Source organism: Streptomyces sp. NPDC127097, assembly GCF_042724075.1.
Lineage (GTDB): Bacteria > Actinomycetota > Actinomycetes > Streptomycetales > Streptomycetaceae > Streptomyces.
Map to the genome: position 1 here is coordinate 1 of NZ_JBHXFI010000050.1, position 55,072 is coordinate 55,072.

Sequence of the window (55,072 nt, forward strand, 5' to 3'; positions counted from 1 at the left end):
GGGCGCGCTCCAGCGGCCGGGAGCGCGCCCTGCGCCCCCTCTCGGTCGATTTGCCTGACGCAGGGCTCTCCCGTACCGTATGCGGAAGCCAAAGACCGCTGGTTGTCTCTGTGCGCCCGATCCCGGGTGTGCAGTGGCCGAAGGATCCGCTAGCTGCGGACGGCCTGCGCAGGTGTGTATGGATGAACTCCCGGGCAGATTTCTGCCTTGGTCGAGTACGCCCCGTGCGCCTGCGCCGGGGCGTTTGTTTTGCCCAGCCCCTTCTGCGCGGTCCTCATCACCCGGAAGGAGGCCGAGGCTCATGGCGACGTCTGACAAGATCGCAGCCGTTGAGGAGATCACTTCTAAGCTCCGTGACTCCAACGCAGCTGTTGTGACTTCTTACACCGGACTGACTGTGGCGCAGCTCAAGGAGCTGCGTCGTTCTCTCGGCGAGAACGCTCAGTACCGTGTGGTGAAGAACACGCTGACCAAGATCGCGGCCCAGGAGGCCGGGATTCAGCTGGACGAGCACCTCAAGGGCTCGACCGCTGTTGCTTTCGTGACCGGTGACCCGGTCACGGCGGCGAAGGGTCTGCGTGACTTCGCCAAGGAAAACCCCTCTCTCGTCATCAAGGGCGGTGTCCTTGAAGGCAAGGCGCTGTCCGCCGACGAGATCAAGAAGCTTGCGGACCTCGAGTCCCGTGAGGTTCTGCTCGCCAAGCTGGCGGGTGGCATGAAGGCGTCCATGGCCAAGGCCGCGGCGACCTTCCAGGCCCCGCTCACGAAGTTCGCCCGCACCGCGGACGCGCTTCGCAGCAAGGTCGAGCAGGGCGGTGCCGGTACGCCGGCTCCCGCCGAGGCTGCCGAGTAATCACTCGGACGCCCAGCGGGCCCGTAGTACGCCCGCCAGACATGTACATCCGGCACCAGCCGAATTAGTGGAAGGACCGCCACCATGGCGAAGCTCAGCCAGGAAGACCTGCTCGCGCAGTTCGAGGAGATGACCCTCATCGAGCTCTCCGAGTTCGTGAAGCTCTTCGAGGAGAAGTTCGACGTCGAGGCCGCCGCCCCGGTCGCCGTTGCCGCCGCCGGTGCCCCGGGTGCCCCGGCCGCCGCCGAGGCCGAGGAGCAGGACGAGTTCGACGTCATCCTCACCGGTGCGGGCGACAAGAAGATCCAGGTCATCAAGGTCGTGCGTGAGCTGACCTCCCTGGGCCTGAAGGAGGCCAAGGACCTCGTCGACGGCACCCCGAAGCCCGTCCTCGAGAAGGTCGCCAAGGACGCCGCCGAGAAGGCCGCCGAGTCCCTCAAGGGCGCCGGCGCCTCCGTCGAGGTCAAGTGACCCCACTGAGTCTCTGACTCACGTCCACAGCGCCTCTGGCGCGCCGGACACCAGCGAAGGGCGATCACCCATGCGGGTGGTCGCCCTTCGGCGTGCTCGCCACGGCTGCGTTGTCTCGCGCCTGCGTGCGAGTATGGTGATCATCGTTGCCCGGACGTGCCCCCATGTGACGATCTCCCAGAGGTGGGGGGCCTTGACGAACCGGACGCGGCGCGCAATTCTCGGGACGCGACGCAGAAGCGATCCAGGGTTCGAGGCATGGATCGCGGACGAAGAGGGAAGCATCGGTGTGCGCCACTGGCGCAGGGCTTTCGGCAGGCGCATGGCATTGAGAAGAACAAACGAGGGCTTCCTCCGGTGCGGAGGGCATGACCTCCCGGAGGGAGAAGATCGGTATCACGGTGCTGAACCGGTCTCCGGAAACTCGCTCTGGACATCAGTGTGCCAAGTGGCTACACTGACCCTTTGCGCTGCCTGTTAGCTGCTCCCTGCCCGTCACCAGGGGCATACCCGAGCCTGAGCAAACCTGAATGAACCGCCCTGAACTGGGCTTTTCCTCAGTCTGCTCGATTCGGGACCGGTACGCGCGTAGTGAGTCCGAGCCCTCGGAAGGACCCCCTCTTGGCCGCCTCGCGCAACGCCTCGACTGCCAATACGAACAACGGCGACAGCACCGCCCCGCTGCGCATCTCTTTTGCGAAGATCAAGGAGCCCCTCGGGGTTCCGAACCTCCTTGCGCTGCAGACCGAAAGCTTCGACTGGCTGCTCGGCAATGCCGCATGGAAGGGTCGCGTCGAGGCTGCGCTGGAGAGTGGGCAGGAAGTCCCCACCAAGTCCGGTCTTGAGGAGATCTTCGAAGAGATCTCCCCGATCGAGGACTTCTCCGGGTCGATGTCGCTGACGTTCCGCGACCACCGCTTCGAGCCCCCGAAGAACTCCATCGACGAGTGCAAGGAGCGCGACTTCACGTACGCGGCTCCGCTCTTCGTCACCGCCGAGTTCACCAACAACGAGACCGGCGAGATCAAGTCCCAGACGGTCTTCATGGGCGACTTCCCGCTCATGACGAACAAGGGCACCTTCTGCATCAACGGCACCGAGCGTGTCGTCGTCTCGCAGCTGGTGCGCTCGCCGGGCGTGTACTTCGACAGCTCCATCGACAAGACGTCCGACAAGGACATCTTCTCCGCCAAGATCATCCCGTCCCGGGGTGCCTGGCTGGAGATGGAGATCGACAAGCGCGACATGGTCGGTGTGCGCATCGACCGTAAGCGCAAGCAGTCCGTCACCGTCCTGCTCAAGGCGCTCGGGTGGACCACCGAGCAGATCCTCGAGGAGTTCGGCGAGTACGAGTCGATGCGCGCCACCCTGGAGAAGGACCACACCCAGGGCCAGGACGACGCGCTGCTCGACATCTACCGCAAGCTGCGTCCGGGCGAGCCGCCGACCCGCGAGGCCGCGCAGACGCTGCTGGAGAACCTGTACTTCAACCCCAAGCGCTACGACCTCGCGAAGGTCGGCCGCTACAAGGTCAACAAGAAGCTCGGTGGCGACGAGCCGCTCGACGCCGGTGTGCTGACCACCGATGACGTCATCGCGACGATCAAGTACCTGGTCAAGCTGCACGCCGGCGAGACCGAGACGATCGGCGAGAACGGCAACTCCATCGTTGTCGAGACCGACGACATCGACCACTTCGGCAACCGTCGTCTGCGCAACGTCGGCGAGCTCATCCAGAACCAGGTCCGCACGGGTCTGGCTCGTATGGAGCGCGTCGTGCGTGAGCGCATGACGACCCAGGACGTCGAGGCGATCACGCCGCAGACCCTGATCAACATCCGGCCGGTCGTCGCCTCCATCAAGGAGTTCTTCGGCACCAGCCAGCTGTCCCAGTTCATGGACCAGACCAACCCGCTGTCGGGTCTGACCCACAAGCGCCGTCTGTCGGCGCTGGGCCCGGGTGGTCTCTCCCGTGAGCGGGCCGGTCTGGACGTCCGTGACGTGCACCCCTCGCACTACGGCCGCATGTGCCCGATTGAGACCCCTGAAGGTCCCAACATTGGTCTGATCGGCTCGCTGGCCTCCTACGGCCGGGTCAACGTCTTCGGCTTCATCGAGACGCCGTACCGCAAGGTCGTCGACGGCCAGGTCACGGAGGAGGTGGACTACCTCACCGCTGATGAGGAGGACCGCTTCCTGATCGCCCAGGCCAACGCGAAGCTCTCCGAGGACATGCGGTTCTCCGAGCAGCGTGTCCTGGTCCGCCGTCGTGGCGGCGAGGTCGACCTGGTCCCCGCCGACGAGGTCGACTTCATGGACGTCTCGCCGCGCCAGATGGTGTCGGCCGCGACCGCCATGATTCCGTTCCTCGAGCACGACGACGCCAACCGCGCGCTCATGGGATCGAACATGATGCGCCAGGCCGTGCCGCTGATCAAGGCGGAGTCGCCGCTGGTCGGCACCGGCATGGAGTACCGCTGCGCGGTCGACGCCGGTGACGTCATCAAGGCCGAGAAGGACGGTGTGGTCCAGGAGGTCTCCGCGGACTACATCACCGTCGCCAACGACGACGGCACGTACACCACGTACCGCGTCGCCAAGTTCACCCGCTCCAACCAGGGCACCTCCTTCAACCAGAAGGTCGTCGTGGACGAGGGCGCGCGGGTCATCGAGGGCCAGGTCCTCGCCGACGGTCCGTCCACGGACGAAGGCGAGATGGCGCTCGGCAAGAACCTGCTCGTGGCGTTCATGCCGTGGGAGGGTCACAACTACGAGGACGCGATCATCCTGTCGCAGCGCCTCGTGCAGGACGACGTCCTCTCCTCGATCCACATCGAGGAGCACGAGGTCGACGCCCGTGACACCAAGCTGGGCCCCGAGGAGATCACCCGGGACATCCCGAACGTCTCCGAGGAGGTCCTCTCCGACCTCGACGAGCGCGGCATCATCCGTATCGGTGCCGAGGTCGTCGCCGGCGACATCCTCGTCGGCAAGGTCACGCCCAAGGGTGAGACCGAGCTGACCCCCGAGGAGCGCCTGCTCCGCGCGATCTTCGGTGAGAAGGCGCGCGAGGTGCGCGACACCTCGCTGAAGGTGCCGCACGGTGAGATCGGCAAGGTCATCGGCGTCCGCGTCTTCGACCGCGAAGAGGGCGACGAGCTGCCCCCGGGCGTGAACCAGCTGGTCCGCGTCTACGTGGCGCAGAAGCGCAAGATCACCGACGGTGACAAGCTCGCCGGCCGTCACGGCAACAAGGGCGTCATCTCGAAGATCCTGCCGGTCGAGGACATGCCGTTCCTGGAGGACGGCACCCCGGTCGACATCATCCTCAACCCGCTGGGTGTCCCGTCCCGAATGAACCCGGGACAGGTCCTGGAGATCCACCTCGGCTGGCTCGCCAGCCAGGGCTGGAAGGTCGAAGGAGCCGAGGACTGGCAGCAGCGTCTCCAGGCGATCGGCGCCGACGACGTCGCTCCCCGCACCAACGTCGCGACCCCGGTCTTCGACGGTGCGCGCGAGGACGAGCTGGCGGGTCTCTTCGACTCGACGCTCCCCAACCGCGACGGCGAGCGGATGGTCAAGAGCTCCGGCAAGGCCCAGCTGTTCGACGGCCGCTCCGGTGAGCCGTTCCCGGACCCGATCTCGGTCGGGTACATGTACATCCTCAAGCTGCACCACCTGGTCGACGACAAGCTCCACGCGCGTTCGACCGGTCCGTACTCGATGATCACCCAGCAGCCGCTGGGTGGTAAGGCTCAGTTCGGTGGCCAGCGGTTCGGTGAGATGGAGGTGTGGGCGCTGGAGGCATACGGCGCCGCATACGCCCTCCAGGAGCTGCTGACGATCAAGTCCGACGACGTGACCGGCCGCGTGAAGGTCTACGAGGCCATCGTCAAGGGCGAGAACATCCCCGAGCCCGGCATTCCCGAGTCCTTCAAGGTGCTCATCAAGGAAATGCAGTCCCTGTGCCTCAACGTGGAGGTGCTGTCCTCGGACGGCATGTCCATCGAGATGCGCGACACCGACGAGGACGTCTTCCGCGCAGCGGAGGAGCTCGGCATCGACCTGTCCCGGCGCGAGCCGAGCAGCGTCGAAGAGGTCTGACGGGAGTCCGGCCGGGGAGTCAGCGATGGCTCCCCCGGCCGGCCCCAGGACCCCCGTTTCAGACCCCAAGACTTACAACCCTGAGAGGGATTGACGCATAGTGCTCGACGTCAACTTCTTCGATGAGCTCCGGATCGGTCTGGCCACCGCTGACGACATCCGTCAGTGGAGCCACGGCGAGGTCAAGAAGCCCGAGACCATCAACTACCGCACCCTCAAGCCCGAAAAGGACGGACTCTTCTGCGAGAAGATCTTCGGTCCGACCCGGGACTGGGAGTGCTACTGCGGTAAGTACAAGCGCGTCCGCTTCAAGGGCATCATCTGCGAGCGCTGCGGCGTCGAGGTCACTCGCGCCAAGGTGCGCCGTGAGCGGATGGGCCACATCGAGCTGGCCGCTCCCGTGACCCACATCTGGTACTTCAAGGGCGTGCCGAGCCGGCTGGGCTACCTGCTGGACCTCGCGCCCAAGGACCTCGAGAAGGTCATCTACTTCGCCGCCTACATGATCACGTGGGTGGACGAGGAGCGCCGCACGCGCGACCTGCCCTCGCTGGAGGCGCACGTCTCCGTCGAGCGTCAGCAGATCGAGCAGCGCCGCGACTCCGACCTGGAGGCCCGCGCCAAGAAGCTCGAGACCGACCTGGCCGAGCTGGAGGCCGAGGGCGCCAAGGCGGATGTGCGCCGCAAGGTGCGCGAGGGTGCCGAGCGTGAGATGAAGCAGCTGCGTGACCGTGCGCAGCGCGAGATCGACCGTCTCGACGAGGTCTGGAACCGCTTCAAGAACCTCAAGGTCCAGGACCTGGAGGGCGACGAGCTGCTCTACCGCGAGCTGCGGGACCGCTTCGGCACGTACTTCGACGGCTCCATGGGTGCTGCTGCCCTTCAGAAGCGCCTGGAGACCTTCGACCTCGACGAGGAGGCCGAGCGCCTCCGCGAGATCATCCGTACCGGCAAGGGCCAGAAGAAGACCCGTGCGCTCAAGCGCCTCAAGGTCGTCTCCGCCTTCCTCCAGACCCGCAACAGCCCCAAGGGCATGGTGCTGGACTGCATCCCGGTGATCCCGCCGGACCTGCGTCCGATGGTGCAGCTGGACGGTGGCCGCTTCGCGACCTCCGACCTGAACGACCTGTACCGCCGTGTGATCAACCGCAACAACCGTCTGAAGCGGCTTCTCGACCTCGGTGCGCCCGAGATCATCGTGAACAACGAGAAGCGGATGCTCCAGGAGGCCGTCGACGCGCTGTTCGACAACGGCCGCCGCGGTCGCCCGGTCACCGGTCCCGGTAACCGTCCGCTGAAGTCCCTCAGCGACATGCTGAAGGGTAAGCAGGGCCGCTTCCGTCAGAACCTGCTCGGTAAGCGAGTCGACTACTCGGCGCGTTCCGTCATCGTCGTCGGCCCGCAGCTCAAGCTGCACCAGTGCGGTCTGCCCAAGGCCATGGCGCTGGAGCTCTTCAAGCCGTTCGTGATGAAGCGCCTGGTGGACCTCAACCACGCGCAGAACATCAAGTCGGCCAAGCGCATGGTCGAGCGCGGCCGCACGGTCGTCTACGACGTGCTCGAAGAGGTCATCGCCGAGCACCCGGTGCTGCTGAACCGTGCGCCCACGCTGCACCGTCTGGGCATCCAGGCATTCGAGCCGCAGCTGGTCGAGGGCAAGGCCATTCAGATTCACCCGCTCGTCTGCACCGCGTTCAACGCGGACTTCGACGGTGACCAGATGGCCGTCCACCTCCCGCTGTCCGCGGAGGCCCAGGCCGAGGCCCGCATCCTGATGCTGTCCTCGAACAACATCCTCAAGCCGGCCGACGGCCGTCCGGTCACCATGCCGACCCAGGACATGGTGCTCGGCCTCTTCTTCCTCACCACGGATGAAGCGGAGCGCAAGGTCATCGGTGAGGGCCGCGCGTTCGGCTCGGCCGCCGAGGCGATCATGGCGTTCGACGCCAAGGAGCTCTCGCTCCAGGCGAAGGTCGACATCCGCTTCCCGATCGGTACGGTTCCGCCCCGCGGCTGGACCCCGCCGGTTCCGGAGGAGGGTGAGCCCGAGTGGCAGCAGGGTGACAGCTTCCGGCTGCGGACGACCCTGGGCCGTGCGCTCTTCAACGAGCTGCTGCCCGAGGACTACCCGTTCGTCGACTACTCGGTGGGCAAGAAGCAGCTCTCCGCGATCGTCAACGACCTGGCCGAGCGCTACCCCAAGGTCATCGTGGCGGCGACGCTCGACAACCTGAAGGCGGCCGGTTTCCACTGGGCGACCCGTTCCGGCGTCACCGTCGCCGTCTCGGACATCGTCGTCCCGGAGGCCAAGAAGGCCATCGTCGCGGGCTACGAGGCCCAGGACGAGAAGGTCCAGAAGCAGTACGAGCGCGGTCTGATCACCAAGGACGAGCGCACTCAGGAACTGATCAACATCTGGACCAAGGCGACCAACGAGGTCGCCGAGGCGATGAACGAGAACTTCCCCAAGACGAACCCCATCTTCATGATGGTTGACTCGGGTGCCCGAGGAAACATGATGCAGATGCGGCAGATCGCCGGTATGCGTGGTCTGGTGTCGAACGCGAAGAACGAGACCATCCCGCGTCCGATCAAGGCGTCGTTCCGCGAGGGTCTGTCCGTGCTGGAGTACTTCATCTCCACGCACGGTGCCCGTAAGGGTCTGGCGGACACCGCCCTTCGTACCGCCGACTCCGGTTACCTCACCCGTCGTCTGGTCGACGTCTCCCAGGACGTCATCATTCGCGAGGAGGACTGCGGCACCGAGCGCGGCCTCAAGCTGCGGATCGCCTCGAAGGACGCCGCCGGTGTCCTGCGCAAGGCGGACGACGTCGAGTCCAGCGTCTACGCACGGATGCTGGCCGAGGACGTCGTCGTCGACGGCAAGGTCGTCGCGCCGGCCAACGTGGACCTCGGTGACGTGCTCATCGACGCGCTGGTCAACGCGGGCGTCGAGGAGGTCAAGACCCGCTCGGTCCTGACCTGTGAGTCCGCGGTCGGCACCTGTGCCTTCTGCTACGGCCGTTCGCTGGCCACCGGCAAGCTGGTCGACATCGGTGAGGCGGTCGGCATCATCGCCGCCCAGTCCATCGGTGAGCCCGGCACCCAGCTGACGATGCGTACCTTCCACACCGGTGGTGTGGCCGGTGACGACATCACTCTGGGTCTGCCGCGTGTCGTCGAGCTCTTCGAGGCCCGTACGCCCAAGGGTGTCGCCCCGATCTCGGAGGCGGCCGGCCGCGTCCGGATCGAGGAGACCGAGAAGACCAAGAAGGTCATCGTCACCCCGGACGACGGCAGCGACGAGACGGCGTACGGCGTCTCCAAGCGTGCCCGTCTCCTGGTGGGCGAGGGCGACCACGTCACGGTCGGCCAGCCGCTGACCGTGGGTGCCGTCAACCCGCACGACGTGCTGCGGATCCTCGGCCAGCGTGCCGTCCAGGTCCACCTGGTCGGCGAGGTCCAGAAGGTCTACAACAGCCAGGGCGTGGCGATCCACGACAAGCACATCGAGATCATCATCCGGCAGATGCTGCGCCGTGTGACGATCATCGAGTCCGGCGACGCGGAGCTGCTGCCGGGCGAGCTGGTGGAGCGCACGAAGTTCGAGGGCGAGAACCGTCGTGTCGTGGCGGAAGGCGGCCACCCGGCCTCCGGCCGTCCGCAGCTGATGGGTATCACCAAGGCTTCGCTGGCGACGGAATCCTGGCTGTCGGCCGCCTCCTTCCAGGAGACGACCCGAGTGCTGACGGACGCGGCGATCAACGCCAAGTCCGACTCGCTCATCGGCCTCAAGGAGAACGTCATCATCGGTAAGCTCATCCCGGCCGGTACGGGCCTGTCCCGCTACCGCAACATCCGGGTCGAGCCCACCGAAGAGGCCAAGGCCGCGATGTACTCGGCCGTCGGTTACGACGACATCGACTACTCGCCCTTCGGCACCGGCTCCGGCCAGGCGGTCCCGCTGGAGGACTACGACTACGGTCCGTACAACCAGTAATCCTGGTCCGTACGACAGCGACAGGGCGGCCATTCCTTACGGGGTGGCCGCCCTGCGGCGTGGGTACGGGACGTGTTCCGGGCCAACCTGACGGTCCGGAGGCCGCGTGGGGGAACTCGTCCTCCCATTGCTGCGTCTGTGATGACAAGATGGGGAGAACTGTCGAGCGGGGGGAGGTTCGCGAAGTGGCATTCCAGCCGTGGCAGGGCGGTCAGCCGGCTCAGCCGTCGAATCAGGTGCCTGCCATGCGTGCCTCGCACGCCGATCGTGAGCGGACGGTCGATGTGCTCAAGGCGGGATTCGCCGAGGGGCGGCTTCAGCAGCCGGAGTACGAGCAGCGGATCGCCCGGGCCTACAAGGCGCAGACGCACGCCGAGCTACAGATGCTGGTCGCGGATCTGCCGCAGGGCCCGGTGCCGCAGGCGCAGTTCGTGCCGCAGCGGCCGATGGTGCCGGCGACGTTCATGCCGATGCAGATGCCGGTGCCGGTGACGACGAACAGCTCGGCGACGGGCGCGCTGGTCTGCGGGATCATGACGCCGGTGACGTGGGGTCTGACCGCGATTCCGGCGGTGATCCTGGGGCACAAGGCGCGGGCCGAGATCCGCCGGTCCGGGGAGCGCGGTGACGGCCAGGCCCTCACCGGTCTGATTCTGGGCTGGCTGGCGATCGGTGGCTGGGCGCTGTTCCTTCTGGTGTTCATCCTGACCGCCGCGGTCGGCCTCTAGGGACCGGCCGGCGGTCGTCCGGGGGCTCCCGGTGTCGCCGGGGGAGGGCCGGCGCGGGTGCGTGGTGCCTTCTTCCGTACGGCCGTGGATCCCACTACGGTGACCGCAACGCCGTGAGGAGTCCGGCGTGTCCTTCGCGTGTGCATTTGTTTTGACCGCAGCCCATGCGGTAGGTACGCTCTGACCTTGTGCCTGGGGTGTCCCTGGGCTGCCGTGCGCGCAATCTCCCACTGGAGTACCTGCCGGGCCGTAAGGCCGCGGAGGGCTCCGTCCGGAGGGCCACCAGCACGGAAGCCGGGTTTTGACACCGCAATCTGCCGTCTCACTCGTTCCAGCGAGGGACCGTGCAGTATTCGACACACCCGACCGCGTGGGTCGGGGAATGTTCCAGGTTAGCTTTACCGAGACTGGCACACAGAAACCGGAGAAACGGTGCCTACGATCCAGCAGCTGGTCCGCAAGGGCCGGCAGGACAAGGTCGAGAAGAACAAGACGCCCGCGCTCGAGGGTTCGCCCCAGCGCCGTGGCGTCTGCACGCGTGTTTTCACGACCACCCCGAAGAAGCCGAACTCGGCCCTGCGTAAGGTCGCGCGTGTGCGTCTGACCAGCGGGATCGAGGTCACCGCTTACATTCCGGGTGAGGGCCACAACCTCCAGGAGCACTCGATCGTGCTCGTGCGTGGCGGCCGTGTGAAGGACCTGCCGGGTGTTCGGTACAAGATCATCCGCGGCTCCCTCGACACGCAGGGCGTCAAGAACCGCAAGCAGGCTCGCAGCCGCTACGGCGCCAAGAAGGAGAAGTAAGAATGCCTCGTAAGGGCCCCGCCCCGAAGCGCCCGGTCATCATCGACCCGGTCTACGGCTCTCCTCTGGTGACGTCCCTCATCAACAAGGTGCTGCTGAACGGAAAGCGCTCCACCGCCGAGCGCATCGTTTACGGCGCCATGGAGGGTCTGCGCGAGAAGACCGGTAACGACCCGGTCATCACGCTCAAGCGCGCGCTCGAGAACATCAAGCCGACCCTTGAGGTCAAGTCCCGCCGCGTCGGTGGCGCGACCTACCAGGTTCCGGTCGAGGTCAAGCCCGGCCGTGCCGCCACCCTCTCGCTCCGCTGGCTCGTGGGCTACTCCCGCGCCCGCCGCGAGAAGACCATGACCGAGCGCCTCATGAACGAACTGCTGGACGCCTCCAACGGCCTCGGCGCTTCGGTCAAGAAGCGTGAGGACACGCACAAGATGGCCGAGTCCAACAAGGCCTTCGCGCACTACCGCTGGTAGTCGCAACCCACATCGAGACCGAGAGAAGATTGAGCCACTATGGCTACCACTTCGCTTGACCTGGCCAAGGTCCGCAATATCGGGATCATGGCCCACATCGACGCGGGCAAGACGACCACCACCGAGCGGATCCTGTTCTACACCGGTGTTTCGTACAAGATCGGTGAGGTCCACGACGGCGCTGCCACGATGGACTGGATGGAGCAGGAGCAGGAGCGCGGCATCACGATCACGTCTGCCGCGACGACCTGCCACTGGCCGCTGGAAGACGTCGACAACACCATCAACATCATCGACACCCCGGGCCACGTCGACTTCACGGTCGAGGTGGAGCGCTCGCTGCGCGTCCTGGACGGTGCGGTGACGGTGTTCGACGGCGTTGCCGGTGTCGAGCCGCAGTCCGAGACCGTTTGGCGTCAGGCGGACCGCTACGGCGTGCCGCGTATCTGCTTCGTCAACAAGCTCGACCGCACGGGTGCCGAGTTCCACCGCTGCGTCGACATGATCGTGGACCGCCTGGGCGCGACCCCGATCGTGATGCAGCTGCCGATCGGCACCGAGGCGGACTTCAAGGGTGTCGTCGACCTCGTCACCATGAAGGCCCTGGTCTGGTCGGCCGAGGCCGCCAAGGGCGAGATGTACGACACCGTCGACATCCCGGACACCCACATCGAGGCTGCCGACGAGTGGCGCGGCAAGCTGCTCGAGGCCGTTGCCGAGAACGATGAAGAGATCATGGAGCTGTACCTGGAGGGCCAGGAGCCCACCGTGGAGCAGCTCTACGCGGCGATCCGCCGGATCACCATCGCTTCGGGCAAGGCCGAGAACACCACCGTTACCCCGGTGTTCTGCGGTACCGCCTTCAAGAACAAGGGTGTCCAGCCGCTGCTCGACGCGGTCGTGCGCTACCTCCCCTCCCCGTTGGACGTCGAGGCCATTGAGGGCCACGCGGTCAACGACCCGGAAGAGGTCATCAAGCGCAAGCCGTCCGAGGACGAGCCGCTGTCCGCTCTTGCGTTCAAGATTGCGAGCGACCCCCACCTGGGCAAGCTCACCTTCATCCGGGTGTACTCGGGCCGCCTTGAGGCCGGCTCGCAGGTGCAGAACTCGGTGAAGGGCAAGAAGGAGCGCATCGGCAAGATCTACCGGATGCACGCGAACAAGCGTGAGGAGATCGAGTCGGTGGGTGCCGGTGACATCGTCGCCGTCATGGGTCTGAAGCAGACCACCACCGGTGAGACCCTCTGCGACGCCTCGAACCAGGTCATCCTGGAGTCGATGGAGTTCCCGGCCCCGGTCATCCAGGTCGCCATTGAGCCCAAGTCCAAGGGCGACCAGGAGAAGCTGGGTGTCGCCATCCAGCGTCTCGCCGAAGAGGACCCCTCGTTCCAGGTGCACACCGACGAGGAGACCGGCCAGACCATCATCGCGGGTATGGGCGAGCTGCACCTCGACGTGCTGGTCGACCGTATGAAGCGTGAGTTCCGGGTCGAGGCCAACGTCGGCAAGCCGCAGGTCGCCTACCGCGAGACCCTGCGCAAGGCCGTCGAGCGTCTCGACTACACGCACAAGAAGCAGACCGGTGGTTCCGGTCAGTTCGCCAAGGTGCAGATCGCGATCGCGCCGCTCGAGGGCGACGGGTACGAGTTCGAGAACAAGGTCACCGGTGGCCGTATCCCGCGGGAGTACATCCCGTCCGTGGACGCGGGCTGCCAGGAGGCCATGGAGTTCGGTGTTCTCGCCGGCTACCCGCTGACGGGCGTTAAGGTCACCCTGCTCGACGGTGCGTTCCACGAGGTCGACTCGTCGGAAATGGCCTTCAAGATCGCCGGTTCGATGGCCTTCAAGGAGGCCGCGCGCAAGGCTTCCCCGGCCCTGCTCGAGCCGATGATGAAGGTCGAGGTCACCACGCCCGAGGACTACATGGGCGACGTGATCGGCGACATCAACTCCCGCCGTGGTCAGATTCAGTCCATGGAAGAGCGCAGCGGTGCCAAGCTCGTCACGGGCCTGGTCCCCCTGTCGGAGATGTTCGGCTACGTCGGAGACCTCCGCAGCAAGACGTCGGGTCGCGCAAGCTACTCGATGCAGTTCGACTCCTACGCCGAGGTTCCCCGGAACGTCGCCGAGGAGATCATCGCGAAGGCCAAGGGCGAATAGGTCCGTCTCCCGAGAGCCGGAACACGCTTTAGGCTTGACACCGTCTGCCGGGGTAATCCCCGCAATCCGTGAGGAATGCCCCGGCAGCCGGCATCCCAGCAAAGATCACCTGGCGCCGATGAGTAAGGCGTACAGAACCACTTCAGGAGGAACCAGTGGCGAAGGCGAAGTTCGAGCGGACTAAGCCGCACGTCAACATCGGCACCATCGGTCACATTGACCACGGTAAGACGACCCTCACGGCCGCCATTACCAAGGTGCTGCACGACGCGTACCCGGACCTGAACGAGGCCTCGGCCTTCGACCAGATCGACAAGGCTCCTGAGGAGCGTCAGCGCGGTATCACGATCTCCATCGCGCACGTCGAGTACCAGACGGAGAACCGTCACTACGCCCACGTCGACTGCCCCGGTCACGCGGACTACATCAAGAACATGATCACGGGTGCGGCGCAGATGGACGGCGCCATCCTCGTGGTCGCCGCCACCGACGGCCCGATGCCGCAGACCAAGGAGCACGTGCTCCTGGCCCGCCAGGTCGGCGTTCCGTACATCGTTGTCGCCCTGAACAAGGCCGACATGGTGGACGACGAGGAGATCCTGGAGCTCGTCGAGCTCGAGGTCCGTGAGCTCCTCTCCGAGTACGAGTTCCCCGGCGACGACGTTCCGGTCGTCAAGGTCTCGGCGCTCAAGGCGCTCGAGGGCGACAAGGAGTGGGGCGACTCCGTCCTCAAGCTCATGAACGCCGTCGACGAGGCGATCCCGCAGCCCGAGCGTGACGTCGACAAGCCGTTCCTGATGCCGATCGAGGACGTCTTCACGATCACCGGCCGTGGCACCGTTGTCACCGGTCGTATCGAGCGTGGTGTCCTCAAGGTCAACGAGACCGTCGACATCATCGGCATCAAGACCGAGAAGACCACCACCACGGTCACCGGCATCGAGATGTTCCGCAAGCTCCTCGACGAGGGCCAGGCCGGTGAGAACGTCGGTCTGCTCCTCCGTGGCATCAAGCGCGAGGACGTCGAGCGCGGCCAGGTCATCATCAAGCCGGGCTCGGTCACCCCGCACACCGAGTTCGAGGCGCAGGCTTACATCCTCTCCAAGGACGAGGGTGGCCGCCACACGCCGTTCTTCAACAACTACCGTCCGCAGTTCTACTTCCGTACGACTGACGTGACCGGTGTTGTGACCCTCCCCGAGGGCACCGAGATGGTCATGCCGGGCGACAACACCGAGATGTCGGTCCAGCTGATCCAGCCGGTCGCCATGGAGGAGGGCCTGAAGTTCGCCATCCGTGAGGGTGGCCGGACCGTCGGCGCCGGCCAGGTCACCAAGATCACGAAGTAATTTCGCTGATCCGGATGATCCGGTCGTAGCTCCCCGGAGCTCACGAGGAGCCCCGCTCACCATCAGGTGGGCGGGGCTCCTTGACAGTTGGGGTCCGATTGGCCTTAGGCGTCCCGGGTATGGCACACTGTCCAGGTTGCTCGGTTGAGTGCCGATGCTGCGCGCCTCCCGCCGGGAGGACTGGAAGCGAGTCCCAGGTATTCGTCGTCCCTTTTCAGGGCCGGAAATACGGGAATCTTCCGGGAAGCGTCAGCGGGGTGCCTCGGCCAGGCGCCCGGTGGGTGTTCTTCCCCTGCCTTCTCCTTCTTGAAGGATCCTCCCTGTGGGGATTTACGAGAAGGGGTGCGACACGCCCGACCGCGTGGGTCGGAGAAGAACGGGAACGTACCGGGTCCCAGAGCGTTACGAGAGACAGGACTACGAAGTAGCCATGGCGGGACAGAAGATCCGCATCCGGCTCAAGGCCTACGACCACGAGGTCATCGACACGTCGGCGAAGAAGATCGTCGAGACGGTGACCCGTACTGGTGCGTCGGTCGCGGGCCCGGTGCCGCTGCCCACTGAAAAGAACGTGTACTGCGTCATCAAGTCGCCGCACAAGTACAAGGACTCGCGCGAGCACTTCGAGATGCGCACGCACAAGCGCCTGATCGACATCCTCGACCCGACGCCCAAGACCGTTGACTCGCTGATGCGCCTGGACCTTCCGGCCGGCGTTGACATCGAGATCAAGCTCTGAGAGGCGCGGAAGAGATGGCTAAGCAGATCAAGGGCATCCTGGGCGAGAAGCTCGGCATGACCCAGGTCTGGGACGAGAACAACCGTGTCGTCCCGGTGACCGTGGTGAAGGCCGGCCCCTGTGTCGTTACCCAGGTGCGCACCAATGACCAGGACGGTTACGACTCCGTCCAGATCGCCTTCGGCGAGATCGACCCGCGCAAGGTGAACAAGCCCCTCAAGGGCCACTTCGCGAAGGCCGACGTCACCCCCCGTCGTCACCTCGTCGAGGTCCGTACCACCGATGCCGGTGAGTACACCCTCGGCCAGGAAGTGACCGCTGAGACCTTCGAGTCCGGCGTCAAGGTGGACGTGACCGGCAAGAGCAAGGGCAAGGGCTTCGCCGGCGTCATGAAGCGTCACGGCTTCCATGGCGGCAAGGCGTCCCACGGTGCCCACCGTGTGCACCGTAAGCCGGGCTCCATCGGTGGCTGCGCCACCCCGGGCCGCGTGTTCAAGGGCATGCGGATGGCCGGCCGTATGGGCAATGAGCGGGTCACCACCCAGAACCTGACCGTCCACGCCGTTGACGCGGAGAAGGGTCTGCTGCTCATCAAGGGCGCAGTTCCTGGTCCGAACGGCGGCCTCGTCCTGGTCCGTACCGCGGCCAAGGGGGCCTGAGGTAACCGATGAGCACCATTGACATCCTTTCGCCGGCAGGCGACAAGGCCGGTACCGTCGAGCTCCCCACGGAGATCTTCGACGCCAAGGTCAGCGTTCCGCTGATCCACCAGGTCGTTGTCGCACAGCTGGCCGCGGCCCGTCAGGGCACGCACAAGACCAAGACTCGCGGCGAGGTCCGCGGCGGTGGCAAGAAGCCGTACCGCCAGAAGGGCACCGGCCGGGCGCGTCAGGGTTCGACCCGTGCGCCGCAGTTCGCCGGCGGTGGCATCGTCCACGGCCCCGTGCCGCGTGACTACAGCCAGCGGACCCCGAAGAAGATGAAGGTCGCCGCCCTGCGCGGTGCCCTCACCGACCGGGCCCGTAACAGCCGTATCCACGTCGTTGCCGGCGTGGTCGAGGGCGACATCTCCACCAAGGCCGCCAAGACTCTCCTCGGCAAGGTCAGCGAGCGCAAGAACGTGCTCCTGGTCGCCGAGCGCAGCGACGAGGCCGCGTGGCTGTCCGCCCGCAACCTGCCCCAGGTTCACATCCTGGAGCCGGGCCAGCTGAACACGTACGACGTGCTCGTCTCCGACGACGTGGTCTTCACCAAGGCCGCCTTCGAGTCCTTCGTGTCTGGCCCCAAGGCCGCTGAGACCGAAGGGAGCGACGCCTGATGACTGAGGCCGTCGTCACCAGCAAGACCTTCACGGACCCGCGCGACGTTCTCGTCAAGCCCGTGGTTTCCGAGAAGAGCTACGCGCTGCTGGACGAGAACAAGTACACGTTCATCGTCGCGCCCGGCGCGAACAAGACCCAGATCAAGCAGGCCGTCGAGGCGGTCTTCTCGGTCAAGGTCACCGGGGTCAACACGATCAACCGGCAGGGCAAGCGCAAGCGCACCCGCACCGGTTACGGCAAGCGTGCGAACACCAAGCGCGCCATCGTGACCCTCGCCGAGGGCGACCGTATCGACATCTTCGGCGGCCCGGTCTCCTAACGGAGTCCGAGTCGTCCGGAATCGGACGAGGACTGAGAAATGGGTATCCGCAAGTACAAGCCGACGACCCCGGGCCGTCGTGGCTCCAGCGTCGCCGACTTTGTCGAGATCACGCGGTCCACGCCGGAGAAGTCGCTGGTCCGCCCGCTGCACAGCAAGGGCGGCCGTAACAACGCCGGTCGTGTGACCGTTCGCCACCAGGGCGGTGGCCACAAGCGCGCCTACCGAGTGATCGACTTCCGTCGTCACGACAAGGACGGCGTGCCGGCCAAGGTCGCGCACATCGAGTACGACCCGAACCGCACCGCGCGCATCGCGCTGCTGCACTACGCAGACGGCGAGAAGCGCTACATCATCGCGCCCCGTGGCCTGGCCCAGGGTGCTCGGATTGAGAACGGCCCTGGCGCCGACATCAAGCCGGGCAACAACCTGCCGCTGCGTCACATCCCCGTGGGTACGACGATCCACGCGATCGAGCTGCGTCCGGGCGGCGGTGCGAAGTTCGCCCGTTCGGCCGGTGCCTCCGTGCAGCTGCTGGCGAAGGAGGGCCGCATGGCTCACCTTCGTATGCCCTCCGGTGAGATCCGCCTGGTCGACGTCCGCTGCCGCGCCACCGTTGGCGAGGTCGGCAACGCCGAGCAGTCGAACATCAACTGGGGCAAGGCCGGCCGCATGCGCTGGAAGGGCGTCCGCCCGACCGTGCGTGGTGTCGTGATGAACCCCGTCGACCACCCGCACGGTGGTGGTGAGGGCAAGACCTCCGGTGGTCGCCACCCGGTCTCGCCGTGGGGTCAGAAGGAGGGTCGTACTCGCTCGCCGAAGAAGGCCAGCAACAAGTACATCGTCCGCCGCCGCAAGACGAACAAGAAGCGCTAGGAGCGGGTTTAGATGCCGCGCAGTCTCAAGAAGGGGCCCTTCGTCGACGACCACCTTTCCAAGAAGGTGGATGTTCAGAACGATGCCGGCACCAAGAACGTCATCAAGACCTGGTCCCGCCGCTCCATGATCGTCCCGGCCATGCTCGGCCACACGATCGCGGTGCACGACGGCCGCAAGCACGTCCCGGTGTTCGTCACCGAGTCGATGGTCGGCCACAAGCTCGGCGAGTTTGCGCCGACCCGCACCTTCCGCGGCCACGAGAAGGACGACCGCAAGTCGCGGCGTCGTTGATCGGCGGAGTGCGAAGACTATGACTGACACCGAAGGGACAACCATGGAAGCCAGGGCCCAGGCGCGGTACATCCGCGTCACGCCCATGAAGGCCCGCCGCGTGGTGGACCTTATCCGTGGCATGGATGCCACGGAGGCTCAGGCGGTCCTGCGTTTCGCCCCGCAGGCCGCGAGCGTGCCGGTTGGCAAGGTGCTGGACAGCGCCATTGCCAACGCTGCACACAACTACGACCACACGGACGCCTCTTCGCTGGTCATCAGCGAGGCGTACGTCGACGAGGGTCCGACCCTGAAGCGGTTCCGTCCGCGTGCTCAGGGCCGTGCCTACCGGATCCGCAAGCGGACCAGCCACATCACCGTGGTCGTCAGCAGCAAGGAAGGAACCCGGTAATGGGCCAGAAGGTAAACCCGCACGGGTTCCGGCTCGGCGTCACGACGGACTTCAAGTCCCGGTGGTACGCCGACAAGCTGTACAAGGACTACGTCAAGGAAGACGTCGCCATTCGTCGCATGATGACGAAGGGCATGGAGCGCGCCGGTATCTCCAAGGTGGAGATCGAGCGCACCCGTGAGCGCGTCCGCGTTGACATCCACACCGCTCGTCCGGGCATCGTCATCGGCCGCCGCGGCGCCGAGGCCGACCGCATCCGCGGCGAGCTGGAGAAGCTGACCGGCAAGCAGGTCCAGCTGAACATCCTCGAGGTCAAGAACCCCGAGACCGATGCTCAGCTGGTCGCCCAGGCCGTCGCCGAGCAGCTCTCGTCCCGCGTCTCCTTCCGTCGCGCCATGCGTAAGAGCATGCAGTCGACGATGAAGGCCGGCGCTAAGGGCATCAAGATCCAGTGTGGTGGCCGTCTCGGCGGCGCCGAGATGTCCCGCTCGGAGTTCTACCGCGAGGGCCGTGTGCCCCTGCACACGCTCCGTGCGAACGTCGACTACGGCTTCTTCGAGGCCAAGACCACCTTCGGCCGCATCGGCGTGAAGGTCTGGATCTACAAGGGCGACGTCAAGAACATCGCCGAGGTGCGTGCCGAGAACGCTGCCGCCCGTGCGGGTAACCGCCCGGCCCGCGGTGGCGGCAACGACCGCCCGCGCCGCGGTGGCGAGCGTGGCGGCCGCGGTGGCCGCAAGCCGCAGCAGCAGACCGCCGCTGCCGAGGCCCCCAAGGCCGAGGCCGCTGCCGCTGCTCCGGCGGAGACCCCCGGAACGGAGGCCTGACCGACATGCTGATCCCTCGCAGGGTCAAGCACCGCAAGCAGCACCACCCGAAGCGCAGTGGTATGGCCAAGGGTGGCACCGAGCTGGCCTTCGGTGAGTACGGCATTCAGGCCGTCACCCCGGCTTACGTGACGAACCGTCAGATCGAGTCCGCTCGTATCGCGATGACCCGTCACATCAAGCGTGGCGGCAAGGTCTGGATCAACATTTACCCGGACCGCCCGCTCACGAAGAAGCCGGCCGAAACCCGCATGGGTTCCGGTAAGGGTTCTCCGGAGTGGTGGGTCGCGAACGTCAAGCCCGGTCGGGTGATGTTCGAGCTGTCCTTCCCGAACGAAAAGGTTGCCAAGGAGGCGCTGACCCGCGCCGCCCACAAGCTTCCGATGAAGTGCCGCATCGTGCGGCGCGAGGCAGGTGAGTCGTGATGGCGGCCGGTACCAAGGCGACCGAGCTGCGCGAGCTGAACAACGAGGACCTCGTTGCCAAGCTGCGTGAGGCCAAGGAGGAGCTGTTCAACCTCCGCTTCCAGGCGGCGACCGGACAGCTCGAGAACCACGGTCGGCTCAAGTCCGTCCGTAAGGACATCGCCCGGATCTACACCCTGATGCGTGAGCGCGAGCTGGGCATCGAGACGGTGGAGAGCGCCTGATGAGCGAGAAGAATGTGACTGAGACGAACGAGCGCGGTTTCCGCAAGACCCGTGAGGGTCTCGTCGTCAGCGACAAGATGGACAAGACCGTCGTCGTCGCTGTCGAGGACCGCGTCAAGCACGCGCTGTACGGCAAGGTCATCCGCCGTACCAACAAGCTCAAGGCGCACGACGAGCAGAACGCTGCCGGCGTCGGCGACCGCGTCCTCCTGATGGAGACCCGGCCGCTGTCCGCCACCAAGCGCTGGCGCATCGTCGAGATCCTCGAGAAGGCCAAGTAATCCCTCCTAGGGGGACCCCCTAGGAACAGTTCCGCCAGGCTCGGCGAGAAGCGCGAAGCACTCGCGCTTCTCGCCGGGAACCGGCAGACACACAGGAGATAGACGTGATCCAGCAGGAGTCGCGACTGCGGGTCGCCGACAACACTGGTGCGAAGGAGATCCTTTGCATCCGTGTTCTCGGTGGTTCCGGTCGCCGCTACGCGGGCATCGGTGACGTCATCGTCGCCACCGTGAAGGATGCGATCCCCGGTGGCAACGTGAAGAAGGGTGACGTCGTCAAGGCGGTCATCGTTCGCACCGTCAAGGAGCGCCGCCGTCCGGACGGCTCGTACATCCGCTTCGACGAGAACGCGGCCGTCATCCTCAAGAACGATGGCGACCCCCGCGGCACCCGCATCTTCGGCCCCGTGGGCCGGGAGCTGCGCGAGAAGAAGTTCATGAAGATCATCTCGCTCGCGCCGGAGGTGCTGTAACCGATGAAGATCAAGAAGGGCGACCTGGTCCAGGTCATCACCGGTAAGGACAAGGGCAAGCAGGGCAAGGTCATCCAGGCCTTCCCCCGCGAGGACCGCGTCCTGGTCGAGGGTGTCAACCGGGTCAAGAAGCACACCAAGGCCGGACAGACCGCTCGTGGGTCGAAGACCGGCGGCATCGTGACGACCGAGGCCCCCATCCACGTCAGCAACGTTCAGCTGGTCGTGGAGAAGGATGGCAACAAGGTCGTTACCCGCGTCGGATACCGCTTCGACGACGAGGGCAACAAGATCCGCGTTGCCAAGCGGACCGGTGAGGACATCTGATGACTGCCACCACCAACGCGCCGCGTCTGAAGACGCGCTACCGCGAAGAGATCGCCGGGAAGCTGAAGGACGAGTTCTCCTACGAGAACGTCATGCAGATCCCCGGTCTGACCAAGATCGTGGTCAACATGGGTGTGGGCGACGCCGCCCGCGACTCCAAGCTGATCGAGGGCGCCATCCGCGACCTCACCACGATCACCGGCCAGAAGCCGGCCGTCACCAAGGCCCGTAAGTCCATCGCGCAGTTCAAGCTGCGTGAGGGCCAGCCGATCGGTGCCCACGTCACCCTCCGCGGTGACCGCATGTGGGAGTTCCTGGACCGCCTGCTGTCGCTCGCGCTGCCGCGCATCCGCGACTTCCGTGGTCTGTCCCCGAAGCAGTTCGACGGTCGGGGCAACTACACCTTCGGTCTCACCGAGCAGGTCATGTTCCACGAGATCGACCAGGACAAGATCGACCGTACCCGGGGTATGGACATCACCGTGGTCACCACGGCGACCAACGACGATGAGGGCCGCGCTCTCCTTCGTCACCTCGGCTTCCCGTTCAAGGAGGCGTGAGCGAGATGGCGAAGAAGGCTCTGATTGCCAAGGCTGCTCGCAAGCCGAAGTTCGGTGTGCGCGCGTACACCCGCTGCCAGCGCTGCGGCCGTCCGCACTCCGTTTACCGCAAGTTCGGCCTGTGCCGCGTGTGCCTTCGTGAGATGGCTCACCGTGGCGAGCTGCCGGGCGTGACCAAGAGCTCCTGGTAATCCCGCCCACCCGTCGCCCAACCACCGCCCCTCAAGGGCGCCTTGGCAGGCGGCAGGAATTTTGGGTAGGGATGACCGGGGCTCTCGGTAAGCAATCGGCCGGCGGGCGCACCCACCCCCTTTTTCCCGTAGGGTAGAAGGGTTTGGGCGCCCCGCCGCCCGAGACCGACCGCGGGCCGAGCCCGCATAACGTCGCTTACTACGCCGTAGGTCCCCGCGCCGCACCCGTCCCGACTCTGATCGGGGAGAGGGATGGCGCACATAGGAAACCCCGGCGAGAGAGGCCGAAGGCCAATTCATGACCATGACTGATCCCATCGCAGACATGCTGACCCGTCTGCGGAACGCGAACTCGGCGTACCACGACACCGTCGTGATGCCGCACAGCAAGATCAAGTCGCACATCGCGGAGATCCTCCAGCAGGAGGGTTACATCACCGGCTGGCGCGTCGAGGACGCCGAGGTTGGCAAGAACCTCGTCCTCGAGCTGAAGTTCGGCCCGAACCGCGAGCGCTCGATCGCCGGCATCAAGCGGATCTCGAAGCCGGGCCTCCGGGTCTACGCAAAGTCCACCAACCTGCCGAAGGTCCTCGGCGGCCTGGGCGTGGCGATCATCTCCACGTCCCACGGTCTCCTGACCGGTCAGCAGGCCAGCAAGAAGGGCGTGGGTGGGGAAGTCCTCGCCTACGTCTGGTAACCAGGGAACGGAGGAATAGCTAATGTCGCGCATTGGCAAGCTGCCCATCCAGGTTCCCGCTGGTGTGGACGTCACCATCGAGGGCCGGACGGTCGCGGTGAAGGGCCCCAAGGGTTCCCTCTCGCACACCGTCGCGGCACCCATCGAGGTCGCCAAGGGTGAGGACGGCGTGATCAACGTTGTCCGCCCGAACGACGAGCGTCAGAACAAGGCCCTGCACGGCCTGTCCCGCACGCTGGTGGCGAACATGATCACCGGCGTGACCCAGGGCTACAGCAAGGCTCTCGAGATCAGCGGTGTCGGCTACCGCGTCCAGGCCAAGGGCTCCAACCTGGAGTTCTCCCTGGGCTACAGCCACCCGATCCTGGTCGAGGCCCCCGAGGGGATCTCCTTCAAGGTCGAGTCGCCCACCAAGCTCAGCGTCGAGGGCATCGACAAGCAGAAGGTCGGCGAGGTGGCGGCGAACATCCGCAAGCTGCGCAAGCCTGACCCGTACAAGGCCAAGGGCGTCAAGTACGCCGGCGAGGTCATCCGCCGCAAGGTCGGAAAGGCTGGTAAGTAAGCCATGGCATACGGTGTGAAGATCGCTAAGGGTGACGCCTACAAGCGCGCCGCCGCTAAGCGTCGCCACATCCGCATCCGTAAGCGGATTTCGGGTACGCCGGAGCGTCCGCGTCTGGTGGTGACGCGGACCAACCGTGGCATCACCGCGCAGGTCATCGACGACATCGCGGGCCACACGCTGGCCTCCGCGTCGACCCTGGACGCGTCGATTCGCGGTGGCGAGGGCGACAAGAGCGCTCAGGCCAAGAAGGTCGGCTCCCTGGTCGCCGAGCGTGCCAAGGCCGCCGGTGTCGAGGCCGTCGTGTTCGACCGTGGTGGCAAGCAGTACGCCGGGCGGATTGCCGCTCTGGCCGACGCCGCCCGCGAAGCCGGGCTGAAGTTCTAAGCCCCGGTTCCGGAGCTAGCGGACGTAACAGAGAGAGGTAAATCCAATGGCTGGACCCCAGCGCCGCGGGAGCGGTGCCGGTGGCGGCGAGCGGCGGGACCGGAAGGGTCGCGACGGTGGCGCTGCCGCCGAGAAGACCGCATACGTTGAGCGCGTTGTCGCGATCAACCGTGTCGCCAAGGTTGTCAAGGGTGGCCGTCGCTTCAGCTTCACCGCGCTGGTCGTGGTGGGCGACGGTGACGGCACCGTAGGTGTCGGTTACGGCAAGGCCAAGGAAGTTCCGGCTGCCATCGCCAAGGGCGTGGAAGAGGCCAAGAAGAACTTCTTCAAGGTCCCCCGTATCCAGGGCACCATCCCTCACCCCATCCAGGGCGAGAAGGCTGCGGGCGTCGTCCTGCTCAAGCCGGCTTCCCCCGGTACCGGTGTGATCGCGGGTGGCCCCGTGCGTGCCGTTCTGGAGTGCGCGGGCATCCACGACGTGCTGAGCAAGTCGCTCGGTTCGTCGAACCCGATCAACATCGTGCACGCCACGGTGACCGCGCTTCAGGGCCTTCAGCGCCCCGAGGAGATCGCGGCCCGTCGTGGCCTGCCGCTGGAGGACGTTGCTCCCGCCGCTCTGCTGCGGGCGCGTGCAGGGGTGACCGCGTAATGGCGCACCTCAAGATCACGCAGACGAAGTCTTTCATCGGTAGCAAGCAGAACCACCGCGACACCCTCCGGTCGCTGGGCCTCAAGCGGCTCAACGACGTGGTTGTCAAGGAGGACCGTCCCGAGTTCCGCGGCATGGTGCACACCGTCCGCCACCTCGTGACGGTTGAGGAGGTCGACTGACATGGCGGAGACCAACCCGCTGAAGGTCCACAACCTCCGGCCCGCCCCGGGCGCCAAGACCGCCAAGACCCGTGTCGGTCGTGGTGAGGCGTCCAAGGGTAAGACCGCTGGTCGTGGTACCAAGGGCACGAAGGCCCGTTACCAGGTTCCGGAGCGCTTCGAGGGTGGGCAGATGCCCCTCCACATGCGCCTCCCGAAGCTGAAGGGCTTCAAGAACCCCGCTCACAAGCAGTTCCAGGTCGTGAACCTGGCCAAGCTGGCCGAGCTCTACCCGCAGGGTGGCGAGGTCACGGTGGCCGATCTGGTCGCCAAGGGCGCGGTGCGCAAGAACGAGCTCGTCAAGGTCCTGGGCCAGGGCGAGATCTCCGTGGCGCTTCAGGTTTCGGTTGACGCCGTTTCCGGCTCCGCCAAGGAGAAGATCGCCGCTGCCGGCGGCACCGTCACCGAGCTCATCTGAGTTCGTTGGTTCAACTGACCGGGGATGCCCATCGATTGGGGCATCCCCGGTTGGTCGTTCCAAGGGGGTACGGTCGCCGGTAAGGTGGCGTGCAGTGTTGTTTTGTCCGGGACCCGTCCTCGGACGTTCGCCGCACAGGCCGTGCCTGTGCGGTTTTGGCCGCTAACTATTCGTCGATCCTCAAGACCGTCACCTCTCGCACAGGCGGGAGGCGCAGGAGGCACCGTGCTCACCGCGTTCGCCCGAGCGTTCAAGACGCCCGACCTGCGCAAAAAGCTGCTGTTCACATTGGGCATCATCGTGCTCTACCGGATCGGCGCGCATGTCCCGGTCCCCGGGGTGAATTACGCGAACGTCGAGACCTGTATGAAGCAGGCCGGCGGTAACAGCGGGTTGTTCGCCCTGGTGAACATGTTCAGCGGTGGTGCGCTGCTTCAGATCACGATCTTCGCGCTGGGGATCATGCCGTACATCACGGCGAGCATCATCCTCCAGCTGCTGACCGTCGTGATCCCCCGGCTGGAGGCCCTCAAGAAGGAGGGGCAGTCCGGCCAGGCCAAGATCACTCAGTACACGCGCTATCTGACCGTGGCGCTGGCGATCCTCCAGGGCACCGGCCTGGTGGCCACCGCCCGCAGCGGTGCGCTCTTCCAGAGCTGCCCGGTCGCCAGCGAGATCGTCCCCAGCGACTCGATCTTCACCACCATCACGATGGTCATCACGATGACCGCCGGCACCGGCCTGATCATGTGGCTCGGTGAGCTGGTCACCGACCGCGGTATCGGCAACGGCATGTCGATCCTGATGTTCATCTCGATCGCCGCCGGCTTCCCGGGCGCGCTGTGGCAGATCAAGCTCACCGGCAAGCTGGCCGACGGCTGGATCGAGTTCTTCGCGGTGATCGCGGTGGGCCTGGCGATGGTCGCCCTGGTGGTCTTCGTCGAGCAGGCGCAGCGGCGGATCCCGGTGCAGTACGCGAAGCGGATGATCGGCCGCCGGTCCTACGGCGGTACGTCCACTTACATCCCGCTCAAGGTGAATCAGGCAGGTGTGATTCCTGTCATCTTCGCGTCATCGCTGCTCTACATTCCAGCCCTCATCGCACAGTTCAGCGGGTCGAAGGCGGCATGGGCGACGTGGATCGCCACCAACTTCACCAAGGGAAATCACCCGGTTTACATCGTTACGTACTTCCTGCTGATCGTGTTCTTCGCCTTCTTCTACGTGGCCATCAGCTTCAACCCCGAAGAAGTTGCCGACAACATGAAGAAGTATGGTGGCTTCATCCCGGGTATCCGGGCTGGTCGCCCGACGGCCGAGTACCTCAGCTACGTGCTCAACCGGATCACGTGGCCGGGCTCGCTGTACCTGGGGCTGATCGCGCTCGTACCAACAGTGGCGTTGGTGCTTTTCAACGCGAACCAGAACTTCCCGTTCGGCGGGACGAGCATCCTGATCATCGTGGGTGTGGGTCTGGAGACCGTGAAGCAGATCGAGAGCCAGCTTCAGCAGCGCAACTACGAAGGGTTCCTCCGCTGATGCGAATCGTCCTCGTCGGACCCCCGGGGGCCGGCAAGGGTACGCAGGCTGCGTACCTTGCCAAGAACCTCGCGATCCCGCACATCTCCACGGGGGACCTGTTCCGCGCCAACATCAGCCAGGGCACGCCCCTCGGCCGCGAGGCGAAGTCATACATGGACGCCGGCAATCTGGTGCCCGACTCGGTCACCATCGCGATGGCCGAGGACCGTATGGAGCAGCCCGACGCAGCCAACGGCTTCCTGCTGGACGGCTTCCCCCGCAACCTGGGCCAGGCCAAGGCGCTGGACGAGTACCTCAAGGACAAGAACCTCACGCTGGACGCCGTCCTGGACCTGGAGGTCCCCGAGGACGAGGTCGTCAAGCGGATCGCCGGCCGGCGCATCTGCCGCAACGACAGCAGCCACGTCTTCCACGCCGAGTACAACAAGCCGGAGGCCGAGGGCGTCTGTGACGTCTGCGGCGGCGAGCTGTACCAGCGGGACGACGACCGTGAGGAGACCGTCCGCAAGCGCCTGGAGGTCTACCACACGGAGACCGAGCCGATCATCGACTACTACAAGGCTCAGGACCTGGTGGTGACCATCCCCGCGATGGGCAAGGTCGACGAGGTGACCAAGCGCGCGATGGCGGCCCTGCCGTCCCGGGACGCGTAGCAGCAAGAACGTCGTGCCTACGGCCGCGGTGCCCGCAACGGGTACCGCGGCCGTATCGTGTACGGGGCGGTCGTGACGGCCGCCGGAGAAGCGTTGTAGTCGGTTCAGGAAAGGCGCCAGCCGTCATGGTGGAGATCAAGACCCCCGAGCAGATCGCGAAGATGCGCGAGGCGGGGCTGGTGGTCGCCGCCATTCACGCGGCGACCCGGAAGGTTGCGGTGCCCGGGGCCACAACGAAGGATCTGGACGACGCGGCACGCAAGGTGCTCGCCGAACACGGTGCGAAGTCGAACTTCCTCGGTTACGGCGGCTTCCCCGCGACGATCTGCACCTCGGTGAACGACGTCGTGGTCCACGGCATCCCCGACGCCGAGACGGTGCTCCAGGACGGCGACATCATCTCCATCGACTGCGGCGCGATCATCGACGGCTGGCACGGCGACGCCGCGTACACCGCCTTCGTCGGCTCCGGTCACGCACCGGAGCTGGTCGAGCTGAGCCGGGTCACCGAGGAGTCGATGTGGGCCGGCATCGCGGCGGTCGCCAAGGGCAACCGCCTGGTCGACATCTCCAAGGCGATCGAGGGCTACATCCGCCGCCAGCCCCGGCCGGCCGGCGGTAAGTACGGCATCGTCGAGGACTACGGCGGCCACGGCATCGGCTCGCAGATGCACATGGACCCGCATCTGCTGAACTACGTCGACCGCAAGCGCGGCCGCGGCCCGAAGCTGGTGCCCGGCTTCTGCATCGCGATCGAGCCGATGGTGAACCTCGGCACCGCCAAGACGCATGTGCTCGACGACGACTGGACGGTCAAGTCGAACGACGGCAGCTGGTCCTCGCACTGGGAGCACTCGGTCGCGCTGACCGAGGAAGGCCCGCTGGTGCTGACCGCGCCGGACGGCGGCAAGGCCAAGCTGGCCGAGCTGGGGATCACGGCGGCGCCCGACCCTTCCTCAAGGTCTTAAGGACCAGGGGAGACCCCATCGCCTGAGCCGGCTTCTGCGGTGTCGGCCGCCCCTGTGGCGTAAGGATCACGCCCGATGGGCAATAATCCTGGATTCGTCTTTTCCAGGACCCTGGCGTAGACTGACGCGTCGGCTCTCGTGCATCCGTATGCCCTCTTGGTTGAGGGTGTGATGCGGGATAGTCGATCAAGGTAGCCGATTCGAAGGGCGAAGCGTGGCCAAGAAGCAAGGTGCCATCGAGATCGAGGGCACCGTGATCGAGTCTCTCCCGAACGCCATGTTCAAGGTGGAGCTCCAGAACGGTCACAAGGTCCTCGCGCACATCAGCGGCAAGATGCGGATGCACTACATCCGTATCCTCCCGGATGACCGGGTCGTCGTGGAGCTTTCTCCGTACGACCTGACGCGTGGCCGGATCGTCTACCGCTACAAGTAGATCTTGTCGGCGCCCCGCTCCCGTGGGGTGACGGCACTGACCCGGAGAACCTCACATCCCATGAAGGTCAAGCCGAGCGTCAAGAAGATCTGCGACAAGTGCAAGGTGATCCGCCGCCACGGCCGGGTCATGGTCATCTGCGACAACCTGCGCCACAAGCAGCGCCAGGGCTGACGCACGCCGACCACCTGCATTTCGCAGTTTTCGCGCGACGCAAGCACATACGTACATACGCAGTCACCCGACCCCCGCATCACTCGCGTGGGGACGACACCCCCGGCTCGGAGGCCGGGGACCCGGCTCGTAATTCTTCAGAGTCTTACGGGAACGGTGCTGCGGAAGACCTCCGAATAGCCATCAGGAGCCACATCAATGGCACGCCTCGCAGGCGTTGATCTCCCGCGCGAAAAGCGTGTGGAGGTCGCCCTCACCTACGTCTTCGGTATCGGGCGGACGCTCTCGCAGCAGACTCTCGCTGCCACCGGCGTGAACCCGAACACCCGTGTTCGCGACCTGGCCGAGGAAGACCTCGTCAAGATCCGCGAGTACGTGGACAACAACCTCAAGACCGAGGGTGACCTCCGTCGCGAGATCCAGGCCGACATCCGCCGCAAGGTCGAGATCGGCTGCTACCAGGGTCTGCGTCACCGCCGCGGTCTGCCGGTGCACGGTCAGCGCACCAGCACGAACGCCCGTACCCGCAAGGGCCCGCGTCGCGCGATCGCCGGCAAGAAGAAGCCGGGCAAGAAGTAGTCCTCAGCAGGACGCACTGTGTGCTTCGGGGGGACACCCCCCAAGCCCCCCAAGCGGTCTTCGCTGTAGGACCGACCACCTCCACGGGAGTAATGAATGCCTCCGAAGGGCCGTACGGCCGGCGCCAAGAAGGTGCGCCGCAAGGAGAAGAAGAACGTTGCCCACGGGCACGCTCACATCAAGAGCACGTTCAACAACACGATCGTCTCGATCACGGACCCCACGGGCAACGTGATCTCTTGGGCCTCGGCCGGCCACGTCGGCTTCAAGGGCTCGCGCAAGTCCACCCCCTTCGCCGCGCAGATGGCCGCCGAGTCGGCCGCCCGCCGCGCGCAGGAGCACGGCATGCGCAAGGTCGACGTCTTCGTCAAGGGTCCCGGCTCCGGCCGTGAGACCGCGATCCGCTCCCTCCAGGCCACCGGCCTCGAGGTGGGTTCGATCCAGGACGTGACCCCCACCCCGCACAACGGATGCCGCCCGCCCAAGCGCCGGCGCGTCTGACGCACTGAGGTAACGGAGACAACTGGAAAATGGCGCGTTACACCGGGGCCGACTGCAAGCGTTGCCGTCGGGAGAAGCAGAAGCTCTTCCTCAAGGGGAGCAAGTGCGAGAGCGCAAAGTGCCCGATCGAGATCCGTCCTTACCCCCCGGGTGAGCACGGTCGCGGGCGCACCAAGGACAGCGAGTACCTGCTCCAGCTTCGTGAGAAGCAGAAGTGCAGCCGCATCTACGGTGTCCTTGAGAAGCAGTTCGTGAACTACTACAAGGAAGCGAACCAGAAGACCGGCAAGACCGGTGAGAACCTTCTGCGCATCCTTGAGACCCGCCTCGACAACGTGGTCTACCGGGCCGGCTTTGCCAAGTCCCGCGACCACGCCCGTCAGCTGGTGCGTCACGGACACATCACCGTGAACGGCCGCAAGACCGACATCCCGTCGGCGCGGGTGGCCGTGAACGACATCGTCGAGGTCCGCGAGGGCTCTCGGAACCTGACCCCCTTCGAGGTGGCCAAGGCCGAGGCCGGCGAGAAGACGGTTCCGGCCTGGCTGGAAGCGATTCCGTCGAACCTGCGGATTCTCGTGCACAGCATGCCCGAGCGCCAGGTGATCGACACCCAGGTGCAGGAGCAGCTGATCGTCGAGCTCTACTCCAAGTAAGAGCTGACCGGTGGGGGCGGTACGGAGCCGATGGCGCCGTGCCGCCCGTACCCTTGTCAGTACAGCGGACGTCAAATAGCGGGCGTCCACGACTGAAGGATCGAAGAACATGCTGATTGCTCAGCGTCCCTCGTTGACCGAAGAGGTCGTCGACGAATACCGCTCCCGGTTCGTGATCGAGCCGCTGGAGCCGGGCTTCGGTTACACCCTCGGCAACTCTCTGCGTCGTACCCTCCTGTCCTCGATCCCGGGTGCGGCGGTCACGTCCATCCGCATCGACGGTGTCCTGCACGAGTTCACCACCGTGCCGGGCGTCAAGGAGGACGTCACCGACCTCATCCTCAACATCAAGCAGCTGGTCGTCTCCTCGGAGCACGACGAGCCGGTCGTGATGTACCTGCGCAAGCAGGGTCCCGGCCTGGTCACCGCGGCGGACATCGCCCCGCCGGCCGGTGTCGAGGTGCACAACCCGGACCTGGTCCTCGCCACCCTCAACGGCAAGGGCAAGCTGGAGATGGAGCTGACCGTCGAGCGCGGTCGCGGCTATGTCTCCGCCGTCCAGAACAAGCAGGTGGGCCAGGAGATCGGCCGTATCCCGGTCGACTCCATCTACTCGCCGGTGCTCAAGGTCACCTACAAGGTCGAGGCGACCCGTGTCGAGCAGCGCACCGACTTCGACAAGCTGATCGTCGACGTCGAGACCAAGCAGGCCATGCGCCCGCGTGACGCCATGGCGTCCGCCGGTAAGACCCTGGTCGAGCTGTTCGGTCTGGCGCGCGAGCTCAACATCGACGCCGAGGGCATCGACATGGGCCCGTCCCCGACGGACGCCGCCCTGGCCGCCGACCTGGCGCTGCCGATCGAGGAGCTGGAGCTCACGGTCCGCTCGTACAACTGCCTCAAGCGTGAGGGCATCCACTCCGTGGGTGAGCTCGTGGCGCGCTCCGAGGCCGACCTGCTCGACATCCGCAACTTCGGTGCGAAGTCGATCGACGAGGTCAAGGCGAAGCTGGCCGGCATGGGCCTGGCGCTCAAGGACAGCCCGCCCGGATTCGACCCGACGGCTGCGGCTGACGCCTTCGGGGCCGATGACGACGCCGACGCCGGTTTCGTCGAGACCGAGCAGTACTAAGAGCTCGGTCGAGACAGCCGGATTGTGACTGCGCGGCCGCTGTGGCTGGTCGCGCAGTTCCCCGCGCCCCTTACGGGGCGCTGGTTGTTGCCGGTGAGCAACCGCTCACCGGGTCCTGACCTCGGTACCTGATACGGCCGGGGCAGATACCAAGGAGAAAGAACATGCCGAAGCCCGCCAAGGGTGCCCGTCTGGGCGGCAGCGCTGCGCACGAGCGCCTCATGCTGCGCAACCTGGCCACCGCGCTCTTCGAGCACGGCCGCATCACGACGACCGAGGCCAAGGCCCGTCGTCTGCGTCCGTACGCGGAGCGCCTGGTGACCAAGGCGAAGAAGGGCGACCTTCACAACCGCCGTCAGGTCATGCAGCTGATCTCGGACAAGAGCGTCGTGCACACGCTCTTCACGGAGATCGCCCCGCGGTTCGAGAACCGCCCGGGTGGCTACACCCGTATCACCAAGATCGGTAACCGTCGTGGCGACAACGCTCCCATGGCCGTCATCGAGCTGGTGGAGGCGCTGACCGTGGCCCAGCAGGCCACCGGTGAGGCCGAGGCCGCGACCAAGCGTGCGGCCAAGGACGCGGAGGCGGCCACGGCTGCCGAGGCGACCGAGGAGTCGAAGGACGCCTGAGTCCCGGCTTGAGCGTCAGCGGGTCCGCCCTTCGGGGCGGGCCCGCTTTCGTCTTCCGGTGCGGGCGTCCGGCGCGGGGTTGAGAGGATTGCTGGTGTGAGTGACGAAGTGAAGCCGGGCGCGGTCCGGGTGCGGATGGACCTTTCCTACGACGGCAAGGACTTCTCCGGATGGGCGAAGCAGGCCGGCGGGCGGCGGACCGTCCAGGGGGAGATCGAGGACGCGCTGCGGACGGTGACCCGGTCCGCGGAGACGTATGAGCTCACCGTGGCCGGGCGGACGGACGCGGGGGTGCACGCGCGGGGGCAGGTGGCGCATGTGGATCTGCCGGCGGAGCTGTGGGCCGAGCATCAGGACAAACTGCTGCGGCGGCTGGCCGGGCGGCTGCCGAAGGACGTGCGGGTGTGGCGGCTCGCCGAGGCGCCGTACGGATTCAATGCGCGGTTCTCGGCGATCTGGCGGCGCTATGCGTACCGGGTGACCGATCACCACGGCGGGGTGGACCCGCTGCTGCGCGGCCATGTGCTGTGGCACGACTGGGCGCTGGACGTCGAGGCGATGAACGAGGCATCCCGGCCGCTGCTGGGGGAGCACGACTTCGCGGCGTACTGCAAGCGGCGGGAGGGCGCGACGACGATCCGTACGCTCCAGGAGCTGAGCTGGGTGCGGGGGGCCGACGGGATCATCACGGCGACCGTGCGGGCGGATGCCTTCTGCCACAACATGGTGCGGTCGCTGGTGGGGGCGATGCTCTTCGTCGGGGACGGGCACCGGCCCGTGGAGTGGCCGGGCAAGGTGCTGGCCGCCGGGGTGCGGGACTCCGCCGTGCATGTCGTACGGCCCCATGGGCTGACGCTGGAGGAGGTCGGCTATCCGGCCGACGCCCTGCTGATGGCGCGCAACCAGGAGGCGCGGAACAAGCGGACGCTGCCGGCGGGCGGCGGCTGCTGCTGAGCGGCGGCCCGGGAGGCCCGGTGGTGGCGCCGGAAGAGCGGCGCCACCGGAGGCGTCAGGACTGGCCGGCCTTCTTGCGGGCGTCCTTCAGCTGCTGCTCGGCGGCCTGGGCGGCCTGATCCTTGCCACGCTGGGTGATCTGGCTGAACGCGTAGGCACCGCCGTCCCGGGCGATCTGCCGGGCCTTGGTCTCGGTGCCGGTGACGTCCTTGCCGTTGAGGTAGCCGGCGATCGTGAAGTAGGCGTAGCGGCCGGTCGCATTGGTCGCCATCCGGCACTTCGTGCCCTGGCAGAAGTCCGCGGGGACACCGCCCCCGGGCAGCGGCATGAGGTTGGCCTTGTTCTCGTTCATGACCTTGGTGGCCTGGGCCGGGGAGTCGAAGACCGCGATACCGAGGGTGACCGCGACGCCGCCCTTGGAGTACGTGGCCCGCAGCAGCTTCCGGCAGCCGTTGTGGGTCAGCGAGGAGACCAGCGGGCCCTGGGCGCCGGCGGTGCAGTCCTGGGTGGCGGCGGTCTTGGTGCGGGGGTAGGTGTGCTCGCCGACGACCATGCTCTTCTGCGGGAAGAGGGTGGCGGGCGTCAGCGGCGCCTTGTCCTTCTTGGGGTCGGAGATGTAGTCCCGCGGGTTGGGCGGGGGCGGGACGGAGACGTCCGGGAACGACGGCTGGTCGTCCGGCACCGCGGCGTCGTCGGACGCGCTGGGCGACGCCGTCGGACTGCCGCCCTTCGCGCCGCCGGTCATGACGGCGGCGGTGACGATGCCGGCCACCGCGAGGGCCGCCAGCACGCCGCCGCCGATCCACATCCAGCGTTTGCGGCGGGCCTGTGCCTCACTCTCCTCGGCGAGTGCGCCCCAGTCCGGCGTCGACGACGAAGAACCCCCGGGGCCGTCGAACGGCCCGCCTTGCCCAAAGCTCATGCCGCGCATCCTAATCCGGTTGGTAGAAGGCTTGGCGGCCGGTCACAATCCCGTTCATGGGACATCTTGAGGCCGGACATCTGGAGTACTACCTCCCGGACGGGAGGGTCCTGCTGGGGGATGTGTCCTTCCGGGTGGGGGAGGGCGCGTCGGTCGCGCTGGTGGGCGCCAACGGGGCCGGCAAGACGACGCTGCTGCGGCTGATCGCGGGGGAGCTCCAGCCGCACGGCGGGGCGGTGACGGTCAGCGGCGGGCTCGGGGTGATGCCGCAGTTCGTGGGCTCCGTACGGGACGAGCGCACCGTGCGTGACCTGCTGGTTTCCGTGGCGCAGCCGCGGATCAGGGAGGCCGCCGCCGCGGTGGACGCCGCCGAGTTGGCGATCATGACCGCCGAGGACGACGACGAGGCCGCGCAGATGGCCTATGCCCAGGCGCTCAGCGACTGGGCCGAGGCCCGCGGCTACGAGGCCGAGACCGTCTGGGACATCTGCACGACGGCGGCGCTGGGGATGCCGTACGAGAAGGCGCAGTGGCGCAAGGTGCGCACGCTGTCCGGCGGTGAGCAGAAGCGGCTGGTGCTGGAGTCGCTGCTGCGCGGCACCGACGAGGTGCTGCTGCTGGACGAGCCGGACAACTATCTGGACGTGCCGGGCAAGCGGTGGCTGGAGGAGCAGCTGCGGGAGACCCGTAAGACGGTGCTGTTCGTCTCGCACGACCGGGAGCTGCTGGCCCGCGCCGCGGAGAAGATCGTCAGCGTGGAGCCGGGCCCGGCGGGCTCCGACGTCTGGGTGCACGGTGGCGGTTTCGCCACGTATCACGAGGCCCGCAAGGAGCGCTTCGCCCGCTTCGAGGAGCTGCGGCGGCGCTGGGACGAGAAGCATGTGCAGCTGAAGCAGCTGGTGAACATGCTCAAGAACAAGGCGGCGTTCAACGACGGTCTCGCCTCCCGCTACCAGGCCGCCCAGACCCGGCTGCGGAAGTTCGAGGAGGCCGGGCCGCCGCCGGAGCCGCCGCGCGAGCAGGAGATCACCATGCGGCTGCGCGGCGGGCGGACCGGTGTGCGCGCGATCACCTGCGAGGGGCTGGAGCTGACCGGCCTCATGAAGCCCTTCTCCCTGGAGATCTTCTACGGCGAGCGGGTCGCGGTCCTCGGCTCCAACGGTTCCGGCAAGTCGCACTTCCTGCGGCTGCTGGCCGGAGACGCCGATGAGTCCGCGCAGCCCGTCCCGCACACCGGCGCCTGGAAGCTGGGCGCCCGGGTCGTCCCCGGTCACTTCGCGCAGACGCATGCCCACCCCGAGCTGCTGGGCCGCACCCTGCTCGACGTCCTGTGGACCGAGCACGCCAAGGACAAGGGCCAGGCCATGTCGGCGCTGCGCCGCTATGAGCTGGAGAAACAGGCCGAGCAGCGCTTCGACCGGCTCTCCGGCGGCCAGCAGGCGCGCTTCCAGATCCTGCTGCTGGAGCTGGCCGGGACGACCGCCCTGCTGCTCGACGAGCCGACCGACAACCTGGACCTGGAGTCGGCGGAGGCGCTTCAGGAGGGGCTGGAGGCGTACGACGGCACGGTGGTGGCGGTCACCCATGACCGGTGGTTCGCGAAGTCCTTCGACCGGTTCCTGGTGTTCGGCTCGGACGGGCTGGTGCGGGAGACGGCGGAGCCGGTGTGGGACGAGCGGCGGGTGGAGCGGAAGCGGTAGGGCGGCCGCCCCGGACCGTACGCCGCTTCGGGCGGCGTTTTGACCCCGCTGGGCACGGCCCGGTATTCTGCTGGTTCGTTATGCGTATTGGCTTGCTCTATCTCACGTGAGGGGCCCTTACGCCGGTCCCTGGACCGATAACCAGCGGCGGACGATCGGGTTGCGTCACCCGTAGTGCCGCCCTGCTGCGGGATCGGTCACGGCGACCAGTACAGGACCCATTCACTTAAGAAGCGAAGGCTAAGACGTGCGTACGTTCAGCCCCAAGCCCGGCGATGTCCAGCGCCAGTGGCACATCATTGACGCGCAGGACGTTGTCCTGGGCCGTCTGGCCAGCCAGGCCGCGTCCCTTCTCCGGGGCAAGCACAAGCCGGTCTACGCGCCGCACGTTGACATGGGTGACTTCGTCATCATCGTCAACGCCGACAAGGTGCACCTGTCCGGCAACAAGCGGACCCAGAAGATGGCCTACCGCCACTCGGGCTTCCCGGGCGGTCTGCGCTCGGTCCGCTACGACGAGCTGCTCGACAAGAACCCCGAGAAGGCCGTCGAGAAGGCCATCAAGGGCATGCTCCCCAAGAACACCCTCGGCCGTCAGATGCTCTCGAAGCTGAAGGTCTACGCAGGTGCCGAGCACCCGCACGCTGCGCAGCAGCCGGTCCCGTTCGAGATCACCCAGGTCGCGCAGTAAGTCCGGCCACCCCCTAAGACGACAGAGAATCTGAGGAGCATCGTGGCCGAGACCACTCCCGAGACCGTCATCGAGAACGACGACGCCGTCGAGGAATACACCACCGAGACCGAGGTCGTGGAGTCGGAGTACACCTCCGAGTCCCTCGCCTCCCGCTTCGGCGACCCGCAGCCGGCGGCCGGCCTGGGCCGTCGCAAGAACGCCATCGCCCGCGTCCGGATCGTTCCGGGCACCGGCCAGTGGAAGATCAACGGTCGCACCCTTGAGGGCTACTTCCCCAACAAGGTGCACCAGCAGGAAGTCAACGAGCCCTTCAAGGTGCTCGAGCTCGACAACCGCTACGACGTCGTCGCCCGCATCTCCGGCGGCGGCATCTCCGGCCAGGCCGGTGCGCTGCGCCTGGGCGTGGCCCGTGCGCTGAACGAGGCGGACGTGGACAACAACCGCCCGGCGCTGAAGAAGGCCGGATTCCTCAAGCGTGACGACCGCGCGGTCGAGCGCAAGAAGGCCGGTCTGAAGAAGGCCCGCAAGGCGCCGCAGTACAGCAAGCGCTAATCGCGCCTGCTGCACCGTGCAGCACCTTGGCGAACGCCCCGGTGGCACCTCCGTGCTGCCGGGGCGTTCGGCTATCCGGGACCAGGGGCGTATACCTGGACTTAATGCTCTGGTCCAAGCTCATCTACTCGGAGGACACCAGTGGGACGACTCTTCGGCACGGACGGGGTGCGCGGTGTCGCCAATGCGGATCTGACGGCGGAGCTGGCGCTCGGTCTGTCGGTCGCTGCGGCGCATGTGCTCGCGGAAGCCGGCACTTTCGAGGGTCACCGGCCGGTGGCGGTGGTCGGACGCGATCCACGCGCGTCCGGTGAGTTCCTGGAGGCCGCGGTCGTCGCGGGCCTGGCCAGCGCCGGCGTGGACGTGCTGCGGGTGGGAGTGCTCCCGACCCCGGCGGTCGCGTATCTGACCGGCTCGCTCGGCGCGGACCTCGGCGTGATGCTCTCCGCCAGCCACAACCCGATGCCCGACAACGGCATCAAGTTCTTCGCCCGCGGCGGCCACAAGCTCGCCGACGAGCTGGAGGACCGTATCGAGCACACCTACCGCGCGCACAGCTCCGGTGAGCCCTGGGAGCGGCCGACCGGGGCCGGCGTGGGCCGGGTCACCGTCTATGACGAGGGCTTCGACAACTATGTCGCGCACCTCGTCGGCGTGCTGCCCAACCGCCTGGACGGGCTGAAGATCGTCATCGATGGCGCGCACGGCGCGGCGGCGCGGGTCTCGCCCGAGGCGTTCGCCCGGGCCGGCGCCGACGTCATCACGATCGGCACCGACCCCGACGGCCTGAACATCAACGACGGCTGCGGCTCCACGCACCTGGAGCTGCTGCGGGCCGCGGTGGTCGAGCACGGCGCGGACCTGGGTGTCGCCCACGACGGCGACGCGGACCGCTGCCTGGCCGTGGACCGCGAGGGCAACGAGATCGACGGCGACCAGATCCTGGCCGTCCTGGCGCTCGGCATGCGCGAGGCGGGCACGCTGCGCAAGAACATCGTGGTCGCCACCGTGATGTCGAACCTCGGCTTCAAGCTGGCCATGGAGGGCGCGGGCATCGACCTCGTCCAGACCGCGGTCGGCGACCGCTACGTCCTGGAGGAGATGAAGGCGCACGGCCTCGCGCTGGGCGGTGAGCAGTCCGGGCACGTCATCGTGCTGGACCACGCCACCACCGGTGACGGCACGCTGACCGGTCTGATGCTGGCCGCCCGGGTCGCCGCGACCGGCAAGCCGCTGGCCGAGCTGGCGGGCGTCATGGAGCGGCTGCCGCAGATCCTGATCAACGTCCCCGACGTCGACAAGTCCCGGGTGGCCACCTCTCCCGAGGTGACCGCGGCGGTCGCCGAGGCGGAGCGCGAGCTGGGCGCCACCGGGCGGGTGCTGCTGCGGCCGTCCGGTACGGAGCCGCTGGTGCGGGTGATGGTGGAGGCGGCGGACATCGAGCAGGCCCGTGCGGTGGCCGAGCGGCTGGCGGACGCGGTCAAGTCGGCGCTGGGATGAGTGCCGTGGGCGGTGGCCGCGGCCGCCGTTGAGACACCGCGGGTGAGTGTCGCGGAACGCACCGGCCTCGCCCCGGGGTGGCATGTCGCCGCTCCGGGGCGGGGCCGTTTCCGGTCCGGGGCGGGCCGTCCGCTCCGGGGGAGCCCGTCTCCGGTCCGGGACGAGCCCGTTTCCGGTCGCTAGCCGGCGACCGGGAGGGTGCCGTGCCGGGCCCACAGCAGCTTCTGTGTGGCCAGGGTGAGGGTGCCGGCGATCACGATGCCCACCATGTTCAGCCCGAGCTGGCCGACGGAGCCCCAGGTCTGCGCGTAGTCGCCGTAGGTGAAGGCGACGGCGGCGTTGGCGGCGGCGGGCACGGTCGTCACGGAGATGGCCACGCCCACCAGGGCACCGGACTTCGCCGAGGTCAGCGAGAGGGTGCCGGCGACGCCGGCGAGGAAGGCCACCACGAAGGACATCCAGTCCGGCTGCCAGATGAACGACGTATTGGGCCGGGGGCCCTTGACCCGGTGCTCGGTGAACAGCCCCACCGCATCCATGAAGTAGCTGAAGCCGCAGGTCAGCACCATGGCCACGACGAAGCCGACGACCAGCGCCACCAGCGAGCGCCAGGCCGGCCGCGGGGCGCGCCGGACCAGGGCCGTGGAGATGCCCGCCAGCGGGCCGAACTCGGGCCCGACCGCCATCGCGCCGACGATCAGGATGGCGTTGTCGAGGACCACACCGCAGGCCGCGATCATCGTCGCGAGGGTCAGGAACGCGAGATAGGTGGCCGACAGCGTCGACTCCTCGTGGGTGGCGTCGGTCAGCGACTCCCACAGGACGGCGTCCGCGCCCTCGCCGGGGGCCTCGTCCTCCGCCCGGTCGGCCCGCCGGGACAGCGACAGATCGATGTGCTCCAGCGCGATGGAACCGCTTCGGTCGAGGCCCATCTCCCGCAGCCGGGCCAGCAGTCCGTCGCCGGCCTCCCGGGCGACGTCGCACAGCACCACATCGCCCCGCGGCTCCCGGGCCGCCCCGCTCAGCACGACGAGATGGGTGGTCCCGACGGTCCGCTCCAGCAGCTGGAGCACCTCGTCCGTACGGTCCGCGGGGACGATCAGGCGCAGATGCAGCACGGTGTTCGCACTCCCTAGAGCTTGCGCAGCGACAGCCGCTGCACCTTGTGGTCCGGCCCCTTGCGGAGCACCAGGTTGGCGCGGCCGCGGGTCGGGGCGACGTTCTGCTGGAGATTGGGCTTGTTGACGGTGCGCCAGATCATCCGGGCGTAGTCGAGTGCCTCGTCCTCGGAGACCTGGGTGTACTTGCGGAAGTACGAGAACGGGTTCTGGAAGGCGGTCTCGCGCAGCTTGCGGAAGCGGCCGAGGTACCACTTCTCGATGTCCTCGGTGCGGGCGTCGACGTAGACGGAGAAGTCGAAGAAGTCGGCGAGACCGAGGCGGGTGCGGCCGTCCTTGCCGGGCAGGGCCGGCTGGAGGACGTTCAGGCCCTCGACGATGAGGATGTCGGGGCGCTGCACGGTCAGCTGCTCGCCCGGCACGATGTCGTAGATCAGGTGGGAGTAGACCGGTGCGGTGACCTGGGCCTTGCCGGACTTCACCGCCGCGACGAAGCGGGTCAGCGCCCGCCGGTCGTAGGACTCCGGGAAGCCCTTACGGGACATCAGGCCGCGCCGGTGCAGTTCGGCGTTGGGGAAGAGGAAGCCGTCGGTGGTGACCAGCTCGACGCGCGGATGCTCGGGCCAGCGGGCCAGCAGCGCCTGAAGCAGCCGGGCGGTGGTGGACTTCCCGACCGCCACGCTGCCCGCGACCCCGATGACGAACGGGGTGCCGGGCTGGGGGCCGCCGCCTGCGTCGCCGAGGAAGGTGTTCAGCGCACCGCGCAGATTGCTGGTGGCGCCGACATAGAGGTTGAGGAGCCGGGACAGCGGGAGATAGACATCGCGTACCTCGTCGAGGTCGATGACATCGCCCAGGCCACGCAGCTGCTCGACCTCGTCGGCCGTCAGGGGCAGCGGGGTCTTCTCCCGCAGGGCGCTCCACTGTGCGCGCGTCAGATCGACGTACGGGGAGCTGTCGGCGCGGCGTCGTTGCTGCGGATCGGTCGTCAGGGGCACGCGCCCATTGTGCGCAGCCGCCACCCGCCGTTCATCTCGGGGTGGCCGGCACGGCGCCGGAAGGTGGTCTTGTGGATGTCGGGGTGGGCTTGGGTGTTTCTCGGCCACCCTGTCTGTACCCGGATGATATTGCCCGGTACGGTCAGCGGCGGGGAAGGGCCCGGAGACGGGCCGCGGACGAATCAGGGGGGTTCGGGTGCGCACGCGTAAGGCCGGTCTGCTGGGACATCGGCCCTGGGGGAAAAGCGCCGGCGCGGACCACACCGGTCCGGACTGCACCACGGACGGCTTCGCCGCCCAGGTGTACGCCGAGCTGGCCGAGGAACTGCCGGACGAGGACCTGGGAGAGGACCTCGCCGATTTCCTGGAGCGCCACGAGCCGGGCGGCGGCCCCGGCGCGGACGCCGAGGCGGACGAGGAGTCCTTGGAAGCGGTGCGGGAGGCGCATGTGCGGATATCTCGGGGGTACTGAAGGGCTGGAGAGCTCCCGTCCGCAACTCGGCCTCTGCTCAGCCGCGTTGACTACGGCACATTGCCACGACTTGGTCCGATTTGGCCGTGGCCAGGTCCCGACATGTTCTGTGAAATGCCACGCGAGGAGGTGGCTGATTCTGTGAATCGGCCACCTGGCTCTCACTAGCCTGGCCGGGTCAGAGGCTCGGGCGTTGCGCCCTGCTGCACTGTGTGCCGGGGGCAGGTCTGGGCGATGCGCAGATCTCGGGGGCTTCGGTGGCAAAAGAATTCCATATTGAACCTGCTCAGCTCGGCAAGTTGGGGAAAGATTTCGCCAGCTATGCCTATGACATCGAGAGTGCCCTGAAAGGGTTCAAGGGGAAGACGGACTCCGAGGCGATTCACGATGGATTCGGCCTCCTGACCGAGTCCGAAGAGGTCACCTCCGCCTACATTGAATTATCTGACAACATGTCGGAATCCCTGGGGAAGCTCCATAAGCACCTCGAGGCGATCGGTGAACTCCTGCGGGAGAATGTGAAAAACAGCGAGGAGTCGGACGAGCACATCGCTGCCGCATTCAAGCAGGGGGACAAGTGAGCAACGAAGGGGTCGGCGAGGAGATCGTCGAGGCCGGGCTGGAGCTCGTGAATCCCGGCGGTCGGCCGGACGTTTTACGGGCGGCAGCGACCTCCTGGCGCAACATGGGCTCGGAGCTGGAAGAGGCTTTCGATGCCCTCGACAAAAAAGTACAGGCAACGCTCGGCGAGCATTGGCAGGGCGATTCGGCCGATGCCTTCGAGCATCACTGGAACGCGCTGAAGGCGGGCCTTAAGAAGACAGAGCCCACCTTTACCCATGCGGCGAAGGGGCTGGACGACGCCGCCGACTCCATCGAAGAGGTCAACGACGAGATCCACGCGATCTACGTCGAGATCGGTGTCTCGATCGGCGTCGGGGTCGCACTGTCCTTTGTGACGCTGGGTTTCGGCGGTGCAGCGGCGGCCGCCAACGCGACCCGGCTTGCGGCGCAGGCCGCCCGGGTTTCCGCCCGTCTGGCCTCGATGCTCACGCGTATCGCTACGGGCTTTCGGCGTGTCAGTCAGCTCGCGAAGGCAAACAAGTTCCTCACGAATGTGGCCATCAACTGGGCGGGCAATACGGCGGGATCCGTTGCGGGCGCGGCATGGTCGGGGGACAAGGTGAGCGGGGCAGACCTCTGGGAGGCGACCTGGCAGGGCGGGGTGGGTGCGGCGGTGGGGACTGCGCCGGGGCTCAAGATCGCGAAAGTCGTAGAGGGAAGTTTCGGGGCAAATTCATCAGCGTTGCTTCGTGGAGCGGCGAGCGGAGCGGCAGGCGGCGCCAGCGGCAACGTCCTCGGCGGCTGGGGCACCGAGGCTGCCAAGGTGGCGACCGGTGAATCGTTCGACTTGGAAGACGCCGCGTGGGGCACCGCTGCCAATGCTGTTGGTGGTGCCGCGGGCGGCGCCGCCGTCGCTGGGGTCGGGCGCCTCAATCAGCCTACTGAAGGGTTCCAGGCGCCCGAAGGCTTCACCCCGGCGCCTGAGCGGAGCGGTCCTGCGATGTCGATCGATGGCCCGATGGGCGGGATCAGTGCCGGCCTGGCAGGAGCAGGTCAGGCGGTGGCCCAGGGGGATGATGAGAAAGAAGACAAGAATCCCGAGGCCAAGTCAGGGCCTCGGAGTCGAAGCGTGAAGGACACTTTCGGATGATCCGGACCCGGGCCATCAATGCCTGCCTCTCGGCGGCGGGGGTAGGCGTGCTGGCCGCTGCGCTGCGGGTGTTGATGCGGCCCTCCGCATCGTTGCCCCGCTGGGACCTGCTCGGCTGTCTTGCGCTGGTGGTGGGTGGCCTGGCAGGTGCTCTGGTGTGCCTGCGGCGGGGGCCCTCTCCGCAAGGAGAGCGGATTGCGGCGCGTAGCCACTGGTGGCCCGATCGCAACCGTGGGTGGATCGCCACCGGATTGTGTGCCGGGATCGTGCCCGTGGGGCTGTTTTTCTACGCGGCCCTTTCGTCCTCCCCGGAAGCTGCTCGGATCACCGAGGCCAAAGGCGATATCCAAGCGGTCTCTATTCAGAAGGTCCTCTCCTCCGAGTATGTCCGGAGCAAAAACTCTAGGCACTATAAGGTGGTTGCCCGGGTTTCCGTGCCCTTCGACGCGGGGGCGAGGTCCGAGAAGGCCGAGTTCACGTCGAAGCGCCAGGTGGCACGCGGCGACGAGGTCTGGGCTCTCTTCGCACCGTCATCCGCCGGCCTTGGCTTTCTCGTGGACGCCGACCGGGAAGTGCTGGAAGAGAGGATGGGCGGTGCCGGGCATCCGATCATGTTGGCAGGGGTAGGGGTCCTCGCGGCCTTCTGCTCGCTTTTCGGTGTCCTGGGAGAGGTCTTCAGCAGGGCCTCCCGCAGCCTGCGGCGTCCCCTCAAGATGGGCCTTTGCCGTTCGCTCCCCGTAACGGTGAAGAGTGTCGGCGTGGTGGTGGACGAGATCACCGACAGTAAGGGGGTTGAGACGAAGCAGCCGAAACCCCGAGTGAAACTCGATGGCGTCGAGGGAGAGCGCCTGGAAATTCTGCTCGACCCGGTGGTCGATCCCGCTCATCTATCCCGGGAGATCAAGGGCCTTCAAGCAACGCTCTACTGGGAGAAAATCGCAGTCAACGGCCCTGGGCCGAAGCGGCTCCGCGCAGTGCTGGTCGTGGACGGGCAGCGATGCGTGCGAGGTGTCCTCAGGGTCGCTGACGCGTCGGACTGCCCGGAGGGCAGTCCTGTGCCTGCTGCTGGATCACTTCCCGAGGGAGACGGCCTGCGGGCGATTCGGACGTTCCCGGCCTGGGATCCGAGGTTGCACGCCGGCGGGCTGTGGTGGCTTCTGGTGGGGGTGCTTGCGCTCGGCGCTGTCGCCGTCGGTGTGGGGCGTTGGCCGACCCTCCTCTTGTGCGCTGCCGCTTATGGCGCCCTGTTCATGGCCCGGTGGTGGGTGAAGGACAGCCGCACGCGGTACCTGAAGGGCTTCCTTCCGGACCCCGAGCCGGAAGCCGGCCGCTGATTTCGGGGGCGGCGGCGCGGTCGCGAGCCCACCGCGTTGCCGTGCCGCCGCCGGGCGGGACCCGGCGCGTACGCTGCCACCATGTGCGGAATCGTGGGATATGTGGGCGGGCAGAGCGCCCTTGACGTGGTCCTGGCCGGGCTGAAGCGGCTGGAGTACCGGGGGTATGACTCGGCGGGGGTCGCGGTGCTGGCCGATGGGGGGCTGGCGGCGGCCAAGAAGGCCGGGAAACTGGCCAACCTGGAGAAGGAGCTGGCGGACCGTCCGCTGCCGGCCGGGTCGACGGGGATCGGGCACACCCGATGGGCGACGCACGGCGGGCCCACCGACGAGAACGCCCATCCGCATCTGGACAACGCCGGACGGGTCTCGGTCGTGCACAACGGCATCATCGAGAACTTCGCCGGGCTGCGCGCCGAACTCACCGACCGCGGGCACGAGTTGGCGTCCGAGACGGACACCGAGGTCGTGGCGCATCTGCTCGCCGAGTGCTACTCGTCCTGTGGCGAGCTGGCCGAGGCGATGCGGCAGGTGTGCCGGCGGCTGGAGGGTGCGTTCACGCTGGTCGCGGTGCACGCCGATGAGCCGGATGTGGTCGTCGGGGCGCGCCGGAACTCGCCGCTGGTGGTGGGCGTCGGGGACGGTGAAGCCTTCCTGGCCTCCGATGTGGCGGCGTTCATCGCGCATACGAGGGAGGCCATCGAGCTGGGCCAGGACCAGGTCGTGGAGCTGCGCCGGGAGGCCGTGACGGTCACCGATTTCGACGGGGCGCCCGCCGAGGTGCGGGAGTACCACGTCGACTGGGACGCCTCGGCCGCCGAGAAGGGCGGCTACGACTACTTCATGCTGAAGGAGATCGCGGAGCAGCCGAAGGCCGTCGCGGACACGCTGTTGGGGCGGATCGACGCGTCGGGCGTGCTGTCGCTGGACGAGGTGCGGATCCCGCCGGAGGTGCTGCGTGAGGTCGACAAGGTCGTCATCGTGGCGTGCGGGACGGCGTACCACGCGGGGATGATCGCCAAGTACGCGATCGAGCACTGGACCAGGATTCCCTGCGAGACCGAGCTGGCGAGTGAGTTCCGCTACCGCGATCCGATTCTGGACCGGCACACGCTGGTGATCGCGATCAGTCAGTCCGGCGAGACGATGGACACCCTGATGGCGCTGCGGCATGCGCGGGAGCAGGGCGCGAAGGTGCTCGCCATCTGCAACACGAACGGGTCGACCATCCCGCGGGAGTCGGACGCGGTGCTGTACACGCACGCCGGGCCCGAGGTGGCGGTGGCCTCCACCAAGGCGTTCCTGACCCAGCTGGTGGCCTGCTATCTGGTGGCGCTGTACGTCGCGCAGGTGCGGGGCACGAAGTGGGGCGACGAGATCCGGGCGGTGGTGCGCGAACTGGCCGCCATCGGGACCCAGGTCGAGCAGGTGCTCGGCACGATGGAGCCGGTACGGGAGCTGGCGCGCTCGCTCGCCGACAAGAACACGGTGCTGTTCCTCGGGCGGCATGTGGGCTATCCGGTGGCGCTGGAGGGTGCGCTGAAGCTCAAGGAGCTCGCGTACATGCATGCGGAGGGCTTCGCGGCCGGGGAGCTCAAGCACGGGCCGATCGCGCTGATCGAGGACGATCTGCCGGTGGTGGTGGTCGTGCCGTCGCCGCGTGGGCGGTCGGTGCTGCACGACAAGATCGTGTCGAACATTCAGGAGATCCGGGCCCGGGGGGCGCGGACGATCGTCATCGCGGAGGAGGGTGACGAGACCGTCGTGCCCTACGCCGACCACCTCGTACGGATTCCGCGGACGCCGGTGCTGCTCCAGCCGCTGGTGTCCACCGTCCCGTTGCAGGTCTTCGCCTGTGAGCTGGCCACCGCCCGCGGCAACGAGGTCGACCAGCCGCGCAACCTCGCCAAGTCGGTGACGGTGGAGTGATCATCGGGGTGGGGATCGATGTCGCCGAGATCGACCGCTTCGGCGCGGCGCTGGAGCGCACGCCGGAGCTGGCGCACCGGCTGTTCATCGAGGACGAGCTGATATTGCCGAGCGGGGAACGGCGGGGCATCGCGTCCCTGGCGGCGCGGTTCGCCGCCAAGGAGGCGCTGGCCAAGGCGCTCGGGGCGCCGGCCGGGCTGCACTGGACCGATGCCGAGGTGTACGTCGAGGACAGCGGGCAGCCGAAGCTGCGGGTGCAGGGCACGGTCGAGGCGCGGGCGGAGGAACTCGGGGTCCGGTCGTGGCACGTGTCGCTGAGTCATGACGCCGGCGTCGCCTCCGCCGTGGTGATCGCCGAGGGGTGAGCCGTACGGCGCCCGTCCGGTCCGTCGCGGCGGGCGCCGTCCCCGGGCGGGGAAAATCCCCCGCACCTGGTGGGTGAGGGGCGAGACTTGGCGGTATGAGGACTGCCTACAGCGTGGAGACCGTCCGGGCCGCGGAGCGAGAGCTCATGGCCCGGTTGCCCGAAGGGGCCCTGATGCAGCGGGCGGCGGCCGGACTGGCCGTGGCCTGCGGGGAGTTGCTGGGCAAGGTGTACGGCAGCCGGGTGGTGCTGCTGGTGGGCAGCGGTGACAACGGCGGGGACGCGCTGTACGCCGGCGCCCGGCTGGCCCGGCGGGGGGCCGGGGTGGCAGCGGTGCTGCTGTCGCCCGAACGGGCCCACCAGGGCGGACTGGCCGCGCTGCGGGCCGCCGGGGGACGGGTTTCGGACGACGCGCCGCGGGACATCGGCCGGGCCGGCCTCGTCGTGGACGGCATCGTCGGGATCGGCGGGCGCGGCGGGCTGCGCCCGGAGGCCGCGCAACTCGCGCGGGCGGCCTGGGGGTCGGCGACGGTGGTGGCGGTCGACCTGCCCAGCGGGGTGGACGCGGACAGCGGCGAGGTGCACGGGGACGCCGTACGGGCCGATGCGACGGTGACGTTCGGGGCGTACAAGCCGGGGCTGCTGATCGATCCGGCGCGGGAGCGGGCCGGCGCGCTGCGGCTGGTCGACATCGGGCTCAGGCTGCCGCAGGAGGCCGAACTGGAGGCGTTGCAGCACGCGGACGTGGCGGAGCTGCTGCCCCGTCCGGCGCCGGAGAGCGACAAGTACCGGCGGGGCGTGGTCGGGGTGGTCGCCGGGTCCGCGCGGTATCCGGGGGCGGCGGTGCTCGCGGTGGCGGGCGCGCTGCGGGGCGGCGCGGGGGCCGTGCGGTATGTCGGGCCGGCCGCCGACGCGGTGCTGGCGCGCTTCCCGGAGACCCTGGTGCATCCCGGGCCGCCGGACAAGGCGGGCCGGGTGCAGGCGTGGGTGATCGGGCCCGGCATCGGGGACGAGGCGGCGGCGCTGGAGGACGTGCTGGCGGCGGATGTGCCGGTGCTGGTGGACGCGGACGGGCTGCGCTTCCTGACGCCCGAGCGGGTCCGGGAGCGGACCGCGGAGACGCTGCTGACGCCGCACGCGGGGGAGGCCGCCGCGCTGCTCGGGCGCGGGCGCGAGGAGGTCGAGGCGGCGCGGCTGGCCTCCGTACGGGAGTTGGCGGCGCGCTACGGGGCCACGGTGCTGCTCAAGGGCTCGACGACGCTGGTGGCGGAGGCGGACGGTCCCGTACGGGTCAACCCCACCGGGACCGGCTGGCTGGCGACGGCCGGGAGCGGGGATGTGCTGTCGGGGGTGACCGGGTCGCTGCTCGCCGCCGGCCTCGCGGCGCGGGACGCCGGATCCGTCGGCGCGTATCTGCACGGGCTGGCGGCGCGCCGGGCGGCCGGGCCGGTCGGCGCGCCGGTCCTGGCCTCCGAGGTCGCCGGTCATCTGGACGCCGCCTGGCGTGATGTGACGCACTGACAGATCCCGGGGCGGGCGTTACGCCCCGCGGGGGAATGGGGCGGGCACCAGGGCGAACCTGGTCCCCGGCGGGCGGTCCGGCGGCGCGCCCACGGCATGCGTGAGGGCATGAAACGCACCCTTTCGGCGTTGCTGGTCTGCGCCTCGCTCCTCGTTGTCGCCGGGCCGCCCGCGGTCGCCGTGGCGCCGTCGCCCACCGTGGCGGCCCGGTCCGCCGCGTACCGCCTGCCCGGCCTGGTTCCCGGCCTGCCGCGCGCGGCGCGGGAGACCGCCCGGCCCCGGCACGTCGAGTACGTGCCGCGGTCCGAGGTGGCGCCCGCCGGCCGGGCGGCCCGGTGCAGCGCCTCCACCGGGCCCTACCAGCGGCAGGCGGAGCGCTACCTGGGGCGGCAGGTGGACGGGCGGCAGAGCACCGGGGACTGCCGGGCGATCCGGCGGTTCCAGCAGGCCCACCGCATCGCGCCGGCGACCGGGTTCGCCGGCCCGGTCACCGGGGCGATCGTGCAGGTGATGCGGGCCAGGAAGGACCCCAACCGGGCCGGGAACTGCCCCGCCCTCGCCCAGCGGACCGCGTGTGTCGACCTGAACCGGCAGCTGATGTGGGTGCAGCAGGGTGGCCGGGTGATCCTCGAACCGGTGGCGATCCGGAGCGGTGCGCCGACGATGGAGACCCGCACCGGCTCGTACCGGATCTATCTGCGCCACCGGCACCACATCTCGAACCTCTACGGCACGCGGATGCCCTACGCCCAGTTCTTCGACCGCGGGGAGGCGCTGCACGGCGTCTACGAGGACATCTTCTCGGGGGCCGGCTCGCACGGCTGCGTCAACCTCACCATGACGGACGCGCGGCGGGCCTGGGAAGTGCTGAGGAAGGGCGACACCGTGTACGTCTGGGGGCGGAAGCCCGGCGTGTGAGCACGGTTTCCGCGCCCGTCCCCCGGGGCCCCGCGGCGTCGCCTGCGACACTGAGGGGGATGAACGAGACAGCGAAGCGCGCCCGTGCCGCCATCGACCTCGCCGCCGTGCGGTCGAATGTCCGTGCACTGCGGGACCGCGCACCCCGGGCAGAGCTGATGGCCGTGGTCAAGTCCGACGGCTACGGACACGGAGCGGTGCGCTGTGCGCGCGCCGCCCGTGAGGCCGGTGCGGGCTGGCTGGGCACGGCGCTGCCCGAGGAGGCGTTCGCGCTGCGGGCGGCCGGTGACACCGGGCGGCTGCTGTGCTGGCTGTGGACGCCGGGCGGCCCCTGGCGCCGGGCCATCGAGCAGGACATCGAGGTCTCGGTGAGCGGGCTGTGGGCGCTGCGCGAGGTGACCGCGGCGGTCCGGGAGTGCGGCCGGCCCGCCCGGGTCCAGCTCAAGATCGACACCGGGCTCGGCCGCAACGGCTGCGCCCCCGCCGACTGGCCCGTGCTGACCGCCGCCGCCCGGGCCGCCGAGGCCGAGGGCACGCTGACCGTCACCGGCGTCTGGTCGCACTTCGCCTGCGCCGACGAGCCCGGCCACCCCTCGATCGCCGCCCAGCTGGCCGTCTTCCAGGAGGGGTTGCGGACCGCCGAGCGGGCCGGGCTGCACCCCGAGGTGCGGCATATCGCCAACACCCCGGCGCTGCTGACCCTTCCCGAGGCGCACTTCGACCTGGTCCGTACCGGTATCGGCATCTACGGCATCTCGCCCAGCCCCGAGGTCGGGACCTCACAGGACTTCGGGCTGCGGCCCGCGATGACGCTGGAGGCGTCGCTCGCCTCGGTCAAGCGCGTCCCGGGCGGCCACGGCGTGTCGTACGGACACCACTACACGACGCCCGGGGAGACCTCCCTGGCACTGGTCCCGCTCGGCTATGCGGACGGCATCCCGCGGCACGCCTCCGGCACCGGCCCGGTGCTGGTCGCCGGCAAGTGGCGGACGGTCGCCGGGCGGATCGCGATGGACCAGTTCGTGGTCGACCTGGGCGGCGACAGCGCCGAGCCGGGTGACCCGGCGGTGCTGTTCGGCCCGGGGGACCGCGGTGAGCCGACCGCGGAGGACTGGGCCAGAGTGGCCGGAACCATCGGCTACGAGATCGTCACCCGGATCGGAAGCCGGGTCCCGCGCGTCTACGTGGACAGCGGCATACGGAGCGAAGCCGGAGGAGACAGCGCGCTCACGGGGGGTACGGCATGACCGAGGGACAGGAGGCCGCCGCGCAGGCGGTCGAGACGGCCGTCGAGGCGGCCGGCAACTGGGCGCGGGCGGGCCGGCACGCCGGCGTGGCCGGGGCCGCGATCGGGGTGGTCGCGGCGGGTGCCGCGGCCGGTGTGGCGATAGAGCGGATGACCGTCGGCCGCGGGATGCGCCGCCGGGCCCGGCTCGCGCTGGACGCCGCCGGCCCGTACGGCACGCTGCGCGGCACACCGGGCGCGGCGATCGCCGAGGACGGCACCGAGCTGTATTACGAGGTCGACGAGCCGGGAGTGGAGGCGGGCCGGCCGGAGAAGGACGGCCACCCGGGCAAGGCCAGGAACGGCAAGGGCGGCAAGGCCGACCGGTCGGCCAAGCCGGTGCGCGGCAAGGAGGCACGGGCCGCGCAGGAGGCCCAGGGCGGTCTGCGCAAGCGGCTGTCGGCGGCGCTGGGCCGGCGCGCCGTGGCCCCCACGGTCGTCTTCAGCCACGGCTACTGCCTCAGCCAGGACTCCTGGCACTTCCAGCGCTCCGCGCTGCGCGGCGCGGTGCGCACCGTCCACTGGGACCAGCGCAGCCACGGCCGCTCCTCGCGCGGCCACGGCCAGATCGACGGCACGGAACCGGTCACCATCGACCTGCTGGGCCGGGACCTGAAGGCGGTGCTGGACGCCGCGGTCCCCGAGGGGCCGATCGTGCTGGTCGGGCACTCCATGGGCGGGATGACGGTGATGGCGCTGGCCGACCAGTTCCCCGAGTACGTCGCGGAGCGGGTGGTCGGGGTGGCCCTGATCGGCACGTCCGCGGGCCGGCTCAGCGAGGTCGGCTTCGGGCTGCCGTCCATGGGCGTCAAGGCGTTCCACTGGCTCGCGCCGGGGGTGCTGAAGGCACTGGGCTGGCAGCGCGAGATCGTCGAGCGCGGGCGGCGGGCCACCGCCGATCTGTTCGCCGGGCTGATCAAGCGGTATTCGTTCGGGACGCCGGAGAAGGTGGACCCGGGCATCGCGCGGTTCGGGGAGCGGCTGATCGAGGCGACCCCGATCGATGTGGTCGCCGAGTTCTTCCCGGCGTTCGCGGTGCATGACAAGACCGAGGCGCTGGTCGCGTACGACGCGGTGCCCTCGCTGGTGCTCGCCGGGGAGAGCGATCTGATCACCCCGGCCGACCACAGCCGGACGATCGCCGAGGTGCTGCCCGACGCGGAGCTGGTCTGTGTCCCCGGCGCCGGGCATCTGGTGATGCTGGAGCGGCCCGAGCTGGTCAACGAGCACCTGGTGTCCCTGGTGGAACGGGCCGGCGCGGCGGCCCGCAGCTCCCGGCACGCCCGCGCCTGAGCGCCTGGCCTGCCGGGGGCGCCGGCCCCCCGGCGGAGCGGTGTCGTTTGAGGGGTGGTGGTCGGGAGAGGGGCAGGCCGTACCATTTGCGGCATGAGCACCACCGGCGCGATGGCGCACATCACCGTCAAGTCCCCCGAACAGATGCAGGAGTTGGGCCGCCGCCTGGCCCCGCTGCTGCGCCCCGGCGACCTCGTCCTGCTCACCGGTGAGCTGGGGGCCGGCAAGACGACGCTGACCCGCGGCCTGGGCGAGGGCCTGGGCGTGCGCGGCGCCGTCACCTCTCCCACCTTCGTCATCGCCCGGGTCCACCCCTCGCTGGCCGGCGGCCCGCCGCTGGTGCATGTCGACGCCTACCGGCTCGGCGGCGGGCTGGACGAGATGGAGGACCTGGACCTCGATGTCTCGCTGCCGGAGTCGGTGGTGGTCGTGGAGTGGGGCGAGGGCAAGGTCGAGGAGCTGTCCGACGACCGGCTGCATGTGGTCATCGGCCGCGCCGTGGGGGACGACGGCCCGTCGGCGCTGGAGGCCGACGCGGACGATGTGCACGAGGTGGACGATGTGCGCGAGGTGACGGTCACCGGCTTCGGCGCGCGCTGGGCGGAGGCCGGTCTGCCCGCGCTGGAGACCTGCTGACGGCGGGCGCGGGACGGCCACGGCGGCGGTCCGGCCCGGTCATGGACCGGCCGGGCGCCCGGTAGTTTCCGACAAGCCGTCGGTAAGATGTTGCGCAGCTGGTGCCGGGCGTGGTCACATGGATGGAGACCCCAGTTAGGTGAGCCTAAGTAGCCAGCCTAGCTTCTGTCGCAGGAGCCCCGGGAGGCGTCCATGTCGGCCCACCAGCCCGTCCCCACATCCGACGGCCGCGAGGGCAGCCCCGTCGCGGCGGCCGGGCGCGCTGCCCAGGAGACGCCGACGATGAACGAGCTGCTGGCGGCGTGCGCCGCGGCCAGCGCGGTCTCCACGCCCCCCGACGCCGCCGCGGAGGCCCGTCAGGACAAGCCCGCGGAGCCGGAGGAGTCCGAGGAGCCGGCGTCCACCGGAGGCCGCGACGCGGCGTAGCCCATAGGGGCGAACGGCGGACCGGCCGGGAGCCGGGCGGTCAGGAGACCACGACGACCTTGGTGCCGGTGGGCGCGAAGTCCCACATCGCCTTGCCGTCCGCACGCGACTCACGGATGCCGCCGGTCTTCTTCCCCGCGCCCGGGTCGGGCCGCGAGCCGTCCACGGCGGCGCTGAAGCCGACCGTGACCCCGCTGACACTGGCGAACCGCACCACGTGCTCGATCGCGATCCCGTCCGAGCCCGTGACGCTGACCGACCGCGAGGCGACCGCGTAGGACCCCGGCGGCGGGCTGACCGTGCTCGGCGTGACCGTGAACGTCCGCAGCGCCTTGCCCTGCGCGCCGACCAGCCAGACCCGCTTGGCGCCGAGCGAGTAGACGATCCGCTGGCCCTTGCCGGACGCCGCCGGGACCGGGGCCGGAGCCGGGTCCCGGTGCTTCTTGTCCTGCTTGGCCGGGTGCTTCTCGGGGGCGCCGTGCCGGCCGTCGCTGCGGGCCGGGGTGAGGGTGTCCGGGGCGGACGCCGCGGCCTGGTAGCCGAGCACTCCGACCACGACCAGGGCGGCCGTGGTCAGCGCGGTGACGATCGTGCTGCTCTTACCGGGCACCGCTGTGCCACCTTTCCTCCCTCTCCCTGCCGCCCGGCGGGGAGTCCCGGGCCTGGAGGCCGGGCTGCTTGCTGCTGGGCTACGGGGGCGACGGTAGCACCGGGAACGGGAACCACCCGCCGAGCCGTAGTCTTAAGGACGTGCTGCTGCTAGCTCTTGACACCGCCACCCCCGCCGTCACCGTCGCGCTCCATGACGGCACCCGCGTTCTCGCCGAGTCCCGCCAGGTGGATGCGCGCCGGCACGGCGAGCTGCTGCTGCCCGCCGTCGACCGGGTGCTGGCCGAGGCCGGGCACCGGCTCGACGCGGTCAGCGACATCGTGGTCGGCGTGGGCCCGGGTCCGTACACGGGGCTGCGCGTCGGCCTGGTGACCGCCGCCACCTTCGGGTCCGTGCTCGGCGTACCCGTGCACGGTCTGTGCACCCTGGACGGCCTCGCCCACGCCTCCGGGCTGACCGAGCCCTTCGTCGTGGCCACCGACGCCCGCCGCAAAGAGGTCTACTGGGCGCGCTACCAGGATGCCCGCACCCGGCTGACCGACCCGGCCGTCGACCGCCCCGCGGACCTCGCCGACCAGGTGGCCGGCGTCCCGGCCGTGGGCGCGGGCGCGGTGCTCTACGACACGGTCTTCACCGGCGTACGGCGCGAGGCGCCCGAGCACCAGTCCGCCGGCGCGCTGGCGGACCTGGCCGCCCTGAAGCTCGCGGCGGGGGAGGAGCTGCTGCCGCCGCAGCCGCTGTATCTGCGGCGTCCGGACGCCCAGGTCCCCGCCAACTACAAGGTGGTCACTCCCCGGTGAGTTCCCGCCCGTCGTCCGAGCCCCGCTCCCCGGCGCCTGCGCGCGGCGATGACGCCCGGCCCGGGGTCGCGCTGCGCGAGATGCGCTGGTGGGACATAGCGCCGGTGCTGGAGCTGGAGCGGGAGCTGTTCCCCGAGGACGCCTGGTCGCCGGGCATGTTCTGGTCCGAGCTGGCGCATGCCCGCGGCCCGTCCGCCACCCGCCGCTATCTCGTCGCCGAACGGGAGGTGCCGCCGCGGCGGCCGGGCGACGGGCGGGCGGGCCGGATCGTCGGCTACGGCGGGCTGGCCGCCGTCGACGGCACCGGAGACATCCAGACCATCGCCACCGCCCGGGACCAGTGGGGCAGCGGCCTCGGCGCCCGGCTGCTGACCGAACTCCTGGGCGCGGCAACGGACTTCGAATGCCATGAGGTGCTGCTGGAGGTACGGGTCGACAACCTCCGCGCCCAGCGCCTCTACGAGCGCTTCGGCTTCGAGCCGATCGGTTTCCGCCGCGGCTACTACCAGCCCGGCAACGTCGACGCCCTGGTGATGCGCCGCACCACCCAGACCTCCTCCGAAGCACCCTCCGTACAAGGAACTTGACAACCATGGCTGACTCACGCGGCGGACCGCTCGTCCTCGGCATCGAGACCTCCTGCGACGAGACCGGTGTCGGCATCGTCCGCGGCCACACCCTGCTGGCCGACGCGGTCGCCTCCAGCGTCGATGAGCACGCCCGCTTCGGCGGTGTGGTGCCGGAGGTGGCCTCCCGCGCCCATCTGGAGGCGATGGTCCCCACCATCCAGCGCGCCCTGAAGGACGCCGGGGTCACCGCCGCCGACCTGGACGGGATCGCGGTCACCGCGGGCCCGGGCCTGGCCGGCGCGCTGCTGGTCGGCGTCTCGGCCGCCAAGGCGTACGCCTACGCCCTCGGCAAGCCGCTCTACGGC

General features: G+C 68.2%; 64 protein-coding genes (1 of these 64 cut by a window edge). 60 read left to right on the forward strand and 4 right to left on the reverse strand.

What is annotated here, in order from left to right:
- Positions 1-301: 301 nt before the first annotated feature.
- The 41 genes from rplJ to truA all read left to right on the forward strand — a co-directional run bounded on the left by rplJ (position 302) and on the right by truA (position 33,352).
- Entirely contained in the window at positions 302-853 is a 552-nt protein-coding gene (gene rplJ, locus ACFWJW_RS29130) for a 50S ribosomal protein L10 (protein ID WP_042155838.1), read from the forward strand.
- A gap of 84 nt (positions 854-937) precedes the next feature.
- Positions 938-1,324 carry a 50S ribosomal protein L7/L12 gene (gene rplL, locus ACFWJW_RS29135; RefSeq protein WP_018090915.1) on the forward strand — a complete coding sequence of 129 codons (387 nt, stop codon included), beginning with the start codon at positions 938-940 and terminating at the stop codon, positions 1,322-1,324.
- 621 nt (positions 1,325-1,945) lie between these two features.
- Positions 1,946-5,428, forward strand: coding sequence for a DNA-directed RNA polymerase subunit beta (rpoB, locus tag ACFWJW_RS29140; RefSeq protein ID WP_387247034.1), 3,483 nt, complete (start codon positions 1,946-1,948; stop codon positions 5,426-5,428).
- A 100-nt stretch (positions 5,429-5,528) separates the two neighbouring features.
- Positions 5,529-9,428, forward strand: a complete 3,900-nt coding sequence (locus ACFWJW_RS29145) for a DNA-directed RNA polymerase subunit beta' (protein ID WP_387247036.1) — start codon at positions 5,529-5,531, stop codon at positions 9,426-9,428.
- 245 nt (positions 9,429-9,673) lie between these two features.
- Complete coding sequence (locus ACFWJW_RS29150; protein WP_387247038.1) at positions 9,674-10,156, forward strand: DUF1707 and DUF4190 domain-containing protein; 483 nt, start codon at positions 9,674-9,676, stop codon at positions 10,154-10,156.
- A 432-nt stretch (positions 10,157-10,588) separates the two neighbouring features.
- Positions 10,589-10,960, forward strand: a complete 372-nt coding sequence (gene rpsL, locus ACFWJW_RS29155) for a 30S ribosomal protein S12 (protein WP_003948652.1) — start codon at positions 10,589-10,591, stop codon at positions 10,958-10,960.
- A gap of 2 nt (positions 10,961-10,962) precedes the next feature.
- Positions 10,963-11,433 (forward strand): 30S ribosomal protein S7, encoded by a 471-nt coding sequence (gene rpsG / locus ACFWJW_RS29160; protein WP_004571813.1) that lies wholly within the window; start codon positions 10,963-10,965, stop codon positions 11,431-11,433.
- A 39-nt stretch (positions 11,434-11,472) separates the two neighbouring features.
- Positions 11,473-13,593, forward strand: coding sequence for an elongation factor G (gene fusA / locus ACFWJW_RS29165; RefSeq protein ID WP_387247040.1), 2,121 nt, complete (start codon positions 11,473-11,475; stop codon positions 13,591-13,593).
- Positions 13,594-13,748: 155 nt separating this feature from the next.
- On the forward strand, positions 13,749-14,942 hold the full coding sequence (tuf, locus tag ACFWJW_RS29170) for an elongation factor Tu (protein ID WP_387247042.1): 1,194 nt from the start codon (positions 13,749-13,751) through the stop codon (positions 14,940-14,942).
- A gap of 430 nt (positions 14,943-15,372) precedes the next feature.
- Entirely contained in the window at positions 15,373-15,681 is a 309-nt protein-coding gene (gene rpsJ, locus ACFWJW_RS29175) for a 30S ribosomal protein S10 (protein WP_004571821.1), read from the forward strand.
- 14 nt (positions 15,682-15,695) lie between these two features.
- Positions 15,696-16,340, forward strand: a complete 645-nt coding sequence (gene rplC / locus ACFWJW_RS29180; protein WP_030986140.1) for a 50S ribosomal protein L3 — start codon at positions 15,696-15,698, stop codon at positions 16,338-16,340.
- Between the two features lie 8 nt (positions 16,341-16,348).
- Positions 16,349-16,999, forward strand: a complete 651-nt coding sequence (gene rplD / locus ACFWJW_RS29185) for a 50S ribosomal protein L4 (protein ID WP_042155858.1) — start codon at positions 16,349-16,351, stop codon at positions 16,997-16,999.
- On the forward strand, positions 16,999-17,322 hold the full coding sequence (gene rplW, locus ACFWJW_RS29190; RefSeq protein WP_042155860.1) for a 50S ribosomal protein L23: 324 nt from the start codon (positions 16,999-17,001) through the stop codon (positions 17,320-17,322). Before rplD ends, rplW begins: the two co-directional genes overlap by 1 nt.
- Positions 17,323-17,361: 39 nt before the next feature.
- The gene (gene rplB, locus ACFWJW_RS29195; protein WP_018090900.1) at positions 17,362-18,198 is read left to right on the forward strand and encodes a 50S ribosomal protein L2; all 837 of its coding nucleotides are present in this window, start codon (positions 17,362-17,364) and stop codon (positions 18,196-18,198) included.
- A gap of 12 nt (positions 18,199-18,210) precedes the next feature.
- Positions 18,211-18,492 (forward strand): 30S ribosomal protein S19, encoded by a 282-nt coding sequence (gene rpsS / locus ACFWJW_RS29200; RefSeq protein WP_018090899.1) that lies wholly within the window; start codon positions 18,211-18,213, stop codon positions 18,490-18,492.
- A 43-nt stretch (positions 18,493-18,535) separates the two neighbouring features.
- A complete protein-coding gene (rplV, locus tag ACFWJW_RS29205; protein ID WP_004571827.1) occupies positions 18,536-18,883 on the forward strand; it encodes a 50S ribosomal protein L22 in 348 nt (115 codons plus the stop codon).
- On the forward strand, positions 18,883-19,710 hold the full coding sequence (gene rpsC / locus ACFWJW_RS29210) for a 30S ribosomal protein S3 (protein ID WP_018090897.1): 828 nt from the start codon (positions 18,883-18,885) through the stop codon (positions 19,708-19,710). Before rplV ends, rpsC begins: the two co-directional genes overlap by 1 nt.
- Positions 19,711-19,715: 5 nt before the next feature.
- The gene (gene rplP / locus ACFWJW_RS29215) at positions 19,716-20,135 is read left to right on the forward strand and encodes a 50S ribosomal protein L16 (protein WP_006604880.1); all 420 of its coding nucleotides are present in this window, start codon (positions 19,716-19,718) and stop codon (positions 20,133-20,135) included.
- Positions 20,135-20,359 (forward strand): 50S ribosomal protein L29, encoded by a 225-nt coding sequence (rpmC, locus tag ACFWJW_RS29220; protein ID WP_030283449.1) that lies wholly within the window; start codon positions 20,135-20,137, stop codon positions 20,357-20,359. Before rplP ends, rpmC begins: the two co-directional genes overlap by 1 nt.
- On the forward strand, positions 20,359-20,640 hold the full coding sequence (gene rpsQ, locus ACFWJW_RS29225; RefSeq protein ID WP_006604882.1) for a 30S ribosomal protein S17: 282 nt from the start codon (positions 20,359-20,361) through the stop codon (positions 20,638-20,640). Before rpmC ends, rpsQ begins: the two co-directional genes overlap by 1 nt.
- 104 nt (positions 20,641-20,744) lie before the next feature.
- Complete coding sequence (rplN, locus tag ACFWJW_RS29230; RefSeq protein ID WP_003998823.1) at positions 20,745-21,113, forward strand: 50S ribosomal protein L14; 369 nt, start codon at positions 20,745-20,747, stop codon at positions 21,111-21,113.
- A 3-nt stretch (positions 21,114-21,116) separates the two neighbouring features.
- Positions 21,117-21,440, forward strand: coding sequence for a 50S ribosomal protein L24 (gene rplX / locus ACFWJW_RS29235; RefSeq protein ID WP_030062892.1), 324 nt, complete (start codon positions 21,117-21,119; stop codon positions 21,438-21,440).
- Positions 21,440-22,000 (forward strand): 50S ribosomal protein L5, encoded by a 561-nt coding sequence (rplE, locus tag ACFWJW_RS29240; protein WP_016571061.1) that lies wholly within the window; start codon positions 21,440-21,442, stop codon positions 21,998-22,000. The genes rplX and rplE overlap by 1 nt, the downstream gene beginning before the upstream one ends.
- A gap of 5 nt (positions 22,001-22,005) precedes the next feature.
- Positions 22,006-22,191, forward strand: coding sequence for a type Z 30S ribosomal protein S14 (locus ACFWJW_RS29245; protein ID WP_003956452.1), 186 nt, complete (start codon positions 22,006-22,008; stop codon positions 22,189-22,191).
- A gap of 298 nt (positions 22,192-22,489) precedes the next feature.
- Positions 22,490-22,888, forward strand: a complete 399-nt coding sequence (gene rpsH, locus ACFWJW_RS29250; RefSeq protein WP_006604885.1) for a 30S ribosomal protein S8 — start codon at positions 22,490-22,492, stop codon at positions 22,886-22,888.
- A gap of 22 nt (positions 22,889-22,910) precedes the next feature.
- Complete coding sequence (gene rplF, locus ACFWJW_RS29255; RefSeq protein WP_042155875.1) at positions 22,911-23,450, forward strand: 50S ribosomal protein L6; 540 nt, start codon at positions 22,911-22,913, stop codon at positions 23,448-23,450.
- Between the two features lie 3 nt (positions 23,451-23,453).
- A complete protein-coding gene (gene rplR, locus ACFWJW_RS29260; RefSeq protein WP_042155876.1) occupies positions 23,454-23,837 on the forward strand; it encodes a 50S ribosomal protein L18 in 384 nt (127 codons plus the stop codon).
- A gap of 46 nt (positions 23,838-23,883) precedes the next feature.
- The gene (gene rpsE, locus ACFWJW_RS29265; protein ID WP_006604888.1) at positions 23,884-24,486 is read left to right on the forward strand and encodes a 30S ribosomal protein S5; all 603 of its coding nucleotides are present in this window, start codon (positions 23,884-23,886) and stop codon (positions 24,484-24,486) included.
- Entirely contained in the window at positions 24,486-24,668 is a 183-nt protein-coding gene (rpmD, locus tag ACFWJW_RS29270) for a 50S ribosomal protein L30 (RefSeq protein WP_030074796.1), read from the forward strand. The genes rpsE and rpmD overlap by 1 nt, the downstream gene beginning before the upstream one ends.
- Position 24,669: 1 nt before the next feature.
- Complete coding sequence (gene rplO / locus ACFWJW_RS29275) at positions 24,670-25,125, forward strand: 50S ribosomal protein L15 (RefSeq protein ID WP_042155880.1); 456 nt, start codon at positions 24,670-24,672, stop codon at positions 25,123-25,125.
- A 225-nt stretch (positions 25,126-25,350) separates the two neighbouring features.
- On the forward strand, positions 25,351-26,664 hold the full coding sequence (gene secY / locus ACFWJW_RS29280; RefSeq protein WP_208683146.1) for a preprotein translocase subunit SecY: 1,314 nt from the start codon (positions 25,351-25,353) through the stop codon (positions 26,662-26,664).
- Complete coding sequence (locus tag ACFWJW_RS29285) at positions 26,664-27,320, forward strand: adenylate kinase (protein WP_387247049.1); 657 nt, start codon at positions 26,664-26,666, stop codon at positions 27,318-27,320. Before secY ends, ACFWJW_RS29285 begins: the two co-directional genes overlap by 1 nt.
- A gap of 125 nt (positions 27,321-27,445) precedes the next feature.
- Positions 27,446-28,288, forward strand: coding sequence for a type I methionyl aminopeptidase (gene map / locus ACFWJW_RS29290; protein WP_387247051.1), 843 nt, complete (start codon positions 27,446-27,448; stop codon positions 28,286-28,288).
- 214 nt (positions 28,289-28,502) lie between these two features.
- Positions 28,503-28,724 carry a translation initiation factor IF-1 gene (gene infA / locus ACFWJW_RS29295; protein WP_003956442.1) on the forward strand — a complete coding sequence of 74 codons (222 nt, stop codon included), beginning with the start codon at positions 28,503-28,505 and terminating at the stop codon, positions 28,722-28,724.
- A 60-nt stretch (positions 28,725-28,784) separates the two neighbouring features.
- Positions 28,785-28,898 (forward strand): 50S ribosomal protein L36, encoded by a 114-nt coding sequence (gene rpmJ / locus ACFWJW_RS29300; protein WP_003956441.1) that lies wholly within the window; start codon positions 28,785-28,787, stop codon positions 28,896-28,898.
- Between the two features lie 198 nt (positions 28,899-29,096).
- Positions 29,097-29,477, forward strand: coding sequence for a 30S ribosomal protein S13 (gene rpsM / locus ACFWJW_RS29305; RefSeq protein ID WP_018090888.1), 381 nt, complete (start codon positions 29,097-29,099; stop codon positions 29,475-29,477).
- 96 nt (positions 29,478-29,573) lie between these two features.
- Positions 29,574-29,978 carry a 30S ribosomal protein S11 gene (gene rpsK / locus ACFWJW_RS29310; RefSeq protein WP_004571845.1) on the forward strand — a complete coding sequence of 135 codons (405 nt, stop codon included), beginning with the start codon at positions 29,574-29,576 and terminating at the stop codon, positions 29,976-29,978.
- A gap of 29 nt (positions 29,979-30,007) precedes the next feature.
- A complete protein-coding gene (rpsD, locus tag ACFWJW_RS29315; protein WP_042155896.1) occupies positions 30,008-30,634 on the forward strand; it encodes a 30S ribosomal protein S4 in 627 nt (208 codons plus the stop codon).
- A 109-nt stretch (positions 30,635-30,743) separates the two neighbouring features.
- Positions 30,744-31,766 carry a DNA-directed RNA polymerase subunit alpha gene (locus tag ACFWJW_RS29320; RefSeq protein ID WP_003956430.1) on the forward strand — a complete coding sequence of 341 codons (1,023 nt, stop codon included), beginning with the start codon at positions 30,744-30,746 and terminating at the stop codon, positions 31,764-31,766.
- A gap of 164 nt (positions 31,767-31,930) precedes the next feature.
- Positions 31,931-32,398 carry a 50S ribosomal protein L17 gene (gene rplQ / locus ACFWJW_RS29325; RefSeq protein ID WP_018090886.1) on the forward strand — a complete coding sequence of 156 codons (468 nt, stop codon included), beginning with the start codon at positions 31,931-31,933 and terminating at the stop codon, positions 32,396-32,398.
- Positions 32,399-32,494: 96 nt separating this feature from the next.
- A complete protein-coding gene (gene truA, locus ACFWJW_RS29330) occupies positions 32,495-33,352 on the forward strand; it encodes a tRNA pseudouridine(38-40) synthase TruA (RefSeq protein WP_387247055.1) in 858 nt (285 codons plus the stop codon).
- A 55-nt stretch (positions 33,353-33,407) separates the two neighbouring features.
- Here truA and ACFWJW_RS29335 read toward each other — a convergent pair whose 3' ends face one another.
- Complete coding sequence (locus ACFWJW_RS29335) at positions 33,408-34,274, reverse strand: hypothetical protein (protein WP_387247057.1); 867 nt, start codon at positions 34,272-34,274, stop codon at positions 33,408-33,410.
- Positions 34,275-34,330: 56 nt separating this feature from the next.
- Between ACFWJW_RS29335 and ACFWJW_RS29340 the strand changes: the two genes are divergently transcribed.
- From ACFWJW_RS29340 to glmM, 4 genes are all read left to right on the forward strand, one after another.
- Positions 34,331-35,974 carry an ABC-F family ATP-binding cassette domain-containing protein gene (locus tag ACFWJW_RS29340; protein ID WP_387247059.1) on the forward strand — a complete coding sequence of 548 codons (1,644 nt, stop codon included), beginning with the start codon at positions 34,331-34,333 and terminating at the stop codon, positions 35,972-35,974.
- A gap of 247 nt (positions 35,975-36,221) precedes the next feature.
- Positions 36,222-36,665 (forward strand): 50S ribosomal protein L13, encoded by a 444-nt coding sequence (rplM, locus tag ACFWJW_RS29345; RefSeq protein WP_042155907.1) that lies wholly within the window; start codon positions 36,222-36,224, stop codon positions 36,663-36,665.
- A 42-nt stretch (positions 36,666-36,707) separates the two neighbouring features.
- Positions 36,708-37,220, forward strand: a complete 513-nt coding sequence (gene rpsI / locus ACFWJW_RS29350) for a 30S ribosomal protein S9 (protein ID WP_042155909.1) — start codon at positions 36,708-36,710, stop codon at positions 37,218-37,220.
- Between the two features lie 141 nt (positions 37,221-37,361).
- Positions 37,362-38,720, forward strand: a complete 1,359-nt coding sequence (gene glmM, locus ACFWJW_RS29355) for a phosphoglucosamine mutase (RefSeq protein ID WP_387247061.1) — start codon at positions 37,362-37,364, stop codon at positions 38,718-38,720.
- 179 nt (positions 38,721-38,899) lie between these two features.
- Here the strand turns inward: glmM and ACFWJW_RS29360 are convergent, their stop codons facing one another.
- Both ACFWJW_RS29360 and coaA read right to left on the reverse strand, forming a co-directional pair.
- On the reverse strand, positions 38,900-39,838 hold the full coding sequence (locus tag ACFWJW_RS29360; protein ID WP_387247063.1) for a DUF389 domain-containing protein: 939 nt from the start codon (positions 39,836-39,838) through the stop codon (positions 38,900-38,902).
- A gap of 14 nt (positions 39,839-39,852) precedes the next feature.
- Complete coding sequence (coaA, locus tag ACFWJW_RS29365; RefSeq protein WP_387247065.1) at positions 39,853-40,836, reverse strand: type I pantothenate kinase; 984 nt, start codon at positions 40,834-40,836, stop codon at positions 39,853-39,855.
- A gap of 196 nt (positions 40,837-41,032) precedes the next feature.
- Here coaA and ACFWJW_RS29370 point away from each other — a divergent pair, with 196 nt between their 5' ends.
- From ACFWJW_RS29370 to ACFWJW_RS29425, 12 genes are all read left to right on the forward strand, one after another.
- Positions 41,033-41,308, forward strand: a complete 276-nt coding sequence (locus ACFWJW_RS29370; protein ID WP_387247067.1) for a hypothetical protein — start codon at positions 41,033-41,035, stop codon at positions 41,306-41,308.
- Positions 41,309-41,520: 212 nt separating this feature from the next.
- Complete coding sequence (locus ACFWJW_RS29375) at positions 41,521-41,889, forward strand: hypothetical protein (protein ID WP_387247069.1); 369 nt, start codon at positions 41,521-41,523, stop codon at positions 41,887-41,889.
- Positions 41,886-43,022 carry a WXG100 family type VII secretion target gene (locus ACFWJW_RS29380; protein WP_387247071.1) on the forward strand — a complete coding sequence of 379 codons (1,137 nt, stop codon included), beginning with the start codon at positions 41,886-41,888 and terminating at the stop codon, positions 43,020-43,022. Before ACFWJW_RS29375 ends, ACFWJW_RS29380 begins: the two co-directional genes overlap by 4 nt.
- Positions 43,019-44,356, forward strand: coding sequence for a hypothetical protein (locus tag ACFWJW_RS29385; protein WP_387247073.1), 1,338 nt, complete (start codon positions 43,019-43,021; stop codon positions 44,354-44,356). Before ACFWJW_RS29380 ends, ACFWJW_RS29385 begins: the two co-directional genes overlap by 4 nt.
- A gap of 81 nt (positions 44,357-44,437) precedes the next feature.
- Complete coding sequence (gene glmS, locus ACFWJW_RS29390; protein ID WP_266738378.1) at positions 44,438-46,285, forward strand: glutamine--fructose-6-phosphate transaminase (isomerizing); 1,848 nt, start codon at positions 44,438-44,440, stop codon at positions 46,283-46,285.
- On the forward strand, positions 46,282-46,650 hold the full coding sequence (locus tag ACFWJW_RS29395; protein ID WP_387247075.1) for a holo-ACP synthase: 369 nt from the start codon (positions 46,282-46,284) through the stop codon (positions 46,648-46,650). Before glmS ends, ACFWJW_RS29395 begins: the two co-directional genes overlap by 4 nt.
- Before the next feature lie 95 nt (positions 46,651-46,745).
- On the forward strand, positions 46,746-48,170 hold the full coding sequence (locus ACFWJW_RS29400; RefSeq protein ID WP_387247077.1) for an NAD(P)H-hydrate dehydratase: 1,425 nt from the start codon (positions 46,746-46,748) through the stop codon (positions 48,168-48,170).
- A 108-nt stretch (positions 48,171-48,278) separates the two neighbouring features.
- Entirely contained in the window at positions 48,279-49,088 is an 810-nt protein-coding gene (locus tag ACFWJW_RS29405) for a L,D-transpeptidase (RefSeq protein ID WP_387247079.1), read from the forward strand.
- Between the two features lie 59 nt (positions 49,089-49,147).
- Entirely contained in the window at positions 49,148-50,335 is a 1,188-nt protein-coding gene (alr, locus tag ACFWJW_RS29410) for an alanine racemase (RefSeq protein ID WP_387247081.1), read from the forward strand.
- Positions 50,332-51,666, forward strand: coding sequence for an alpha/beta fold hydrolase (locus ACFWJW_RS29415; RefSeq protein WP_387247083.1), 1,335 nt, complete (start codon positions 50,332-50,334; stop codon positions 51,664-51,666). Before alr ends, ACFWJW_RS29415 begins: the two co-directional genes overlap by 4 nt.
- 93 nt (positions 51,667-51,759) lie before the next feature.
- Complete coding sequence (tsaE, locus tag ACFWJW_RS29420) at positions 51,760-52,302, forward strand: tRNA (adenosine(37)-N6)-threonylcarbamoyltransferase complex ATPase subunit type 1 TsaE (protein WP_387247085.1); 543 nt, start codon at positions 51,760-51,762, stop codon at positions 52,300-52,302.
- Positions 52,303-52,494: 192 nt separating this feature from the next.
- Entirely contained in the window at positions 52,495-52,728 is a 234-nt protein-coding gene (locus ACFWJW_RS29425) for a hypothetical protein (protein WP_387247087.1), read from the forward strand.
- 40 nt (positions 52,729-52,768) lie between these two features.
- On the opposite strand, the gene ACFWJW_RS29430 is transcribed toward ACFWJW_RS29425, so the two are convergent.
- Entirely contained in the window at positions 52,769-53,338 is a 570-nt protein-coding gene (locus ACFWJW_RS29430) for a hypothetical protein (RefSeq protein WP_387247089.1), read from the reverse strand.
- Between the two features lie 140 nt (positions 53,339-53,478).
- Between ACFWJW_RS29430 and tsaB the strand changes: the two genes are divergently transcribed.
- The 3 genes in view from tsaB to tsaD are tightly spaced (at most 5 nt apart) and all read left to right on the forward strand, a layout consistent with a single transcriptional unit that may run on beyond the window.
- Positions 53,479-54,138: a tRNA (adenosine(37)-N6)-threonylcarbamoyltransferase complex dimerization subunit type 1 TsaB gene (gene tsaB, locus ACFWJW_RS29435; protein ID WP_387247091.1), complete on the forward strand. Its 660-nt coding sequence runs from the start codon at positions 53,479-53,481 to the stop codon at positions 54,136-54,138.
- Positions 54,135-54,725 carry a ribosomal protein S18-alanine N-acetyltransferase gene (gene rimI / locus ACFWJW_RS29440; RefSeq protein ID WP_387247093.1) on the forward strand — a complete coding sequence of 197 codons (591 nt, stop codon included), beginning with the start codon at positions 54,135-54,137 and terminating at the stop codon, positions 54,723-54,725. The genes tsaB and rimI overlap by 4 nt, the downstream gene beginning before the upstream one ends.
- 5 nt (positions 54,726-54,730) lie before the next feature.
- Positions 54,731-55,072 carry the start of a tRNA (adenosine(37)-N6)-threonylcarbamoyltransferase complex transferase subunit TsaD gene (gene tsaD / locus ACFWJW_RS29445; protein WP_387247095.1) on the forward strand. It continues 804 nt past the right edge of the window, so the window shows 342 of its 1,146 coding nt (coding positions 1-342); it begins with the start codon at positions 54,731-54,733; the stop codon falls past the right edge of the window.

What these genes read in the sequence shown, in the direction of transcription:
- rpsD (WP_042155896.1), top strand. Translation starts at nt 30,008, where the DNA reads ATGGCGCGTTACACCGGGGCCGACTGCAAGCGTTGCCGTCGGGAGAAG.
- rpsH (WP_006604885.1), top strand. Translation starts at nt 22,490, where the DNA reads ATGACCATGACTGATCCCATCGCAGACATGCTGACCCGTCTGCGGAAC.
- alr (WP_387247081.1), top strand. Translation starts at nt 49,148, where the DNA reads ATGAACGAGACAGCGAAGCGCGCCCGTGCCGCCATCGACCTCGCCGCC.
- rpmD (WP_030074796.1), top strand. Translation starts at nt 24,486, where the DNA reads ATGGCGCACCTCAAGATCACGCAGACGAAGTCTTTCATCGGTAGCAAG.
- ACFWJW_RS29245 (WP_003956452.1), top strand. Translation starts at nt 22,006, where the DNA reads ATGGCGAAGAAGGCTCTGATTGCCAAGGCTGCTCGCAAGCCGAAGTTC.
- rplR (WP_042155876.1), top strand. Translation starts at nt 23,454, where the DNA reads ATGGCATACGGTGTGAAGATCGCTAAGGGTGACGCCTACAAGCGCGCC.
- ACFWJW_RS29320 (WP_003956430.1), top strand. Translation starts at nt 30,744, where the DNA reads ATGCTGATTGCTCAGCGTCCCTCGTTGACCGAAGAGGTCGTCGACGAA.
- ACFWJW_RS29150 (WP_387247038.1), top strand. Translation starts at nt 9,674, where the DNA reads ATGCGTGCCTCGCACGCCGATCGTGAGCGGACGGTCGATGTGCTCAAG.
- ACFWJW_RS29285 (WP_387247049.1), top strand. Translation starts at nt 26,664, where the DNA reads ATGCGAATCGTCCTCGTCGGACCCCCGGGGGCCGGCAAGGGTACGCAG.
- rplP (WP_006604880.1), top strand. Translation starts at nt 19,716, where the DNA reads ATGCTGATCCCTCGCAGGGTCAAGCACCGCAAGCAGCACCACCCGAAG.
- fusA (WP_387247040.1), top strand. Translation starts at nt 11,473, where the DNA reads ATGGCTACCACTTCGCTTGACCTGGCCAAGGTCCGCAATATCGGGATC.
- rpsM (WP_018090888.1), top strand. Translation starts at nt 29,097, where the DNA reads ATGGCACGCCTCGCAGGCGTTGATCTCCCGCGCGAAAAGCGTGTGGAG.
- rpsJ (WP_004571821.1), top strand. Translation starts at nt 15,373, where the DNA reads ATGGCGGGACAGAAGATCCGCATCCGGCTCAAGGCCTACGACCACGAG.
- ACFWJW_RS29415 (WP_387247083.1), top strand. Translation starts at nt 50,332, where the DNA reads ATGACCGAGGGACAGGAGGCCGCCGCGCAGGCGGTCGAGACGGCCGTC.
- glmS (WP_266738378.1), top strand. Translation starts at nt 44,438, where the DNA reads ATGTGCGGAATCGTGGGATATGTGGGCGGGCAGAGCGCCCTTGACGTG.
- rpsS (WP_018090899.1), top strand. Translation starts at nt 18,211, where the DNA reads ATGCCGCGCAGTCTCAAGAAGGGGCCCTTCGTCGACGACCACCTTTCC.
- rplL (WP_018090915.1), top strand. Translation starts at nt 938, where the DNA reads ATGGCGAAGCTCAGCCAGGAAGACCTGCTCGCGCAGTTCGAGGAGATG.
- rplD (WP_042155858.1), top strand. Translation starts at nt 16,349, where the DNA reads ATGAGCACCATTGACATCCTTTCGCCGGCAGGCGACAAGGCCGGTACC.
- rpmC (WP_030283449.1), top strand. Translation starts at nt 20,135, where the DNA reads ATGGCGGCCGGTACCAAGGCGACCGAGCTGCGCGAGCTGAACAACGAG.
- rplE (WP_016571061.1), top strand. Translation starts at nt 21,440, where the DNA reads ATGACTGCCACCACCAACGCGCCGCGTCTGAAGACGCGCTACCGCGAA.
- rplO (WP_042155880.1), top strand. Translation starts at nt 24,670, where the DNA reads ATGGCGGAGACCAACCCGCTGAAGGTCCACAACCTCCGGCCCGCCCCG.
- ACFWJW_RS29425 (WP_387247087.1), top strand. Translation starts at nt 52,495, where the DNA reads ATGTCGGCCCACCAGCCCGTCCCCACATCCGACGGCCGCGAGGGCAGC.
- rplJ (WP_042155838.1), top strand. Translation starts at nt 302, where the DNA reads ATGGCGACGTCTGACAAGATCGCAGCCGTTGAGGAGATCACTTCTAAG.
- rplF (WP_042155875.1), top strand. Translation starts at nt 22,911, where the DNA reads ATGTCGCGCATTGGCAAGCTGCCCATCCAGGTTCCCGCTGGTGTGGAC.
- rplQ (WP_018090886.1), top strand. Translation starts at nt 31,931, where the DNA reads ATGCCGAAGCCCGCCAAGGGTGCCCGTCTGGGCGGCAGCGCTGCGCAC.
- tsaE (WP_387247085.1), top strand. Translation starts at nt 51,760, where the DNA reads ATGAGCACCACCGGCGCGATGGCGCACATCACCGTCAAGTCCCCCGAA.
- rplW (WP_042155860.1), top strand. Translation starts at nt 16,999, where the DNA reads ATGACTGAGGCCGTCGTCACCAGCAAGACCTTCACGGACCCGCGCGAC.
- rpsG (WP_004571813.1), top strand. Translation starts at nt 10,963, where the DNA reads ATGCCTCGTAAGGGCCCCGCCCCGAAGCGCCCGGTCATCATCGACCCG.
- ACFWJW_RS29400 (WP_387247077.1), top strand. Translation starts at nt 46,746, where the DNA reads ATGAGGACTGCCTACAGCGTGGAGACCGTCCGGGCCGCGGAGCGAGAG.
- rplV (WP_004571827.1), top strand. Translation starts at nt 18,536, where the DNA reads ATGGAAGCCAGGGCCCAGGCGCGGTACATCCGCGTCACGCCCATGAAG.
- rpsE (WP_006604888.1), top strand. Translation starts at nt 23,884, where the DNA reads ATGGCTGGACCCCAGCGCCGCGGGAGCGGTGCCGGTGGCGGCGAGCGG.
- rpsQ (WP_006604882.1), top strand. Translation starts at nt 20,359, where the DNA reads ATGAGCGAGAAGAATGTGACTGAGACGAACGAGCGCGGTTTCCGCAAG.
- rplB (WP_018090900.1), top strand. Translation starts at nt 17,362, where the DNA reads ATGGGTATCCGCAAGTACAAGCCGACGACCCCGGGCCGTCGTGGCTCC.
- rpmJ (WP_003956441.1), top strand. Translation starts at nt 28,785, where the DNA reads ATGAAGGTCAAGCCGAGCGTCAAGAAGATCTGCGACAAGTGCAAGGTG.
- ACFWJW_RS29335 (WP_387247057.1), bottom strand. Translation starts at nt 34,274, where the DNA reads ATGAGCTTTGGGCAAGGCGGGCCGTTCGACGGCCCCGGGGGTTCTTCG.
- ACFWJW_RS29405 (WP_387247079.1), top strand. Translation starts at nt 48,279, where the DNA reads ATGAAACGCACCCTTTCGGCGTTGCTGGTCTGCGCCTCGCTCCTCGTT.
- rplX (WP_030062892.1), top strand. Translation starts at nt 21,117, where the DNA reads ATGAAGATCAAGAAGGGCGACCTGGTCCAGGTCATCACCGGTAAGGAC.
- ACFWJW_RS29340 (WP_387247059.1), top strand. Translation starts at nt 34,331, where the DNA reads ATGGGACATCTTGAGGCCGGACATCTGGAGTACTACCTCCCGGACGGG.
- rpsC (WP_018090897.1), top strand. Translation starts at nt 18,883, where the DNA reads ATGGGCCAGAAGGTAAACCCGCACGGGTTCCGGCTCGGCGTCACGACG.
- rplC (WP_030986140.1), top strand. Translation starts at nt 15,696, where the DNA reads ATGGCTAAGCAGATCAAGGGCATCCTGGGCGAGAAGCTCGGCATGACC.
- ACFWJW_RS29385 (WP_387247073.1), top strand. Translation starts at nt 43,019, where the DNA reads ATGATCCGGACCCGGGCCATCAATGCCTGCCTCTCGGCGGCGGGGGTA.
- map (WP_387247051.1), top strand. Translation starts at nt 27,446, where the DNA reads ATGGTGGAGATCAAGACCCCCGAGCAGATCGCGAAGATGCGCGAGGCG.
- rpsK (WP_004571845.1), top strand. Translation starts at nt 29,574, where the DNA reads ATGCCTCCGAAGGGCCGTACGGCCGGCGCCAAGAAGGTGCGCCGCAAG.